Raw genomic sequence first — 54,495 nt, 5'->3', positions numbered from 1 at the left:
CTCCATTCAACTGGCCAGCCGCCCCAGGCGGCATGACATCTGCAGTTTTCCTTTGGCTGCCGGGGCTCCCGGGCGGCCGGGGACGAAGATGGGTGAGAAAGAAACCGACGACAACCCCTGCGATTTCCGCGGAATTCACAGCAGCGGCACTGGGCTCGTGAGATCGGAGCCGGTCCGGCACATGGGCAGGACGGGAGCAGGGGCGGGACGGGAAGTGGTGCCGGCGACAGGGATCGAACCCGTGACCTCCCGCTTACAAGGCGGATGCTCTACCAGCTGAGCTACGCCGGCCCACGCGGCGGAGTTCTATCAGCCTCCGCCGGTTTCGGTAAGCGTCTCGGCAGGGTCGGTATGCAGCCGGCCGGCGATGAAGCCGCCGGCAGCGGCGATCGCGGCCCGCCCCTCGGCCAGCCGTGCTGCCCAGAGATGCCAGGCGTGGATCATGTGCGGCCAGATCTCCAGCCGCACCTCGACATCGGCGGCGCCGAGCGCGCGGGTGATCCGCACCGCGTCGTCCAGGAGGGTCTCGGCCGAGCCGACCTGGACCAGCATCGGCGGCAGCCCGACCAGATCGGCACGGAGCGGCGAGACCAGCGGATCGTCTGGATCGTGCCCGGCCAGGAAGGCCTGGGCCAGGTCCTGGAGGTAGTCGCGCTGGATGAGCGGGTCGACCGCGGCCTTGCCGGCCAGGCTTTCGCCGGTCATGCGCAGGTCGACCCAGGGCGATACCAGCCAGCCGCAGGCGGGCAGCGGCAGGCCTTCGCTGCGCAGGCGCAGCATGCAGGCCAGCACGAGGTTGCCGCCGGCACTGTCGCCGCCGAGTGCGATCCGGGCAGGCGGGTAGCCTTCGGCGAGCAGGAACCGGTAGGCGGCCAGCGCATCGTCGAGCGCGGCAGGGAAGGGGTGCTCCGGGGCCAGCCGGTAGCCGATGGCCAGCGTTCGCACGCCTGCGGCGCGGCCGGTGGCGCCGACCATGCCGCGGTGGCTCCGGATCGAGCCCGAGCAGTAACCGCCGCCATGGAAGTACAGGAGCACCCGGGCCGGATCGCTGCCCGGCGCTAGCGACCATTCCGCGGGAAGCGCGCCGATCTGGGCGGGCGTGAACGCCAGGTCCGGTGCCGGCGGGTCGACGGATGCCACCTCGTCGAGCCGGGCACGGCGCTCGGTCCAGCCGACCGGCCGCGCCTTCGCGCTCAGCAGTGCCCGAACCCCGTCGATCCCGTCCGCCATGAGCCTGCCCCCGGCCAGTGTGTACCCGACACTAGATCACGCGGCAGGATCTGTGAAAAGCGTGGCCGGCATGATCTCAGCGGGCAGGGCGGCTCAGTGCCCAGAGCGCGATGCCGGCTGCCACCGACACGTTCAGGCTCTCGATGCGCGGGTCGATCGGCAGGGACGCCAGCCGGTCGCAGCGCTCCCGCACCAGCCGGCGCATGCCTTCGCCCTCGCTGCCCAGCACCAGCACCCAGGGCTCCGCCGGCGGGTCGGCATCGAGGCTGCCCTCCGCCTCGCCGGCCAGCCCCACCACGGTGAAGCCGCGCTCCTTCAACTCCGTGAGGCTGCGCGCGAGGTTCACGACCAGGGCGATCGGGACGAGGTCGAGCCCGCCCGCCGCCGCCCGGGCGCAGACCCCGTCCAGCGGAGCGGCATGCCGCTCGGGCAGGATGACGAGGTCCACCCCGAACGCTCCGGCGGAGCGCAGGATCGCGCCCAGGTTACGCGGGTCGGTGACCTGGTCGACCGCCACGATCCGGCGTGCCTGCGGATTCTCGTCCAGGAAGGTGCCGGGATCGATCGGGGCCAGCGCCTCCACCTCCAGCGCCACTCCCTGATGGACGGCACCCCGCCCCAGCAGCAGCTCGAAGCCGCGCTCGTCGGCTCTGCGCACTTCCAGACCCGCGCGCTCCCGCGGGATCTCGAACGAGCGCGCGGCCGCCTCGCCGAGATGCAGGCGGCGGACGCGCCTTAAGGGATTGGCCAGGGCGGCCGCCACGGCGTGGCGGCCGAACAGCAGGATGGTCGGGCTCTTGGCCGCTGGGCGTCGCTTCAACGGAAATCTCGCGATTTTTCGGTGCAGTCGATTGACAAGGCGTCGCTCGGACGTCTACCACCCGGCCGCTCTCGCTTGCGGGCAGGGCTACCGGAGGGGTGGCCGAGTGGTCAATGGCAGCAGACTGTAAATCTGCCGGCGTCAGCCTACGTTGGTTCAAATCCAACCCCCTCCACCATCCCGCCCCCGGGGTTCGCTCCGGTGCGAGTGCTTCCTCCGTGCGGCGCGGGCGTAGCTCAATGGTAGAGTCCCAGCCTTCCAAGCTGGTTGTGCGGGTTCGATCCCCGTCGCCCGCTCCACGTCGGAGCCTCACCACCTCGAATCACCAAAGCCCCGGATAAGTTGCCGCCATGGCCAAAGAGACGTTCAAGCGGACGAAGCCGCATGCGAACATTGGCACGATTGGTCACGTGGATCATGGCAAGACCACGCTGACGGCCGCGATCACGAAGATCCTGGCGGAAGCGGGTGGTGCGGCGTTCACGGCGTATGACCAGATCGACAAGGCGCCGGAGGAGAAGGCGCGCGGGATCACGATCAACACGTCGCATGTCGAGTACGAGACGGCGAAGCGCCATTACGCGCACGTGGATTGCCCGGGCCACGCCGACTACGTGAAGAACATGATCACCGGTGCGGCGCAGATGGACGGCGCGATCCTGGTGGTCTCGGCGGCCGACGGCCCGATGCCGCAGACCCGCGAGCACATCCTGCTGGCCCGCCAGGTGGGCGTGCCGGCGCTGGTGGTGTTCTTGAACAAGGTCGACATGGTCGACGACCCGGAGCTGCTCGAGCTGGTCGAGCTCGAGGTGCGTGAGCTGCTCTCCAAGTACAACTTCCCGGGCGACGACATCCCGATCATCAAGGGCTCGGCGCTGGCGGCACTCGACGGCAAGGACGACGAGATCGGCCGGGCCAAGATCGTCGAGCTGATGGAAGCGGTGGACAGCTACATCCCGCAGCCGGAGCGGGCGGTGGACAAGCCGTTCCTGATGCCGATCGAGGACGTGTTCTCGATCTCGGGCCGCGGCACGGTGGTGACGGGCCGGGTCGAGCGCGGCGTGATCAAGGTCGGCGAGGAAGTCGAGATCGTCGGCATCAAGCCCACGACCAAGACGACCTGCACGGGCGTGGAGATGTTCCGCAAGCTGCTGGACCGCGGCGAGGCGGGCGACAATGTGGGCGTCTTGCTGCGCGGCACCAAGCGTGACGACGTCGAGCGCGGCCAGGTGCTGTGCAAGCCCGGCTCGATCACGCCGCACACCAAGTTCACGGCCGAGACCTATGTGCTCACCAAGGAAGAGGGTGGGCGGCACACGCCGTTCTTCGGCAACTACCGGCCGCAGTTCTACTTTAGGACCACGGACGTGACCGGCTCGGTGGAGCTGCCGGCGGGTACCGAGATGGTGATGCCGGGCGACAACGTGACCATGGTGGTGACGCTGATTGCCCCCATCGCCATGGAGCAGGGCCTGCGCTTTGCCATCCGCGAGGGCGGCCGCACCGTCGGTGCCGGCGTCGTCGCCAACATCATCCAGTGATCTGAAGGGATCGGATCCGGCCAAGGTCGGCCACGAGGCGCTCATGTGACGTTCTTGTGGCCGAACCCCTTCCAACCGCTTGCCCTCCCGCCAGGTTGCCGCTAAGAGCCTGCCCCACGCGGGTCGGCAACGGCGAGCGTACCCTTCGCCACGGCTGGGCCGCCTCGTGCGGCCGCTCCGGCGGGAGGTGATGCAGGAGCGTAGCTCAATTGGTAGAGCACCGGTCTCCAAAACCGGGGGTTGGGGGTTCGAGCCCCTCCGCTCCTGCCAGCATCTAGCAGTTCGAACGGGATCCGACGACGGATGGTGAGAGTGTCGCCCGCGCAGTTCCTGCGGGAAGTGCGCCAGGAGATGGCCAGGGTCACCTGGCCGTCGCGCAAGGAAACCCTCTACACGACCGCGAGCGTGCTCGCGATGTCGGCCGCCGCCGCGATCTTCTTCTTCCTCGTCGATCAGATCATTTCGTTCGCGATCCGTCTGATCCTCGGCCTGGGGGTCTGATGTCGAAGAAGTGGTACATCATCCACGTCTATTCCGGCTTCGAGAAGAAGGTCCGCGAGGCGATCCAGGAGCAGAGCGCCCAGAAGGGGCTCGCCGACGCCTTCGAGGAAATCCTGGTCCCGATGCAGGAGGTGATCGAGGTCCGGCGCGGCAAGAAGGTTCCGACCGAGCAGAAGTTCTTCCCGGGCTACGTGCTCGTGAAGATGGAGCTCAACGACGAGACCTGGTCGCTGGTGCGCAACATCCCGAAGGTCACGGGCTTCCTGGGCGGCAGCGGCCGTCCCCAGTCGATCCCGGAAGCCGAGGCGCTGCGGATCCACCAGCAGATCCAGGAAGGCACCGAGCATCCCAAGGCCACCGTGGCCTTCATGATCGGCGAGCAGATTCGCGTGGCGGACGGGCCGTTCGCCTCGTTCAACGGAACGGTCGAGGAGGTCGACGAGGCCAAGCAGCGCCTCAAGGTCTCCGTCTCGATCTTCGGCCGGGCGACCCCGGTCGATCTGGAGTTCGGGCAGGTCGAGAAGGTCTGACCGCAACGCCGCGGGAGCCTGGCCCGGTGCGGGTTAGGCGTTCGCACCGCTAGGCTTCTGCTACAGGAGTGACAGTTTGGCGAAGAAAATCACCGGGTACATCAAGCTGCAGGTACCCGCAGGCAAGGCCAACCCGAGCCCGCCGATCGGCCCGGCTCTGGGTCAGCGCGGCCTGAACATCATGGACTTCTGCAAGAAGTTCAATGCAGAGACGCAGAATGTCGAGGTCGGTACCCCGCTGCCGGTGATCATCACCGCGTTCGGCGACCGTACCTTCACCTTCGTCATCAAGACCCCGCCGGTCTCCTTCTTCCTCAAGCGGGCGGCCAACATCACCTCGGCGAGCAAGACGCCGGGCCGTGGTGCCGACGCCGGCTCGGTGACCATGGCCCAGTGCCGCGAGATCGCCGAGAAGAAGATGAAGGACCTCAACGCCCAGGACCTCGACGCCGCGACCAAGATGATCGTCGGCTCGGCCCGGTCCATGGGCATCGCGGTGGCGGAGTAAGCGATGGCGACGAAGGGCAAGCGGCTGCGCAAGGCGGCCGAGAGCGTCGACCGCGCCAGGCTCTACGGCCTCGACGAGGCAGTGGGTCTGGTCAAGAGCAACGCGACCGCCAAGTTCGACGAGACGATCGAGATCTCGATGAACCTGGGCGTCGACCCGCGCCACGCCGACCAGATGGTCCGCGGCACGGTCAACCTGCCGCACGGCACCGGCAAGACCCTGCGGGTCGCGGTGTTCGCCAGGGGTGACAAGGCCGAGGAGGCCAAGGCGGCCGGAGCGGACATCGTCGGTGCCGAGGACCTCGCCGAGGCGATCCAGGGCGGCCACATCGACTTCGACCGCTGCATCGCCACCCCGGACATGATGGGCGTGGTCGGCCGGCTCGGCCGGGTGCTCGGTCCGCGTGGCCTGATGCCGAACCCCAAGCTCGGCACGGTGACGCCGAACGTCACCCAGGCGGTCAAGGACGCCAAGGGCGGCCAGGTCCAGTTCCGCGTCGAGAAGGCGGGCATCGTCCACGCCGGCGTGGGCAAGGCCAGCTTCCCGGTGGAGCAGCTGGTCGACAACGTCCGGGCGATCGTGGATGCGATCACCAAGGCGCGGCCGGCCGGGGCGAAGGGCACCTATCTCAAGCGCGCACATCTGAGCTCCACCCAGGGGCCGGGCGTGAAGCTCGAGGTCGGCGGCATCCTCGCGTAAACGGCGGATCGGGCCGACAAGGCCTCTTGCAATCGGCGGGCGACGCTTTATGTTGCCGCGCCTAGCAAGACGCACTGTCTGGCTCGCTAGCGCCGTCGTCGGGATGACGGTGCCGTTCGGCGTGCGTTTGCCGCACGCCTTTGAGACAACGAGCCCGGTCTTGATGACCTATGGGGTTGTCTGGACCAAGTGCATCGGAGGCTCTGGTGCTTCGAGCTGAGAAAGCGCAGGTCATTTCTGACCTGAATGCTGTATTCAATGAGACCGGCGTGGTCGTGGTCACCCAGTACCGCGGCATGACCGTTCCGGAAGTCACCCAGTTGCGCGCGCAGATGCGCCAGCAGGGTGCATCCTTCCGGGTGACCAAGAACCGGCTGACCGTCCGCGCCCTTGCGGAAACGGGTTTTGCCGGTCTGGAACCGCTCTTCAAGGGTCCGACCGCGATCGCGTATTCGCGTGATCCGGTGGCGGCCGCCAAGGTGGCGGTCGAGTATGCCAAGAAGAACGAGAAGCTTCAGATCGTGGGCGGCGGCCTGTCCGGGTCGCTCCTGTCGGCCGACCAGGTCAGGGCGCTCGCCGAGCTGCCGTCCCTGGACGAGCTGCGGGCGAAGCTCATCGCGATCATCAATACGCCGGCGTCGCGTCTCGTCGGTGTGTTGCAGGCGCCGGGCGGTCAGCTCGCCCGTCTGCTTCATGCAAAGAGCGAGCAGGGCTGACTGCTCGATCCGAGGTCCTGTCGGACCTGCAGTGAACATTGTGGTCCATGAGGACCGCGCTTGAGTGTAGTGGAGTGGATGTCGTTATGGCGAACCTGCATCAGATCGTCGAAGACCTGTCGAGCCTGACCGTTCTCGAGGCTGCCGAGCTGGCGAAGCTTCTCGAGGAGAAGTGGGGCGTCTCGGCCGCGGCCCCGGTTGCCGCCGTCGCCGCCGGCGGTGGCGCTGCCGCCGCTGCTGCCCCCGTCGAGGAGCAGACCGAGTTCGACGTGATCCTGGCCAGCGCCGGTGCCCAGAAGATCAACGTGATCAAGGAGGTCCGCGCGATCACCAATCTGGGCCTCAAGGAGGCCAAGGATCTGGTCGAGGCGGCGCCGAAGCCGGTCAAGGAGGGCGTCTCCAAGGAGGATGCCGCCAAGATCAAGGCTCAGCTCGAGGGCGCCGGCGCCACCGTGGAGATCAAGTAATCTCCAGTCGCGTCGCGACTTTTTCCTTTCGTCCGGAGCCGTCGGTGCACGCACCGGCGGCTTTCGGCGCTGCCGGCACTGCCACCGCAGTGGCAATTCCCGGTTGAGTTCCTATATGCTGGGAGGTTCCCCCGCCCCCCAGCCCGTTCCAGCTTCGATCAGCGAAGGCCCGTCATGCCCCAGACGTTCACCGCTCGCAGACGGATCCGCAAGAGCTTCGGTCGCATCCCCGAGATCGCCGTGATGCCGAACCTCATCGAGGTCCAGCGTCAGTCCTACGAGGCGTTCCTGCAGCGCGACGTTCGCCAGGCGGACCGGGTCCTGCACGGACTCGAGGAAGTGTTCCGGTCGGTGTTCCCGATCAAGGACTTCGCCGATCGCGCTGCGCTGGACTTCGTCAAGTACGAGCTGGAAGAGCCCAAGTACGACGTCGACGAGTGCCACCAGCGCGGCATGACCTATGCCGCACCGCTGCGTGTCACCCTGCGCCTGATCGTCTGGGACGTGGACGAGGAGACCGGCTCCCGTTCCGTCCGGGACATCAAGGAGCAGGACGTCTACATGGGCGACATGCCGCTCATGACCGAGAACGGCACGTTCGTGGTCAACGGCACCGAGCGCGTGATCGTCTCGCAGATGCATCGCAGCCCGGGCGTGTTCTTCGACCATGACCGCGGCAAGACCCACAGCTCGGGCAAGTATCTCTACTCCGCCCGCGTGATCCCCTATCGCGGCTCCTGGCTGGACTTCGAGTTCGACAGCAAGGACCTGCTGCACGTCCGCATCGACCGCCGCCGCAAGCTGCCGGTGACGGCGCTGCTGCTCGCGCTGGGACTGGACCAGGAGCAGATCCTGGCCCACTTCTACAACGAGCTGATGTACTACCGCTCGGGCCGGGGCTGGAAGACCGCCTTCAACGGCCAGCGGATGACCGGGCAGAAGCTGACCACCGATCTGATCGACGCCAGCACCGGCGAGACGGTCGCCGAGGCCGGCACCAAGCTCACCCCGCGCCTGATCCGCAAGCTGGTCGAGCAGGGCCTGACCGAGGTGTTCGTCTCGGCCGAGGACCTGGTCGGCAAGTTCGTCGCCCGCGACGTGATCGACGAGAGCAACGGCCTGGTGTTCGTCGAGGCCGGCGAGGAGCTCACCGCGATCGCCATCGAGAAGCTGATCTCGGGCGGGATCGAGGAGCTGCCGATCCTCGACATCGACCACATGACGGTCGGTCCGTACCTGCGCAACACGCTGGCGCTGGACCGCTCGCAGAACCGCGACGACGCGCTGCTCGAGATCTATCGCGTGCTGCGCCCGGGCGAGCCGCCGACGCTCGAGACCGCGGAAGCCCTGTTCAACGGCCTGTTCTTCGACAACGAGCGCTATGACCTGTCCGCGGTCGGCCGCGTGAAGATGAACATGCGCCTTGGCATGGAGACCGAGGACACGCTGCGCGTGCTCCGCCAGGAGGACATCCTGGCCGTGGTCAAGATGCTGATCGAGATCAAGGACGGTCGCGGCGAGATCGACGACATCGACCATCTCGGCAACCGCCGGGTGCGCTCGGTCGGCGAGCTCATGGAGAACCAGTTCCGCATCGGCCTGCTGCGCATGGAGCGCGCGGTGCGCGAGCGCATGTCGTCGGTCGAGATCGACGCGGCGATGCCGCACGACCTGATCAACGCCAAGCCCGTGGCCGCGGCGGTGCGCGAGTTCTTCGGCTCCTCGCAGCTCTCGCAGTTCATGGACCAGACCAACCCGCTCTCCGAGATCACGCATAAAAGGCGGCTCTCGGCGCTGGGCCCGGGCGGTCTCACCCGTGAGCGCGCGGGCTTCGAGGTGCGCGACGTCCATCCGACCCATTACGGCCGGATCTGCCCGATCGAGACGCCGGAAGGCCCGAACATCGGCCTGATCAACAGCCTCGCGACCTATGCCCGGATCAACAAGTACGGCTTCATCGAGAGCCCGTACCGCCGGGTCGAGGGCGGCAGGATCGTCGGCGACGTGATCTACCTCTCCGCCATGGAGGAGGGGCGCTACACGATCGCGCAGGCGAACTCCAAGCTGAACGAGGACGGCACGCTGGCCGGCGAGTTCATCGCCTGCCGGCAGAACGGCGAGTTCGTCCTGGCCAAGCCCGAGAACGTCGACATGATCGACGTCTCGCCCAAGCAGCTCGTTTCCGTCGCCGCGGCGCTGATCCCGTTCCTGGAGAACGACGACGCCAACCGCGCGCTGATGGGCTCGAACATGCAGCGTCAGGCGGTGCCGCTGGTCCGTGCCGCAGCACCTTATGTCGGCACCGGCATGGAGGAGATCGCGGCCCGTGATTCGGGTGCGGCGATCGTCGCCCGGCGTGGCGGCATCGTCGACCAGGTCGACGGCTCGCGCATCGTCATCCGCGTGACCGACGAGAACGCGCGCGGCGAGGGCGTGGTCGACATCTACCGGCTGAAGAAGTTCCAGCGCTCCAACCAGAACACCTGCATCAACCAGCGCCCGCTGGTGAAGGTGGGCGACGTGGTGCGCGCGAACGACATCGTGGCCGACGGCCCGTCCACCCAGCTGGGCGAGCTGGCCCTGGGCTACAACGCGCTGGTCGCGTTCATGCCCTGGAACGGCTACAACTTCGAGGACTCGATCCTGATCTCCGAGCGGATCGTGCGCGACGACATCTTCACCTCGATCCATATCGAGGAATTCGAGGTGATGGCGCGCGACACCAAGCTCGGGCCGGAAGCGATCACCCGCGACATCCCGAACGTGTCGGAAGAGGCGCTGCGCAACCTCGACGAGGCGGGCATCGTCTATATCGGTGCCGAGGTGAAGGCCGCGGACATCCTGGTCGGCAAGGTCACGCCCAAGGGCGAGACCCCGATGACCCCGGAGGAGAAGCTGCTCCGGGCGATCTTCGGCGAGAAGGCCCATGACGTGCGCGACACCTCCTTGAAGGTGCCGCCGGGCGTGCAGGGCACGGTCGTCGAGGTGCGGGTGTTCAACCGCCGCGGCGTCGAGAAGGACGAGCGCGCGATCGCGATCGAGCGTGCCGAGATCGAGCGGCTGGCCAAGGACCGGGACGACGAGCGCGCCATCCTGGAGCGCAACGTCTACTCGCGCCTGCGCGAGCTGCTGGAAGGGCAGGTGGCCACCGCGGCGCCGAAGGGTGCGCGGACCAACATGCCGATCGACGAGATGGCCCTGGATCGCCCCAAGCGGCAGTGGTGGGACTTCGGCGTCGACGACGCTGCCCGCATGGCCGAGATCCAGGCGCTCAAGCGCCAGCTCGACGAGGGCGTGAAGGCGCTGGTCGACCGGTTCGAGAGCAAGGTCGAGAAGCTGCAGCGCGGCGACGAGATGCCTCCGGGCGTGCTCAAGATGGTCAAGGTGTTCGTCGCGGTGAAGCGCAAGCTGCAGCCGGGCGACAAGATGGCCGGCCGGCACGGCAACAAGGGCGTCATTTCCAAGATCGCGCCGATCGAGGACATGCCGCACCTGGAGGACGGCACCCCCGTCGACCTCGTGCTGAACCCGCTGGGCGTGCCCTCGCGCATGAATGTCGGCCAGATCCTGGAGACTCATCTGGGCTGGGCCTGCGCCAATCTCGGGCGGCAGATCGGCCAGCTGGTCGATCGCTACAACGAGGAGCAGGGCCGCGACCGGCTGGTCGAGCGGCTGAGCCACGTCTACGGCGACGGGACCAGCGACGAGCTCCAGCAGTATTCCGACGAGGAGCTGCAGGAGCTGGGCGAGAACCTGCGCGAAGGTGTGCCGATCGCCACGCCGGTGTTCGACGGGGCGCACGAGGCCGACATCGTCAAGATGCTGGAGGATGCCGGTTGCCATTCGTCCGGCCAGTCCCAGCTCTATGACGGGCGCACGGGCGAGCCGTTCGACCGGCAGGTGACGGTGGGCTACATCTACATGCTGAAGCTCGGCCACCTGGTGGATGACAAGATCCACGCCCGCTCGGTCGGCCCCTACAGCCTGGTCACCCAGCAGCCGCTGGGCGGCAAGGCGCAGTTCGGCGGTCAGCGCTTCGGCGAGATGGAGTGCTGGGCGCTCCAGGCCTACGGCGCCTCCTACACGTTGCAGGAGATGCTGACGGTCAAGTCGGACGACGTCTCCGGTCGTACGAAGATCTACGAAGCGATCGTTCGCGGCGAGGACACGTTCGAAGCGGGTATCCCGGAGAGCTTCAACGTGCTCGTCAAGGAACTGCAGGCGCTGGCGCTCAACGTCCAGCTGCAGTCCACGAACGAGGATTGAGCTTCGGCCCCGGGCGGATGGCGCATGGCGCCGTCGGCCCGGGCTTTGTTTTCCTGATGCGGATGAGCGAGAGACGGTCCAGATGAACGATCTCATGTACCTTTTTGGTCAGCCGGCGGCCGGCCAGAAGTTCGACGAGATTCGGATCTCCATCGCCAGCCCCGACCAGATTCGGGAATGGTCCTACGGCGAGGTGCGCAAGCCGGAGACCATCAACTACCGGACCTTCAAGCCGGAGCGTGATGGCCTGTTCTGCGCGAAGATCTTCGGGCCGATCAAGGATTACGAGTGCTTGTGCGGCAAGTACAAGCGCATGAAGTACAAGGGCATCGTCTGCGAGAAGTGCGGCGTCGAGGTCATCCAGTCCAAGGTGCGCCGCGAGCGGATGGGGCATATCGAGCTGGCAGCGCCGGTTGCCCACATCTGGTTCCTGAAGTCGGTGCCGTCGCGCATCGGCATCCTGCTGGACATGACCCTGCGCGAGTTGGAGCGGGTGCTCTATTTCGAGCAGTTCGTGGTGGTCGAGCCGGGCCTCACGCCGCTGAAGCTCCATGAGCTGCTGACCGAGGACCAGGTCCTGCGCCATCGCGACGAGTTCGGCGAGGACAGCTTCACCGTCGGCATCGGCGCCGAGGCGGTGCGCGACATGCTCAAGCGCATCGACCTGCCCGAGGAGCGCGACAAGCTGCGCGCCGAGCTGGCCGAGACCAGCTCCGAGGCCAAGCGCAAGAAGCTGGTCAAGCGCCTGAAGATGGTCGAGGTCTTCCTCGAGTCCGGCAACAAGCCGGAATGGATGGTGATGGAGGTCGTTCCGGTGATCCCGCCGGAACTGCGCCCGCTCGTCCCGCTCGATGGCGGCCGGTTCGCGACCTCGGACCTGAACGACCTGTATCGCCGCGTCATCAACCGGAACAACCGGCTGAAGCGCCTGATCGAGCTGCGGGCGCCCGACATCATCGTGCGCAACGAGAAGCGCATGCTGCAGGAGGCGGTCGACGCGCTGTTCGACAATGGCCGGCGCGGCCGCGTCATCACGGGTGCGAACAAGCGCCCGCTGAAGTCGCTCTCCGACATGCTCAAGGGCAAGCAGGGCCGGTTCCGCCAGAACCTGCTGGGCAAGCGCGTCGACTATTCCGGCCGCTCGGTGATCGTCGTCGGTCCGGAGCTGAAGCTGCACCAGTGCGGCCTGCCCAAGAAGATGGCGCTCGAGCTGTTCAAGCCGTTCGTCTACGCCAAGCTCGAGCTGTTCGGCATGGCGCAGACGATCAAGGCCGCCAAGCGCATGGTCGAGAAGGAGCGGCCCGAGGTCTGGGACATCCTGGAGCAGGTGATCCGCGAGCATCCGGTCATGCTGAACCGGGCGCCGACGCTGCACCGCCTGGGCATCCAGGCGTTCGAGCCGGTGCTGATCGAGGGCAAGGCGATCCAGCTCCACCCGCTGGTCTGCACCGCCTTCAACGCGGACTTCGACGGCGACCAGATGGCGGTCCACGTGCCGCTCTCGCTGGAAGCCCAGCTTGAGGCTCGCGTGCTCATGATGTCGACCAACAACATCCTGAGCCCGGCCAACGGCAAGCCGATCATCGTGCCGACCCAGGACATCGTTCTGGGCCTCTACTACCTCTCGCTGGAGATCGCGAACGAGAAGGGCGAGGGCATGGCCTTCTCCGACCTCGCCGAGATCCAGCACGCGCTGGCCGCGCGCGCGGTCAGCATGCACGCCAAGATCAAGGCGCGCATCGAGGTGATGCAGCCGGACGGCAGCCTGCAGTCCAAGGTGGTCGACACGACGCCTGGCCGGATGCTGCTCTACGAAGTCCTGCCGCAGAACCCGAAGGTCAGCTTCGAGCGGCTGTTCAACCGCACGCTGACCAAGAAGGAGGTCAGCCAGGTCATCGACGAGGTCTACCGCCATTGCGGCCAGAAGGAGACCGTGATCTTCGCCGACCGGATGATGGGGCTGGGCTTCACCAACGCTGCCCGCGCCGGCATCTCGTTCGGCAAGGACGACATGGTCATCCCGGACAGCAAGCACCGGCTGATCGCGCAGACCCAGGAGCTGGTGAAGCAGTACGAGCAGCAGTACGCCGACGGCCTGATCACCAAGGGTGAGAAGTACAACAAGGTCGTCGACGCCTGGCAGCAGTGCTCGGATCGCGTCTCGGACGAGATGATGAAGGCGATCCGCGCGGTGCACTCGGTGCCGGACGAGAACGGCCGGTTCAAGCAGCCGAACTCCATCTTCATGATGGCCGATTCGGGTGCCCGAGGCTCCGCGGCGCAGATCAAGCAGCTGGCCGGCATGCGCGGCCTCATGGCCAAGCCGTCGGGTGAGATCATCGAGAACCCGATCATCTCGAACTTCAAGGAAGGCCTGTCGGTGCTGGAGTACTTCAACTCCACGCACGGCGCCCGCAAGGGTCTGGCCGACACCGCCTTGAAGACCGCGAACTCGGGCTACCTCACCCGCCGCCTGGTCGACGTGGCGCAGGACTGCATCATCGTCGAGGAGGATTGCGGGACCGAGCGGTTCATCACCCTCTCAGCCTCGATCAATGCCGGCCAGGTGGCCGACGATCTGGGCGAGCGCATCCTGGGCCGGACTTCCGCCGAGGACGTGATCGACCCGAAGTCGGGCGAGGTGCTGGTCACCCGCAACACGCTGTTCGAGGAGCCGCAGGTGCGGCTGGTCGACGGCAGCGGCGTGTCCGCGGTCCGGGTCCGCTCGGTGCTGACCTGCGACAGCTTCGGCGGGGTGTGCGGCAAGTGCTATGGCCGCGACCTGGCACGCGGCACCGAGGTCAATATCGGCGAGGCGGTGGGTGTCATCGCCGCGCAGTCGATCGGCGAGCCCGGCACGCAGCTGACCATGCGTACCTTCCACATCGGTGGTGCGGCGCAGGGCCAGGCGGAGCAGAGCTCGATCGAATCGGCGGTCGCCGGCTCGGTCAAGATCACCAACCAGCGCCTGGTCCGCGACGCCAAGGGCCGGCTGGTCGTGCTCGGCCGCAACTCCGAGCTGGTCATCTATGACGAGGTCGGCCGCGAGCGCGTCCGCCATCGCCTGGCCAACGGCACGCGCCTGCTGGTCGAGCCCGACTCCAAGGTCGACAAGGAGCAGCGCCTGGCGGAGTGGGACCCCCATACCGTCCCGGTGGTCTCCGAGGCGGCCGGCAAGGTCGTGTTCCACGACATGATCGAGGGCATCACCTACCGCGACGTGATCGACGAGACGACCGGCAAGTCGAGCAAGGAGATCGTCGACTACCGGCAGTCCTCGCGCTCGGCCAACCTGCGTCCCGCCATCGTGCTGGAGGACGAGGCCGGCAAGCCGATCACCCTGCCGTCGGGCAACGAGGCGCGCTACTTCATGCCGCTGGGTGGTATCCTGTCCGTCGAGAACGGCGACGTGATCCATCCCGGCGACGTGCTGGCGCGTCTGCCCAAGGAGGCGTCCAAGACCCGCGACATCACGGGCGGTCTGCCGCGCGTGGCGGAGCTGTTCGAGGCGCGCCGGCCCAAGGACCCGGCGATCATCGCCGAGCTGGAAGGCCGGGTGGAGTTCGGCAAGGACTACAAGAACAAGCGGCGCCTGCGCCTGATCCCGGTCGACCCGGATCAGGAGCCGGTCGAGTACCTGATCCCGAAGGGGCGTCAGGTCAGCGTGCAGGAAGGCGACGTCACCAAGCCGGGCGACCCGATCGTCGACGGCAACCCGGTGCCGCACGACATCCTGCGCGTGCTCGGCGTGGAGGCGCTGGCCCAGTTCCTGGTCGCTGAAATCCAGGACGTGTACAAACTGCAGGGCGTGAAGATCAACGACAAGCACGTCGAGGTCATCGTCCGGCAGATGCTGCAGAAGGTCGAGATCGCCGATCCGGGCGACACGACCTTCCTGGTGGGCGAGCAGGTCGACCGGGTCGAGTTCGACCAGGTCAACGCGCGGACCGTGACCGAGGACAAGCGCCCGGCCGTGTGCCGCCCGGTCCTGCAGGGCATCACCAAGGCCAGCCTGCAGACGCAGTCCTTCGTGTCCGCGGCCTCCTTCCAGGAGACCACCCGCGTGCTCACCGAGGCGGCGTTTGCCGGCAAGACCGACGGGCTGAACGGCCTGAAGGAGAACGTCATCGTCGGCCGGCTGATCCCGGCCGGTACGGGTGGCGTGCTGCCGCGGCTCCGCAAGGAGCTGGCCTCCGACAGCCGCTTCGCGCCGCCGCGCGAGCTGGACAGCGAGCGCGGCTTCGCGATCGGGGAGATCGGCGCCGCCTGACAGCGTCGCCGCATGAGAGACCTGCGCCCCTTGCGGCCTGCCGCGGGGGGCGCAGGGTCTTGACGGCAGGGCGGCTGACGGATAGAAGCCGCGCACCATTTCATTCACGAGCCTGGTGGTGGCCCGAACGGGCCAGACGCAGGGTCGGTTGTTCGGGTGCATTCCTGCCGGTTCCAGAAGGCGGCCTGGCTCATGCCGGGCGGCCGGACTTGCTTCGTGGAACGCGCACTTCGGACAGGGCGAGACAAAGACGAGATGCCGACGATCAACCAGTTGGTCCGCACGGGCCGGACGAGCAAGCCGAAGCGCAACAAGGTGCCGGCCCTTGAGGGTTGCCCGCAGAAGCGTGGCGTCTGCACCCGCGTCTACACGACCACGCCGAAGAAGCCGAACTCGGCGCTCCGGAAGGTCTGCCGCGTGCGCCTGACCAACGGCTTCGAGGTGACCAGCTACATTCCTGGCGAGGGTCACAACCTCCAGGAGCACTCGGTCGTCCTGATCCGCGGCGGCCGCGTGAAGGACCTGCCGGGCGTGCGCTACCACACGCTGCGTGGCGTGCTCGACGCCCAAGGTGTGAAGAACCGCAAGCAGGGCCGTTCGAAGTACGGCGTCAAGCGTCCGAAGTGATCGGCCAAGAGGGTTTCTGAAATATGCGTCGTCGTGCTGCTGAGCGCCGTGAGGTCCTTCCCGATCCGAAGTTCGGGGATGTCATCCTGGCCAAGTTCATCAATTCCGTGATGCTGGACGGCAAGAAGTCCGTGGCCGAGGCGTCGGTCTATGCCGCGCTGGACAAGCTGCAGCAGCGTGGCGGCGGTGATCCGATCGAGATGTTCCACGAGGCGCTGGGCAACGTCGCCCCGGCTCTCGAGGTGCGGTCGCGCCGCGTCGGCGGCGCCACCTACCAGGTGCCGGTCGAGGTCCGTGACGTGCGGCGCCAGGCCCTCGCGATCCGCTGGATCATCTCCACTGCGCAGAAGCGTTCCGAAAAGACGATGACCGATCGTCTGGCGGCGGAGCTGCTGGATGCTGCCCAGAACCGCGGGGCGGCCGTCAAGAAGCGCGAGGACACGCTCCGCATGGCGGAAGCGAACCGCGCGTTTTCGCACTACCGCTGGTAATCGGCCCGGAACGGCTCGGAAACGATCATGGCTCGCACCATTCCGCTCGAACGTTATCGTAACATCGGCATCATGGCCCACATCGATGCCGGCAAGACGACGACCACCGAGCGCATCCTGTTCTACACCGGCAAGTCCTACAAGATCGGCGAGGTGCATGAAGGCACCGCGACGATGGACTGGATGGAGCAGGAGCAGGAACGCGGCATCACCATCACGTCGGCGGCGACGACCTGCTACTGGCGGGATCATCGCATCAACATCATCGACACGCCTGGCCACGTCGACTTCACCATCGAGGTCGAGCGGTCCCTGCGCGTGCTCGACGGTGCCGTGGCGGTGTTCGATTCGGTCGCGGGTGTCGAGCCCCAGTCCGAGACCGTCTGGCGCCAGGCCGACAAGTACCGCGTGCCGCGGATCTGTTTCGTCAACAAGATGGACCGGATCGGCGCCAACATGTACCGGTGCGTCGACCAGATCCGCGAGCGGCTGGGTGCGAAGCCCGTCGTGCTGACGCTGCCGATCGGCACCGAGGCCCAGTATCTCGGCAATGTCGACCTGGTCCGGATGAAGGCCGTGGTCTGGCGCGACGAGACCATGGGCGCCGACTACACGCTGGAAGAGATCCCGGCCGAGCTGAAGGATCGCGCCACCGAGTACCGGCAGGCGCTGGTCGAGGCCGCCGTGGAGATGGATGACGCGGCGCTCGAGGCCTATTTCAACGGCGACGAGCCCGACGAGGAGACGCTGAAGCGCTGCCTGCGCAAGGGCGTCACCGGCTTCCACTTCGTCCCGGTGCTGTGCGGCTCGTCCTTCAAGAACAAGGGTGTGCAGCCGCTGCTGGACGCGGTGGTCGACTTCCTGCCGTCGCCGCTCGACGTGCCGCAGATCACCGGCATCGATCCCAAGACCGAGACCGAGGCGAGCCGGAAGATCGACGACACCGCGCCCTTCTCGGCGCTGGCGTTCAAGATCATGACCGATCCGTTCGTCGGCACCCTGACCTTCGTGCGCATCTATTCCGGTCGCCTGGAGAGCGGTTCGTACCTCCAGAACACCGTGAAGGGCTCGCGCGAGCGCATTGGCCGCATCCTCCTGATGCATGCCAACAGCCGCGAGGAGCTGAAGGAAGCGCTGACCGGCGACATCGTGGCGCTGGTCGGGCTCAAGAACACCACCACGGGTGACACGCTGTCCGACGCGGACAAGCCGATCATCCTGGAGCGGATGGAGTTCCCGGAGCCGGTCATCGAGGTCGCGGTCGAGCCGAAGTCGAAGGCCGACCAGGAGAAGATGGGCCTGGCGCTGAGCAAGCTCGCCCAGGAGGACCCGTCCTTCCGCGTCTCCACCGACCAGGAGTCCGGCCAGACCCTCATCAAGGGCATGGGCGAGCTCCATCTGGAGATCCTGGTCGACCGGATGCGGCGCGAGTTCAAGGTCGAGGCCAACGTGGGCGCCCCGCAGGTGGCGTACCGCGAGACCCTGACCAAGCCGGCGAACGTCGACTACACCCACAAGAAGCAGACCGGTGGTACCGGCCAGTTCGCGCGGGTGAAGCTGGTGATCACGCCGAACGAGAAGGGCAAGGGCTTCGAGTTCGAGAGCAAGATCGTCGGCGGTGCGGTGCCGAAGGAGTACATCCCGGGCGTCCAGAAGGGCCTCGAGAGCTGCATGGACAGCGGCGTGATCGCCGGCTTCCCGATGACCGACGTCAAGGTGGAGCTGATCGACGGCGCCTACCACGAGGTCGACTCCTCGGCGCTGGCCTTCGAGATCGCGTCGCGTGCGGCCTTCCGGGAAGGGGCGGCCAAGGCCGGTCCGCAGCTCCTGGAGCCGATCATGCGCGTCGAGGCGGTGACGCCCGACGAGTACATGGGTGACATCATCGGCGACCTGAACAGCCGCCGTGGTCAGATCACCGGCATGGAGCCGCGCGGCAACGCGCAGGTCATCAAGGCGATGGTGCCGCTGGCCTCCATGTTCGGCTATGTGAACTCGCTGCGGTCCCTGTCGCAGGGTCGTGCGCAGTTCACCATGCACTTCGACCATTATGCGCCGGTGCCGCAGATGGTCGCTGACGAAATTCGCGCCAAGTACGCCTGAGACGTCTCAGGTTAGAGGACTGACGAGGGGCACAGACGATGGCCAAAGAGACGTTCAAGCGGACGAAGCCGCATGCGAACATTGGCACGATTGGTCACGTGGATCATGGCAAGACCACGCTGACGGCCGCGATCACGAAGATCCTGGCGGAAGCGGGTGGTGCGGCGTTCACGGCGTATGACCAGATCGACAAGGCGCCGGAGGAGAAGGCGCGCGGGATCACGATCAACACGTCGCATGTCGAGTACGAGACGGCGAAGCGCCATTACGCGCACGTGGATTGCCCGGGCCACGCCGACTACGTGAAGAACATGATCACCGGTGCGGCGCAGATGGACGGCGCGATCCTGGTGGTCTCGGCGGCCGACGGCCCGATGCCGCAGACCCGCGAGCACATCCTGCTGGCCCGCCAGGTGGGCGTGCCGGCGCTGGTGGTGTTCTTGAACAAGGTCGACATGGTCGACGACCCGGAGCTGCTCGAGCTGGTCGAGCTCGAGGTGCGTGAGCTGCTCTCCAAGTACAACTTCCCGGGCGACGACATCCCGATCATCAAGGGCTCGGCGCTGGCGGCACTCGACGGCAAGGACGACGAGATCGGCCGGGCCAAGATCGTCGAGCTGATGGAAGCGGTGGACAGCTACATCCCGCAGCCGGAGCGGGCGGTGGACAAGCCGTTCCTGATGCCGATCGAGGACGTGTTCTCGATCTCGGGCCGCGGCACGGTGGTGACGGGCCGGGTCGAGCGCGGCGTGATCAAGGTCGGCGAGGAAGTCGAGATCGTCGGCATCAAGCCCACGACCAAGACGACCTGCACGGGCGTGGAGATGTTCCGCAAGCTGCTGGACCGCGGCGAGGCGGGCGACAATGTGGGCGTCTTGCTGCGCGGCACCAAGCGTGACGACGTCGAGCGCGGCCAGGTGCTGTGCAAGCCCGGCTCGATCACGCCGCACACCAAGTTCACGGCCGAGACCTATGTGCTCACCAAGGAAGAGGGTGGGCGGCACACGCCGTTCTTCGGCAACTACCGGCCGCAGTTCTACTTTAGGACCACGGACGTGACCGGCTCGGTGGAGCTGCCGGCGGGTACCGAGATGGTGATGCCGGGCGACAACGTGACCATGGTGGTGACGCTGATTGCCCCCATCGCCATGGAGCAGGGCCTGCGCTTTGCCATCCGCGAGGGCGGCCGCACCGTCGGTGCCGGCGTCGTCGCCAACATCATCCAGTGATCTGAAGACACGCGGGGATCGTCCGACCATGGACGCGCAGAATATCAGAATTCGGCTCAAGGCTTTCGATCACCGCGTGCTCGATCAGTCGGTGCGGGAAATCGTTGGCACGGCCAAGCGGACCGGGGCGCGCGTGCGCGGCCCGATCCCGCTGCCCAATCGAATCGAGAAGTTTACGGTGCTGCGTTCGCCGCACATCGACAAGAAGAGCCGCGAGCAGTTCGAGATCCGGACGCACAAGCGCCTTCTGGACATCGTCGACCCCACTCCGCAGACCGTGGACGCGCTGATGAAGCTCGACCTGGCCTCTGGTGTGGACGTCGAGATCAAGCTCTAAGGCTAAGAAAATCATGCGTACGGGGCTGTTGGCCCAGAAAATGGGTATGACGCGGTTGTTCGGCGTGGACGGAAGTCACGTGCCGGTCACCGTGTTGAAGGTCGAGGACTGCGAGGTCGTCGCGGTCCGCACTGCCGAGAAGGATGGCTACACCGCCATCCAGCTCGGAGTCGGCCCGAAGAGCGCCAAGAATGTGTCGAAGCCGATGCGCGGCCACTTCGCCAAGGCGAAGGTCGAACCCAAGGCATACGTCGCCGAGTTCCGGGTTTCCGAGGACGCGGTGCTGGATGTGGGTGCGCGCCTCTCGGTGGAGCATTTCGTTGAAGGCCAGTTCGTCGACGTGACCGGCATCTCGATCGGTCGCGGCTTCGCCGGCGTCATGAAGCGGCACAATTTCGGCGGCCTGCGCGCCACCCACGGTGTCTCGATCTCGCATCGCTCGCACGGCTCGACCGGCCAGCGGCAGGATCCGGGCCGGGTGTTCAAGGGCAAGAAGATGGCCGGGCACATGGGTGCCAAGCAGCGGACCGTGCTGAACCTGGAAGTGTTCGGCGTGGACGAGGAGCGTGGCCTGATCCTGGTCAAGGGTTCGGTGCCGGGGGCCGAGGGCGCCTGGGTGCGGATCCGCGATGCGGTGAAGCGCGCGATGCCCAAGAATGCGCCCTATCCGGCCGGCTTGGTCGCCGCCGCGGGAGCCGAGTGATGCAGATCGTCGTCAAGACGCTGGAGGCCGAGGACGCCGGCACCATCGAGCTGGCGGATGCCGTGTTCGGTCTGGAGCCGCGCGCTGACATCCTGCAGCGGGTGGTGCTGTGGCAGCTCGCCAAGCGGCGGGCCGGCACGCACAAGGTCAAGAGCCGCGGCGAGGTCCGTGGCTCGTCGGCCAAGATCTACAAGCAGAAGGGCACGGGTCGCGCCCGCCACGGCAACAAGCGCGCCCCGATCTTCCGCACCGGTGGCCGGGCACATGGGCCCACCCCGCGTGATCACGGCTTCGACCTGCCCAAGAAGGTCCGGGCGCTCGGCCTGCGCATGGCCCTGTCCGACAAGGCCAAGAGCGGCAAGCTGATCGTGGTCGACAAGCTCGAGCTCGACCAGCCGCGCACCAAGGAGCTGGTCGCCCGGCTCGGCAAGCTCGGCCTGGACAAGGTCCTGTTCGTCGGCCCGGCCGAGCTGCAGGCCAACTTCGCGCTGGCCTCGCGGAACCTGACCCAGGTGGACGTGCTCCCCTCGGTCGGTGCGAACGTCTACGACATCCTGCGCAGCGACCAGCTGGTGATCAGCAAGGAAGCGGCCCAGGAACTTCAGGAGCGCCTGGCATGAACCAGGAGCGGATCTACGACATCATCCTGGCCCCGGTGGTCACGGAAAAGTCGACCCGGATCTCCGAGCTGAACCAGGTCACCTTCAAGGTGCGTGGCGATGCGGCGAAGCCGGAGATCAGGCAGGCGGTGGAGAAGCTCTTCAACGTCAAGGTCACCGCGGTGAACACCATGGTGACCAAGGGCAAGACGAAGCGCTTCAAGGGCAAGGCGTACCGGCGCAGCGACGTCAAGAAGGCGATCGTGACGCTGGAAGCCGGCCAGACCATCGACGTGACGACGGGGATCTGAGGCCATGGCGCTGAAGAACTACAACCCCATCACGCCCTCGCAGCGCGAGCTGGTGCTGGTGGACAAGTCGGAGCTGTGGAAGGGCAAGCCGGTCAAGTCCCTGACCGAGGGTCTTTCCAAGTCCGGCGGCCGCAACCATTTCGGCCGGATCACCACTCGCCACATCGGTGGCGGGCACAAGCGCACCTACCGCGTGATCGACTTCAAGCGTCGCAAGTTCGACGTGGCCGGGACGGTCGAGCGGCTGGAATACGATCCGAACCGGACGGCCTTCATCGCGCTGGTGAAGTACGAGGACGGCGAGCAGGCCTACATCCTGGCCCCGCAGCGGCTGCGCGCGGGTGACAAGGTGGTGGCCGGCGAGCGGGTCGACATCAAGCCCGGCAACGCCGCACCCCTGCGGGCGATCCCGGTCGGCACGATCGTGCACAACCTGGAGATGAAGCCCGGCAAGGGCGGGCAGATCGCCCGGTCCGCCGGCTCGTTTGCCCAGCTGATCGGCCGCGACGGCGACTATTGCCAGATCCGCCTGAACTCGGGCGAGATCCGCCGGGTCCTGCAGACCTGCATGGCGACCGTGGGTGCCGTGTCGAACCCGGACCACCAGAACGAGAATCTGGGCAAGGCCGGCCGGCAGCGCTGGAAGGGCACCCGCCCGACCGTGCGCGGCGTCGCGATGAACCCGGTCGATCATCCGCTCGGCGGTGGCGAAGGCCGCACCTCGGGTGGCCGTCATCCGGTCAGCCCGTGGGGCCAGCCCACCAAGGGCTACCGTACTCGCCGCAACAAGCGCACGACCAGCATGATCGTGCGTTCGCGGCACGCAGCGAAGAAGCGTGGAGGTTAAGGCGTGGCCCGCTCAGTTTGGAAGGGTCCGTTCGTCGACGGCTATCTGTTCAAGAAGGCCGATGCCGCACGGCGCTCGGGCCGCAACGAGATCATCAAGATCTGGTCGCGCCGCTCCACCATCATGCCCGAGTTCATCGGCCTGACCTTCGCCGTGCATAACGGCAAGAAGCATCTGCCGGTCTACGTGACGGACAACATGGTCGGCCACAAGTTCGGCGAGTTCGCGCCGACCCGGACCTTCTCCGGTCACGGTGCCGACAAGAAGGCGAAGAGGGGCTGACATGAGTAAGCCCAAAGCAGAGCGCAAGGTCAGCGCCAACGAGGCGTTCGCCGAGGACACGCTGGTCCGCTCCAGCCCGCGCAAGCTCGACTTGGTGGCCGGGCTGATCCGGGGCATGTCGGCCGGCCGCGCCATGACCGCGCTGGAGTTCTCGCGCAAGCGGGTGGCGCTCGAGGTTCAGAAAACCTTGAAGTCCGCCATTGCGAACGCGGAGAACAATCACAATCTGGACGTGGACCGGTTGGTCGTCGCCGAGGCCTACGTGGGCAAGCGCTTCGTCATGAAGCGCCTGCATCCGCGCGCCCGTGGCCGTGCCGCCCGGGTGGAGAAGTTCTACAGCCGTCTGCGCATCGTCGTCCGTGAGCAGAGCGAGGGAAGGGCCTGATGGGTCACAAGGTAAATCCCGTCGGTCTGCGGGTCGGCATCAATCGTACTTGGGATTCGCGTTGGTTCGCGGAGAACAACTACGCCAAGATGCTGAAGGAAGACGTCCAGATCCGCGAGTTTCTGGAGAAGCGCCTGTCGAACGCCGGCGTGTCGCGCATCGTGATCGAGCGCCCGGCCAAGAAGGCCCGGGTGATGATCTACACGGCGCGTCCGGGCGTGGTGATCGGCAAGAAGGGCGAGGCGATCGAGGTGCTGCGTCGCGAGGTGGCCCAGCGCTGCTCCGCCGACGTCCACCTGAACATCGTCGAGGTCCGCAAGCCCGAGCTCGACGCCAAGCTGATCGCGGAAAGCATCGCGCAGCAGCTGGTCCGCCGCGTCACCTTCCGCCGCGCCATGAAGCGTGCGGTGCAGGCGGCGATGCGGCTGGGCGCCCTGGGCATCCGGGTGAATTGTTCCGGCCGTCTCGGCGGGGCGGAGATCGCCAGGTCGGAGTGGTATCGCGAGGGTCGCGTGCCGCTGCACACGCTGCGCGCCAGCATCGATTTCGCCAAGGCCACGGCGCATACGCCGTACGGCACCAACGGGATCAAGGTGTGGGTGTTCCGTGGCGAGATCATGGAGCATGACCCGTCGGCCTACGATCGGCGCATGGCCGACGCCACGCCGGCCCGGGGTTGAGATCAGACAATGTTGCAGCCTAAGAGAACCAAGTACCGCAAGGCATTCAAGGGCCGGATCCACGGCCTGGCCAAGGGCGGTGCGGAGCTGAACTTCGGTGCGTTCGGCCTGAAGGCGGTCGAGCCGGCGCGGATCACCGCTCGGCAGATCGAATCGGCCAGGCGCGCCATCACCCGTCACCTCAAGCGTGCGGGCCGGGTCTGGATCCGGATCTTCCCGGACGTGCCGGTGACCTCCAAGCCGGCCGAGGTCCGCATGGGCTCCGGCAAGGGCTCGGTGGACTTCTGGGTGGCGCGGGTGAAGCCCGGCCGGATCATGTTCGAGATCGACGGTGTCGCGCCCGAGCTGGCCGAGGCCGCCATCGCGCTGGGTGCTGCGAAGCTGCCGATCAAGACGCGCTTCGTGCAGCGGGAGCTCTGAGCGATGAACGCTTCGGATATTCGTAACGAGGACCGCAAGGCGCTGATCGACCGGCTGCTCGGCCTGAAGAAGGAGCAGTTCAACCTGCGCTTCCAGAAGGCGACCGGGCAGCTCGAGGGAACGGCGCGGATCCGCGAGGTCCGGCGGGACATTGCCCGGGTCAAGACGGTGCTGCGCGAGCAGGCCGTCTCGGCCAAGCTCGGCGCCTGAGGAGTTAGTAGCGATGCCGCGTCGCGTGTTGCAGGGCCAGGTGGTGAGTGACGTCAACGACAAGACCGTCGTGGTCCGGGTCGAGCGTCAGGTCATGCACCCGCTCTACAAGAAGTACATCAAGAGCAGTAAGAAATACATGGCTCACGACGAGTCGAACCGGTTCAAGATCGGCGACACCGTCCTGATCCGTGAGTGCCGGCCCCTTTCGGCGCGCAAGCGCTGGGAAGTGCTGGTCGAGGACGCTGCGGCTCCGTCGTCCGCAGAGGCGTGAGGATCTAATAACATGATCATGCCCGAGACCGATCTCGATGTTGCCGACAACTCGGGAGCGCGTCGGGTCCAGTGCATCCGTGTACTGGGTGGCTCGCATCGTAGGTGGGGTTCGGTCGGCGACGTCATCGTCGTCGCCGTCAAGGACGCCATACCGCGCGGCAAGGTGAAGAAGGGCGACGTGGCCATGGCCGTCGTCGTCCGCACGGCGAAGGAAGTGTCGCGGCCCGACGGATCGGCGATCCGCTTCGACCGCAACGCCGCCGTGCTCATCAACAAGCAGGGTGAGCCGATCGGCACCCGCATCTTCGGGCCTGTGACCCGCGAGCTGCGCGCCAGGAAGTTCATGAAGATCATTTCGCTCGCGCCTGAGGTGCTGTGATGGCGGCGAAGGTCAAGAAGGGCGACAAGGTCGTCATCCTCACCGGACGCGACAAGGGTCGCCAGGGCGAGGTCCTGAAGGTCGACCCGAAGGAAGGCCGCGTGGTCGTCCAGGGTGTGGCGATGATCAAGCGCCACACCAAGTCGACCGGCATGCGCGAGAGCGGCATCATCGAACGGGAAGCGGCGATCGACGTGAGCAACGTCGCGCTGCTCGACCCTTCCGATGGCAAGGCCACGCGCGTCGGGTTCAAGTTCCTCGAAGACGGCCGCAAGGTGCGCGTTTCCAAGCGCACCGGCGAGCTGCTCGATCGGTGAGGCGGGCATGGCACGTCTGAAGGCACATTACGAGAACACGGTCCGGGCCGCCCTGACCGAGCAGTTCGGCTACCAGAACCCGATGCAGGTTCCGAAGCTGGACAAGATCGTCATCAACATGGCGGTCGGCAAGGCGACCCAGGACGCGAAGAAGCTCACCAACGCGGCAGCGCAGCTCGCCAAGATCGCCGGCCAGAAGCCGGTGCTGACCAAGGCGCGCAAGTCGGTGGCGAACTTCAAGCTGCGCGAGGGCATGAACATCGGCTGCAAGGTGACCTTGCGGCGCGAGCGCATGTACGAGTTCCTCGATCGCCTGATCAACATCGCGATGCCCCGCATCCGCGATTTCCGTGGCGTCTCGCCGAAGAGCTTCGATGGTCGTGGCAACTACGCCATGGGCCTGAAGGAGCAGATCATCTTCCCGGAGATCTCGTTCGACGAAGTCGACGAGAACCGCGGGATGGACATCATCTTCTGCACGACGGCGTCGACCAATGAGGAGGCCAAGGCGCTCCTCGCGGCATTCAGCATGCCGTTCACGAAGTGATCTGAGAAGGATATCGTCGTGGCGAAGAAGAGTTCAGTAGAGAAGAACAAGCACCGCCGGGAGCTGGTCGCCCAGCAGGCCGCCAGGCGCGCCGAGCTGAAGGCGATCATCAAGCAGAAGGACATCGACGACGGCGACCGCTTCGAGGCCGTCCTCAAGCTGGCCGAACTGCCGCGGAACGGATCGAAGGTCCGGATTCGCAATCGTTGCGAGATGACCGGCAGGCCGCGTGCCTATTACCGGAAGCTCGGTCTTTCTCGTATCGCTTTGCGGGACTTGGCATCCACGGGGCAGATCCCCGGGATGGTCAAGTCGAGCTGGTAAGGGGTTCGCGGAATGGCGATGTCCGATCCGCTCGGTGACCTGTTGACGCGCATCCGGAACGGCCAGCGGGCCGCCAAGGGTGCCGTCCTGGCGCCGAAGTCGTCGATGCACGTGCGTGTGCTGGAAGTCCTCAAGCGCGAAGGCTACATCCGTGGCTTCGGCGAGGTGGAGCAGGCGCCCGGCAAGCAGTCGCTCAGCGTCGAGCTGAAGTACCACAATGGCGAGCCGGTGATCCGCGAGCTGAAGCGGGTGAGCAAGCCCGGTCGCCGCGTCTATGCCGGCGTGCGCGACCTGCCGACCATCTATAATGGTCTCGGCATCGCGATCGTCTCCACGCCCCGTGGGGTGATGTCCGACGCGGAAGCGCGGGCAGCCCATGTCGGCGGCGAGATTCTGTGCCTGGTGTTCTGACCATGTCCCGTATCGGCAAGCATCCGGTCCCCGTACCGGCTGGCACCACCGTGTCGGTGGAAGGCCAGACCATCCGGGCCAAGGGCAAGCTCGGCGAGCTGTCCGCGGTCCTGCACGACGCGGTCGCCGTCTCCATGGAAGACGACAAGGTCATCGTGATGCCGCGTGAGATGGACCGCCAGGGCCGTTCGCTCTGGGGCACCTCGCGCACCGTGGTGGCCAACCTGGTCAAGGGCGTATCCGAGGGCTTCACGGAGCGGCTCGAGATCAGCGGCGTGGGCTACCGTGCCTCGCTCGACGGCTCGGTGCTGAACCTGCAGCTCGGCTACAGCCACGACATCAAGTACGCGGTGCCGAAGGAGATCAAGGTCGTGGTCGAGACCCCGACCTCGATCCAGATCAGCGGCGCCGACAAGCAGAGGGTCGGACAGCTCGCGTCCGAGATCCGGGCGTTCCGCCTGCCCGAGCCGTACAAGGGCAAGGGCGTGAAGTACGCCGGCGAGACGATCCGTCGCAAGGAAGGCAAGAAGAAGTAACCATGGTGAAGGTGGACGAGCGCTTCGAGCGTCGCCGGCGTCGGGTTCGCTTCGCGATCCGGCAGCGGGCTTCCGGCCGTGCCAGGCTTTCGGTCTTCCGGTCGAGCTGCCACATCTATGCCCAGGTGATCGATGACGCCAAGGGCGTGACGGTTGCGGCGGCCTCGACGGTGGAGCCGGCCCTGCGCAGCGAGCTGAAGACCGGGGCGGATACCAATGCCGCCAAGCGGATCGGGCAGCTGATCGCCGAGCGGGCCAAGGCGGCGGGTATCGAGACAGTGGTGTTTGATCGTGGTGGCTATCAGTACCACGGTCGGGTGAAGGCTCTGGCCGACGGCGCCCGCGAGGGCGGCCTGTCGTTCTGATCCATCGCGGGAGGACGGAAATGGCGCGTCAGCGCGGTGGAGACGATCGCGGCGATCGGGATAGGGGCGAGTCCGAATTCGTGGATCGGCTCGTTGCCATCAATCGCGTCGCGAAGGTGGTCAAGGGCGGTCGGCGGTTTGGCTTCTCGGCCCTGGTGGTCGTGGGCGACGGCAAGGGCCGGGTCGGTTATGGCAGCGGCAAGGCCCGTGAGGTGCCGGAAGCGGTGCGTAAGGCGACCGAGGCCGCGAAGAAGGGGCTGATCCGGGTGCCGCTGCGCCAGGGGCGCACGCTGCATCACGATTCGATCGGTCACTTCGGTGCAGGCCGGGTGCTGCTGCGCTCGGCACCTCCGGGTACCGGCGTGATCGCAGGTGGCCCGATGCGGATGGTGTTCGAGGCGCTCGGCATCGGCGACGTGGTCGCCAAGTCGCTGGGCACGTCGAACCCGCACAACATGGTCAAGGCCACGTTCGCGGCGCTCACCTCCGTGGCGAGCCCCCGGACGGTCGCCGCCAAGCGGGGCAAGAAGGTCTCTGACCTGATCGGCCGCCGCGAGGCGATCGAGCCGAAGGCGGAGTGACGGGCCCATGGGCAAGATCAAGGTGACCCAGGTGCGCAGCCCGATCGGGCGGCGTGCCGACCAGCGCGAGACCCTGATCGGTCTCGGTCTGAACAAGCTGCACCGGACCCGTATCCTGTCGGATATCCCGGAAACGCGTGGGCGGATCGACAAGGTCAAGCATCTCGTGGTGTTCGAGACCGTGGCCGGCGACGAGCCGGCCCAGGGCTGAGAAACATGAAACTCAACGAACTCCGGGACAACCCGGGTGCCCGCGGCCCGCGCAAGCGGCTCGGGCGCGGCATCGGCTCCGGCCTGGGCAAGACCTCGGGCAAGGGCCATAAGGGTGCCAAGGCGCGCGCCGGCGGCGTGAAGCCGCCGTACTTCGAAGGCGGCCAGATGCCGCTGTACCGTCGTCTGCCCAAGCGCGGGTTCACCAACATCTTCCGTCCGGACTATGTGGTGGTGAACCTGGACCGGCTGCAGCAGGCGGTGGATGCCGGCCGCATCGATGCGGCGCAGCTCGTGGACGCCGCCGCCATGATGGCGGCGGGCCTGGTCAGTGATCCCAAGGACGGCATCCGCCTGCTCGGGCGGGGCAGCCTCACCACCGGCCTGACCATCGAGGTGGTCGGTGCCTCGGCCTCGGCCGTGCAGGCGGTCGAGAAGGCCGGCGGCAAGGTGAACGTGATCGGCGGCGCTGTCGCCGCGTCGGAGTAAGGAAGAACCATGGCCTCGGTCGCCGAACAGCTTGCGGCGAACGTCAACTTCGGTGCTTTCGCCAAGGCGACCGAGCTCAAGAAGCGCCTGTGGTTCACCCTGGGCGCGCTGATCGTGTACCGACTCGGCACCTACGTGCCGCTGCCGGGCATCGATCACGCGGCCATGGCGCAGATCTTCCAGAGCCAGGCCGGCGGCATCGTCGGCATGTTCAACGTGTTCGCGGGTGGCGCCCTCGAGCGCATGTCGATCTTCGCACTCGGCATCCTGCCCTACATCTCGGCATCGATCATCCTGCAGTTGATGACCGCGGTCTCTCCGACCATGGAGGCCCTCAAGAAGGAGGGTGAGAGCGGCCGGAAGAAGATCAACCAGTATACCCGCTACCTGACCGTGGTGCTCTGCGCCTTCCAGGCCTATGGCCTGGCGATCGGGCTGGAAGGGACCACGAGCGGCTTCGGCAGCGCCGTGATCGACCCCGGATGGTTCTTCCGCTTCTCCACGGTGGTGACCATCGTCGGCGGCACCATGTTCCTGATGTGGCTGGGCGAGCAGATCACCGCCCGCGGCATCGGCAATGGCATCTCGCTGATCATCTTCGTGGGCATCATCGCGGCCCTGCCGTCGGCGCTGGCCAGCCTGCTGGAGCTGGGCCGCACCGGTGCCATCTCGTCGGGCTTCATCATCGCGCTGATCGTGCTGGCGCTGGCGGTGATCGCGGCGATTGTGTTCATGGAGCGGGCACAGCGCCGGGTGCTGGTGCAGTATCCCAAGCGCCAGCAGGGCAACCGCGTGTTCGGCGGCGAGAGCTCGCACCTGCCCTTGAAGGTCAACACTGCGGGCGTGATCCCGGCGATCTTCGCCAGCTCGCTGCTCCTGCTGCCGGCGACCTTCAGCAGCTTCATCGACGCGAACACCAGCCATCCCTGGCTGATCGAGCTGAACGCCATGCTCGGCCGGGGCCACCCGGTGCACATCCTGCTCTACATCGCGCTGATCGTGTTCTTCGCCTTCTTCTACACGACCATCGTGTTCAATCCGAAGGAAACGGCGGAGAACCTGCGCAAGCAGGGCGGGTTCATCCCGGGCGTGCGGCCGGGCGAGCGGACCGCGGCGCATCTCCAGTACATCCTGACCCGGCTGACGGTGGTGGGTGCGGCCTATCTGGCGGCGGTGTGCGTGCTGCCCGAGATCCTGATCTCGGAATATGCCGTGCCGTTCTACTTCGGCGGCACCAGCCTCCTGATCGTGGTGTCGGTGACCATGGACACGGTCGGCCAGATCCAGTCCCACCTGATCGCCCACCAGTATGAGGGGCTGATCAAGAAGGCCCGCCTGCGCGGCCCGGTCGGGAGACGCTGATGCGCATCGTTCTCCTGGGCCCGCCCGGTGCGGGCAAGGGCACCCAGGCCGGCTGGATCCGCGACCGCTATGGGATCCCGCAGCTTTCCACCGGCGACATGCTGCGAGCCGCGGTGGCGAACGGCACCGAGGTCGGGCTGCAGGCCAAGGCGATCATGGAGGCCGGCAAGCTGGTCTCCGACGACGTGATCAACGCGATCGTGGCCGAGCGGATCGACCAGCCGGACTGTGCCGGCGGCTTCATCCTGGACGGCTTCCCGCGGACCACCCAGCAGGCGGCGGCGCTGGAGCAGATGCTCGCGACGCGCGGCCTGGCGCTGGATGCGGCGCTCGAGTTCAAGGTCGATCCGGCCGCTCTGGTGGCGCGGATCGCCGGACGGTTCTCTTGTGCCAGTTGCGGCACCGGCTATCATGACGAGTTCAAGCGTCCGAAGGTGGACGGGGCCTGCGACGTATGCGGCGGTACGGAGTTCGTGCGCCGCAAGGACGACCAGCCCGAGACCGTGCAGGCGCGCCTGGAGGCCTACGAGGCCCAGACGGCCCCGTTGCTGCCCTACTTCAGGGAGCGCGGGCTGCTGCGCACGGTCGATGGCATGGCACCGATCGAGGAGGTGACCGCCGAGGTGGCGGCCGTTCTCGATGCGGTTTCTAAGAACGACGGAGCGGCCAACGCTTGACAGTCGTAATTCGGTTCTTATGATCCGCGCACTTTTGTCGCCACCGACCGGTGGCGATGCGATCGCGCGTTGCGTTGGAAGGGGAGCGATCGGTGGCTCGTATCGCAGGTGTGAACCTGCCCAGTGGCAAGCAGGCCTGGGTTGCGCTGACTTATATTTTCGGGATCGGGCCGCACAGCTCTCGCATGATCCTGGATGAGGTCCAGATCGACCACAGCCGGCGTATCAATGATCTGAGCGACGCGGAGCTCGTGAAGATCCGTGAGGTGATCGACCGTCGCCTGAAGGTCGAAGGCGACCTGCGCCGCGATGTGGCGATGAACATCAAGCGGCTGATGGATCTCGGCTGCTATCGCGGCCTGCGGCATCGCCGCGGCCTGCCGGTGCGCGGTCAGCGGACGCACACCAATGCGCGTACCCGCAAGGGTCCGGCCCGGGCTATCGCCGGGAAGAAGAAGGCGACGAAGAAGTAATCATGGCTACTGGCAAGGACACGGGCGGTCGCATCAAGCGCCGCGAGCGGAAGAACATCACGTCGGGCGTGGCGCATGTCAGCGCCACGTTCAACAACACCATGGTGACCATCACCGACGCGCAGGGCAATGCGATTGCCTGGTCGTCGGCCGGTGCCCAGGGCTTCAAGGGCTCGCGCAAGTCGACCCCCTTCGCGGCGCAGGTCGCCGCGGAGCTGGCCGCGCGCAAGGCCATGGAGCACGGCATGAAGACGGTCGAGGTCCAGGTGCGCGGCCCGGGCTCCGGGCGGGAGTCGGCGCTGCGTGCGCTGCAGGCGGCCGGTCTCGTGGTGAGCACGATCCGCGACGTCACGCCGATCCCGCACAACGGCTGCCGGCCGCGCAAGCGTCGCCGCGTCTGACCGCTCAATCTCCCCGCTGAACGGGTCCCGGCGCGCCGCAAGGTGCCCGGGACCCGTTCTTACGATCGATCGTCGTTCCTGAGAGGCATCCCGTGATCCAACGGAACTGGCATGAGCTGATCAAGCCCCAGAAGCTCGACATTCAGGTCGGCCGGCGCCCGGATCGTGAAGCGACGGTGATCGTCGAGCCGCTGGAGCGCGGCTTCGGCATCACCATCGGCAATGCGTTGCGCCGCGTCCTCCTGTCGTCGCTTCAGGGTGCCGCGATCACCTCCGTGCAGATCGACGGCGTGCTGCACGAGTTCGCCGCCATCCCGGGCGTCCGCGAGGACGTCACCGACATCGTGCTGAACCTGAAGACCGTGGGCATCCGCGCCCATGGCGAGGCGCCCAAGCGCTGCTACCTCAAGGTCGAGGGCCCGGCCGTCGTCACCGCCGGCATGATCGAGACGCCGCATGACGTCGAGATCATGGATCCCGACCAGGTGCTCTGCCATGTCGACCAGGGCGGCAAGCTCTCGGTCGAGCTGATCGTGCAGACCGGCAAGGGCTATGTCGCCGCCCACCTGAACAAGGCCGAGGACGCGCCGATCGGCCTCATCGCCATCGACGCGATCTACAGCCCGGTGCGCAAGGTCGCCTACAAGGTCGACAACAGCCGCGTCGGCCAGCAGACCGACTATGACCGCCTGACCCTGCAGCTCGAGACCGACGGCTCGGTGAGCCCGGAGGACGCGCTGGCGCTGGCCGCCCGCATCCTGCAGGACCAGTTGCAGCTGTTCATCAACTTCGAGGAGCCGCAGGCCCACGGTGCCGGCGAGGTCAAGCGCGACCTGCCGTTCAACCCGAACCTGCTGCGCAAGGTCGACGAGCTGGAACTGTCGGTCCGCTCGGCGAACTGCCTGAAGAACGACAACATCGTCTATATCGGCGACCTGGTCCAGAAGACCGAGGCCGAGATGCTGCGCACGCCGAACTTCGGCCGCAAGTCCTTGAACGAGATCAAGGAAGTGCTGGCGCAGATGGGCCTGCACCTGGGCATGGAAGTGCCTGGCTGGCCGCCGGAAAACATCGAGGAACTGGCCCGCAAGGTCGAGGAGCCCTTCTAAGCCGTCGGCTTTGACGGCAGGGCAGGGCAGCTAGGGTTTCATCGGGCCGCGTCGGTCGCGTCCCTTGGTAACGTCGGAAGGTCAACATGCGTCATCGTGTCAGCGGCCGTGCTTTCAGCCGCGACAGCTCCCACCGGCAGGCGATGTTCGCCAACCTGGTGAGCGCACTGGTCAAGCACGAGCAGATCGTGACGACCCTGCCCAAGGCCAAGGAGCTGCGCCCGATCGTCGAGAAGATGGTCACGCTCGGCCGCAAGGGCGACCTGGCTGCCCGCCGTCTCCTGATCGCGCGGACCCGCAACGAGGGCACCGCCAAGAAGCTGGTCGAGGTGCTGGGCCCGCGCTACGCGAACCGGCCGGGCGGCTATGTCCGGATCCTCAAGGCCGGGTTCCGCTATGGCGACAACGCGCCGATGGCCGTGATCGAGTTCGTCGACCGCGACATCGAGGCCAAGGGCAAGGATAGCGGTCCGGTGCCGGTGCGCGAGGAAGAGGACGAGGCGATCGCCGCCGCGGCCTGACCGGCAGCGGTGATCGGGCAGGGGTAGCGGGCCGGGCTTCGTGCCGGCTTCACGATCCCCCGTGCCGGGACCATATCGAAGGGGCCGGGCGGCGACGCCCGGCCCTTTTCCGTTTCCAGCGGCAATCATGGAGCGTCCTGGCATGCGCAGCCCGACCATGCGGCTGTGGTTGATCGTCCTGGTCCTGCTCGGTGCAGGCCTGCCGTCGGCTGCGCAGGAGCGACGGGTCCCGGACAGCCAGGCGCAGGTGCAGCTCAGCTTCGCACCCGTGGTCCGCGCGGTGGTGCCGGCCGTGGTCAACATCCAGACCTCGCGCAACGTCACCCAGCGCGGCCGGCCGCTCCTGGCCGACCCGCTCCTGGAGTTCTTCTTCGGCCGGGGCGGGCCGCGGGCTCCGGCGGAGCGCCGCCGGGTCGAGAACTCGCTGGGCTCGGGCGTGCTGCTCACGAGCGACGGCGTGGTGGTGACCAACAACCACGTGATCGAGAACGCGGACGAGATCACGGTGATCCTGTCGGACCGGCGCGCGTTCCAGGCCAGGCTCCTGTCCCGCGACGAGCGTGCCGACCTGGCGTTCCTGCAGATCGATACGGAGGGCGAGAAGCTGCCGACCCTGGAACTCGCCCGCTCCGACGACCTGCAGGTGGGTGACCTCGTTCTGGCGGTAGGCAACCCGTTCGGCATCGGCCAAACCGTCACCTCGGGCATCGTCTCGGCCACCAACCGCTCGGCCGAGGGGCTGGAGCGCGACGTCTCGTTCATCCAGACCGATGCCGCGATCAACCCGGGCAATTCGGGCGGCGCCCTGGTCGACCTCCAGGGGCGGCTGGTCGGCATCAACACCGCGATCTTCTCCCGCTCGGGCGGCTCGATCGGGATCGGCTTCGCCATCCCGGCGGACCTGGTCCGGGTGCGGCTGCAGCAGGCGGTCTCCGGGGCGGAGGAGGTGTCCCGCCCCTGGCTGGGCGCCGACCTGCAGAGCGTCGATGTCGGGATCGCCGAGAGCCTGAACATGCAAAGCCCGCGCGGTGTGCTGGTCGGCAGGGTCTGGCCGCACGGGGCTGCCGCGGATGCGGGGCTTCTGACCGGCGACGTGATCCTGTCGGTGGATGGCGGGGCGGTCGATGATCCCGCGAGCTTCGGCTACCGGATGTCGCTCCAGCCGCTCGGCACGCCCGCCAGGCTCGAGATCCTGCGCCGCGGCAAGCAGCGGACCGTGCAACTGCCGCGGGCGGTAGCACCCGAGCGGCCGGCACCGGAGGTCACCCGCTTCGGACGCAACGAGACCCTGGCCGGCGCCACGATCGCCAACATGTCGCCGGGCTTCAACGAGCGGCTGGGGCTGGATCCGTTCGAGACCGGCGTGGTGGTGGTCGAGGTCGAGCGCGGGTCGCCCGCCGCCTACATGAACCTCGAACCCGGCGACGTCATCGTCGGCATCGACGGCGTGAAGACGCCGGACGTGCGCTCGGTCAAGGCGGCACTGCCCCGCGTGGGCCGGCCGTTCCGGATGGCGGTCAAGAGCGGCGGGCGGCTCTACCAGCTCCAGGTGGGCGGCTGATGGACGATCTGTTCGGGACGGCACCCAAGGCCACGCCCGGGCGCGGGCGGCGCAAGGAGGCCGACCGGCCGCTGCCCGACCGGCTCCGGCCCGAGCGCATCGAGGATCTGGTGGGCCAGGAGCATCTGCTCAGCGACGAGGCGCCGCTGGCCCGGATGCTCGCCAAGGGCCGCCTCCAGTCGCTGATCCTGTGGGGGCCACCCGGCTGCGGCAAGACCACGCTGGCGCGGATCCTGGCAGGGGCGGTAAACGAGCCGCTGCTGGAGCTCTCCGCCGTCATGTCCGGCGTCGCCGAGTTGCGCCGCAGCTTCGAGGATGCGCGCAAGCTGCGCGCGGGCGGCAGCCACCCGCTGCTCTTCATCGACGAGATCCATCGCTACAACCGCGCCCAGCAGGACGGCCTGCTCCACGAGGTCGAGGATGGCACCGTCACTCTGGTCGGCGCCACCACCGAGAACCCGTCCTTCGCGCTGGTCCCGGCCCTCCTGTCGCGCTGCCAGGTCCTGGTGCTGCACCGGCTGGACGCGGAGGCCATGGAGCGGCTGCTGGCGCGCGCGGAGGCCATGCTGGGCCGCCCTCTGCCGCTGGACGGCCCGGCCCGCGCGCGGCTGGGCGAGATGGCGGACGGCGATGGGCGCTACCTCCTGAACCTGGTGGAGGCACTGGCCGACCTGCCGGCCGAGCCCATGCTCGACGCCCAGGCACTCGGCCGGATCCTGCAGCGGCGCATGCCGCTCTACGACCGGGCCCAGGAGAGCCACTACAACCTGATCAGCGCCCTGCACAAATCGGTGCGTGGCTCCGATCCGGACGCTTCGCTCTACTGGTTCTGCCGGATGCTGGAAGGCGGGGAGGACCCACGCTTCCTGGCGCGGCGGATCGTGCGGATGGCGGTGGAGGATATCGGGCTGGCCGATCCGCGCGCCGTCGAGCAGGCCCTGGCGGCCGCTGCCACCTATGAGCGGCTGGGCAGCCCGGAGGGCGAGCTGGCCCTGGCCCAGGCGGTCGTCTACCTGGCGGCGGCCCCCAAGTCGAATGCGGTCTACCTGGCTTACAAGGCGGCGCGCCAGTCGGCGAAGCAGACGGGCTCCCTGATGCCACCGGCGACCATCCTGAATGCGCCGACCGTGCTCATGAAGGAGCTAGGCTATGGCCAGGACTATGCCTATGACCACGACGCGCCGGACCGCTTTTCCGGCCAGAACTATTTCCCCGACGGGATGCCACGCCCGACCTTCTACCGGCCGACCGGGGAAGGGATCGAGGCCAGGATCGCCGAGCGCCTGAACCGGCTCGACCGGTTGCGCGCCGAACGCAGGAAGGATCGGACGCCATGAGCGGCGTCGAGCAGAGGACCGTGGCAGGCAGCGAGGCCCATTGGCGCTTCGACCGCTGGTGCAAGGCCCATTTCCCCGAGCTGGGCTTCGGCCGGATGCAGAAGCTGCTGCGCACCGGCCAGTTCCGGGTGGACGGCAAGCGGCTGGACGCGGCCACCCGGCTGGTGCCGGGGCAGGTGGTGCGCATCCCGCCGCTGCCGGCCGAGCCGGAGGAATCGCCGGGCAGCGCTCCGAAGCCGCCCGCCCGCCCGCCTGAGCGCGACGTGGCGATGCTGCGCTCCCTGGTCATCCACGAGGACGACGCGCTGATCGCGTTCGCCAAGCCCGCTGGCCTGGCGGTCCAGGGCGGCAGCGGCACGACCCGGCATGTGGATGGGCTGATGCAGGCGTTCGCCGGCCGGGGCGGCGACAAGCCGCGCCTGGTGCACCGGCTGGACCGCGACACGTCCGGCGTGCTGGTGCTCGCCAAGACCGCTGCCGCCGCGCGCGAGCTGACCTTCGCCTTCCAGCAGCACCGGATCCGCAAGCTCTACTGGGCGGTGGTGATCGGCCGGCCCACGCGTGACGCCGGGGTGATCGACCTGGCCCTGGAGAAGGGCGGCACCAGCGGGCGGGAGAAGATGACCGCCAGCGAGGGGGACGAGGCGCGCTTTGCTCGTACCGGCTTCCGGGTCCTGGAGGCGAACAGCAAGGTCGCCGCCTGGCTGGGCCTCCTGCCGCTCACCGGCCGCACCCACCAGTTGCGCGCGCATTGCGCCCTGTCGGGCTTCCCGATCCTGGGCGACGGCAAGTATGGCGGGAAGGCCGCCCATCCGACCGGAGCGCCGGCGCGCCTGGCCCTCCATGCCCGCGAGCTCGATTTGCCGCACCCGGACGGTGGCCGACTGCGGCTGGTGGCGGAGCCGGACCGGCCGATCCGCGAGGCGCTGGACTGGATGGGGATCGGCAAGAGCCAGCCGCCCTTTGCCCGGCTGGACGACTGGCCGGAGGAGCGGCGGTGAGGCTGGTCCTGTTCGATTGCGACGGCACGCTGGTGGACAGTGGTGCCCTGATCGTGGCGGCAGCCCAGGATGCGTTCGCCGAGTTCGGCCTGCCGGCACCCGACGAGCTGACGCTGCGCGCGGCGATCGGCCTGTCGGTGGCGCAGTGCCTGGAGTTCTGGCGCCCGGACCTGCCGGTTGCCGACCAGGCCGCGATCGGCCAGGCGTTCGGCCGCCATTACTGGAAGCACCGCACGGCCGGGATCCATGCCGAGCCGCTGTTCCCCGGCATCCTGGCGCTGCTGGACCGCCTGGCCGCCCAGCCCGACACGCTGCTGGGCATCGTCACCGGCAACAGCCGGCGCGGGCTGGACGCGATCCTGGCCCATCACGAGCTGGCCGACCGGTTCGTCACCCTGCAGACCGCCTGCCGGCACCCCTCCAAGCCGCATCCGGCCATGGTGCTGGAAGCCCTGGCCGAAACCGGGGCGAGGGCGGAGGACACGGTGGTGATCGGCGACACGTCCTATGATGTGCTGATGGCCAAGGCCGCGGGCGCGCTGCCAGTGGGCGTGGCCTGGGGCAACCATCCGGTCGAGCGGCTGGTCGAGGCCGGCGCCGCGCACGTGGCGCACGCGGCGACGGATCTGCACCCGATTCTGGGACTCGCATGAAGCGTTTCTTCAAGCAGGTGGGCATCGCCCGCCATGGTGACGAGTGGCAGGTGCTGCTGGACGGCAAGCCGATCCGCACCCCGTTGCGCCGCACCCTCGCCCTGCCGACCGAGGCGCTGGCGCGCGCGGTGGCGGTCGAGTGGGAGGGGCAGGACGAGGAACTGCAGCCGGCCACCATGCGGGTCACCAGGCTCGCCACCACGTCCGTCGACCTGATGCCGGAGCGGCGCCAGCCGGCGATCCGGCAGGTCATGGATTATCTCGGCACCGACATGCTGTGCTATCGCGCCAGCGACCCGCGTGATCTCGCGCAGCGGCAGGACGAGGCCTGGCAGCCATGGCTGGACTGGCTGGCGGGCGCCTTCGACGTGCGGCTGCCGGTCCACCGCACGGTGCTGCCGCAGGAGGCACCTGCGGGGGCGGAAGAGCGCCTGCTGCCGGTGGTGGAGGCGCTGGACGGCTGGCAGCTCGTGGCGCTGCATGCCGCGGTGACCATCACCCACTCCCTGGTGCTGGGCCTGGCCATGATGGAGGCGGTGCTGCCGGCCGACGAGGCGTTCGAGGTGGCGCAGCTCGACACGCTCTACCAGGTGGAGCACTGGGGCGAGGATCCCGAGATCACAAGGCGGCACGCGGGGCTGCGCGCCGAGCTGGAAGCGGTCGAGCGGTTCGTGCAGGCGCTGGCACCACCCTTGCGCATGTGAGTGTTTGCGCGCCACCGTGCGGGCGCGCATGAGGTCGACGCATTGAGACTTGCAGGGGAGGCGCTGGCAGGGATGGCCGTGCAGACGATCATCGAGCAGCTCGAGGAGATGCGCCAGGCGGCGCGCCAGGGCGGCGGGGAGAAGCGCGTCCGCAACCAGCACCAGCGGGGCAAGCTCACCGCGCGGGAGCGGATCGAGCTCCTGCTGGACCCGGGCTCCTTCGAGGAGACCGACATGTTCGTCGAGCATCGCTGCGTCGACTTCGGCATGGAGAACCAGCGCATCCCAGGAGATGGCGTGGTCACCGGGCAGGGGACGATCAACGGCCGGCTGGTCTTCGTGTTCAGCCAGGACTTCACCGTGTTCGGCGGTGCCTTGTCCGAGGCCCATGCCGAGAAGATCTGCAAGATCATGGACCGGGCGGTGAGCGTCGGGGCGCCTGTGATCGGCCTGAACGACAGCGGCGGGGCGCGCATCCAGGAAGGCGTGGCGTCGCTGGCCGGCTATGCCGACGTGTTCCAGAAGAACGTGCTGGCCTCGGGCGTGATCCCGCAGATCTCGGTGATCATGGGCCCGTGCGCCGGCGGTGCGGTCTATTCGCCGGCCATGACCGACTTCATCTTCATGGTCCGCGACAGCTCCTACATGTTCGTGACCGGGCCGGACGTGGTGAAGACCGTCACCAACGAGGTGGTGACCGCGGAGGAACTGGGCGGTGCCGGGACCCATACCGGGCGCTCAGGGGTGGCGGACCTCGCCTTCGACCACGACATCCAGGCACTGCACGAGATCCGGCGCTTCTTCGACTTCCTGCCGCTCAACAACAAGGAGAAGCCGCCGGTCCGCCCGGCGGTCGACCCGATCGAGCGGGACGACCACTCGCTCGACACGCTGATCCCGAACAACTCGAACCAGCCCTACGACATGATGGAGCTGATCGAGAAGATCGTGGACGAGGCGGACTTCTTCGAGCTGCAGAAGGACTATGCCAAGAACATCATCACCGGCTTTGCCCGGATGGAGGGCAGCACGGTCGGCATCGTCGCCAACCAGCCCATGGTGCTGGCCGGCTGCCTGGACATCGCGGCCTCGATCAAGGCCGCGCGGTTCGTGCGCTTCTGCGACTGCTTCAACATCCCGATCGTGACGCTGGTCGACGTGCCGGGCTTCCTGCCGGGCGTGGGCCAGGAATATGGCGGGATCATCAAGCACGGGGCGAAGCTCCTGTTCGCCTATGCCGAGGCCACCGTGCCCAAGGTCACGGTGATCACCCGCAAGGCCTATGGCGGTGCCTATGACGTGATGGCGTCCAAGCATCTGCGCGGCGACGTCAACTTCGCCTGGCCCACCGCGGAGATCGCGGTGATGGGGCCGAAAGGGGCGGTGGAGATCATCTTCCGCCAGGATGCCGGCGATGCGGAGGCGATCGAGGCCCGGACCGCGGAATATCGCGAGCGGTTCGCCAACCCGTTCGTGGCGGCCAGGCGCGGCTTCGTCGACGACGTGATCATGCCGCACGGGACCAGGCGGCGGATCGGCAAGTCGCTGCGCTGGCTGGCGAACAAGCAGCTCGCCAACCCCTGGAAGAAGCACGCCAACATTCCGCTCTGACGTCGCCGCGGGAACCCTGCACCATGTTCAAGAAGATCCTGATCGCCAACCGCGGCGAGATTGCCTGCCGGGTGATCCGCACCTGCAAGAAGCTGGGGATCGCCACGGTCGCGGTCTATTCCGAGGCGGACGCGCAGGCGCTGCATGTGCGGATGGCCGACGAGGCGGTGGCGATCGGCCCGGCACCGGCGCGCGACAGCTATCTGGTCATCGACAAGATCGTGGCGGCCTGCCGGCAGACGGGGGCGGAGGCGGTCCATCCGGGCTACGGCTTCCTGTCCGAGAACCCGGCCTTCGCAAAGGCGCTGGACGAGGCCGGGATCGTGTTCATCGGGCCGCCCATGACCGCCGTCCAGGCGATGGGCGACAAGATCGAGAGCAAGATCCTGGCCCGCCAGGCCGGCGTCTCGGTGGTGCCCGGGCACAACGAGCCGGTATCCGACCCGGACGAGGCGCTGCGGATCGCCCGGCGGATCGGCTATCCGGTCATGGTCAAGGCGGCGGCCGGCGGCGGCGGCAAGGGCATGCGGATCGCCCATGACGACCGGTCGCTGGTCGAGGGGCTGGAGCGGGCGCGCTCGGAGGCGCGTTCCTCGTTCGGCGACGACCGGGTGTTCCTCGAAAAATATGTCGAGCAGCCCCGGCACATCGAGATCCAGGTGCTGGCCGACAAGCACGGCCACGCCATCCATCTGGGCGAGCGGGAATGCTCGATCCAGCGCCGCCACCAGAAGGTGATCGAGGAGGCGCCCTCGCCGTTCCTGGACAAGGCGACCCGCCAGGCCATGGGCGCCCAGGCCGTCGCGCTGGCCGAGGCGGTGGGCTACCACTCGGCCGGTACGGTCGAGTTCATCGTCGACGCAAAGCGCAACTTCTACTTCCTGGAGATGAACACCCGGCTCCAGGTCGAGCATCCGGTGACCGAACTGGTGACCGGGCTGGACCTGGTCGAGTGGATGATCCGGATCGCCTGGGGCGAGCACCTGACGATCCGCCAGGACGAGGTGAAGCTGTCCGGCTGGGCGATCGAGGCGCGGGTCTACGCCGAGGATCCGTCGCGCGGCTTCCTGCCCTCCACCGGAAGGCTGCGGCGCTACCAGCCGCCGGCGGGCGAGGGGCTCCGGGTCGATGCCGGCGTGGCCGAGGGCCTGGACGTCTCGATGTTCTACGACCCGATGATCGCGAAGCTGTGCGCCTTCGCGGCGGACCGGGCCAGCGCGGCCGAAAAGCTCGCCGACGCGCTGGACGCCTATGTGATCCGGGGCCTCAGCCACAACATCGCCTTCCTGACCTCGCTGATCACCCATCCGCGCTATCTGGAAGGCCGGCTCACCACCAACTTCATCGCCGAGGAATATGGCGACCGGTTCGAGGGCACCGAGCTGCCGCACGAGGCCAGGCGGGACCTGGCCGCGATCGCGGTCGCCATGCGGGTGATCGAGGCGGAGCACGCCATGGCCGCCAGCGGCAAGCTGCCGGGCTGGCGGCCTGCCCATGTCGCCGACTGGCGGGTGAAGCTGGACGACGAGCTGTTCGACGTGCGGCTGGACGACCCGGTCGGCAACCCGCCGACGCTCCGGATCGGGGACCGGGTGGTGCAGCCCCGTCTCGACTGGCAGCCCGGCCGGCTGCTCGCGACGGCGACCGTGGATGACCGCCGGCTGATCCTGCAGGTCGACCGCCGGCCGGAAGGCTATCTCCTGACCCATCGCGGTGCGCAGGTGGCGGTGCTGGTGCGAACCCGCGCGGCCGCCGATTACGCCGCGCGCATGCCCAAGAAGCAGCCGCCGGACCTGTCGCGGCTCCTGGCCTCGCCCATGCCCGGGCTGATCGTGGCGGTGGCGGTCGAGCCCGGCCAGGAGGTCAAGGCCGGCCAGGAACTGTGCGTGCTGGAGGCGATGAAGATGCAGAACATCCTGCGCGCCGAACGCGACGCCGTGGTCGAGAGCGTGAAGGTGGCGCCGGGCGATGCGGTGGCATCCGACCAGGTGCTGATGACGTTCGTCGGCGCGGCCGGCTGAGCAACGAGGACAGTCCGATGACCCATCTGCCGTTTGCCACCGGGGGCTCGCTCGAGATCCGCCGGGTGTTCTGCGTCGGGCGCAACTATGCCGAGCACGCGAAGGAGATGGGCCACGACTCGCGCGAGCCGCCCTTCTTCTTCGCCAAGGCGCCCGAGGCGCTGATCCCCGGGCCGGAGGTGCCCTATCCGCCGATGACCCAGGACCTGCACCACGAGGTCGAGCTGGTCGTGGCGATCGGCCGAGATGGGGCGGGGATCGGGGTGGAGGCGGCGCGCTCGCACATCGCGGGCTATGCGGTGGGCATCGACCTCACAAGGCGCGACCTGCAGGCGATCGCCAAGAAGCAGGCGCGGCCCTGGGCGCTCGCCAAGTCCTGGATCGGTGCGGCACCGATCGGCACGCTGCATGCGCCGGCGGAAGTGGGGCACCCGCGCGCGGGCCGGATCGAGCTCGAGGTCAACGGGCAGGTGCGCCAGTCCGGCGACCTCGCCGAGATGATCTGGAGCGTGGACGAGATCGTCGCCGAATTGTCGCGCTACGACCGGTTGCTGGCCGGCGACCTGATCATGACCGGTACGCCTGCCGGGGTGGGCCCGCTGGTCGTGGGCGACCGGGTCGAGGTAGCGATCCAGGGCGTGGGGGCAGCGACCTTCGCCATCACGGCACCGGCCGGCTGAGCCCGACTTCCGGAAAGGGCCTGGAAACGACAAAGGCCGAAGGGCGGTAGCACCTTCGGCCTCGTGATCGTCTCGCCTCTGCCCTCAGCGGGCGTGGCAATGGCGGCTCGCTCGCCGCCTGGAGCATTAACGAGCGGCTGCTGCCTTCGATGCCACGCTCTCGAGCTCGGAGCGCAGCACACCGATGTCATAGAGCTCGCGGTCGGAAAGCCGCGACAGCTCGTTCATGGTCTGACGGTACAGCCACCAGCGCTTGATGCCCCCGAACAGACCCTCGGACGCAGGCGCCTTGGTGGCGTTGCGCAGCTGCCAGGAAGCCACCGCGGTGGTCGCGAGCACGCTGTAAGGGTTGATGAACTCGATCGACATGGCTGGATACTACTTCACTGTTACATGAGCGATCACCGGCGCTCCGGTGTCTGCCGCATGCACTTTACACTGACCCATATGGCCAACCGTTGGGCATTCCGGAACCAACGTTTGTGCAATGCAGCATCGATCCTGCTGCATGATAGATGGAGCTTTCGTCATGTAACTGTGGCGGCCCGATCGCGGCTCTCGCACCTGGGCGGCTCGTGCGGCCAAAACCATGTCTAGGGCAAACCTCTGGAGGCGGTGGAGGCGGTAATGCTCGACGGCTTCGAGAAGTGGCGGATGGCGGGGGACGGTGCGGAGATCTTCGTGCAGGTCGGCGGCTCCGGGCCGCCTTTGCTGCTCCTGCACGGCTATCCGCAGACCCACCTGATGTGGCACCAAGTGGCACCGGATCTGGCGAAGCGCTACACCGTGGTCTGCCCGGACCTGCGCGGTTACGGCGTGTCGAGCGCGCCAAGCGGCACGCCGGACCATGCGAACTACAGCAAGCGCGCCATGGCCAAGGACATGGTGGCGGTGATGGCGGGGCTGGGCTTTCGGCGGTTCGCCGCGGCCGGCCATGACCGTGGCGGGCGGGTGCTGCACCGGATGTGCCTGGACCATCCCGAACAGGTCGCGGCCGCCGCGGTGCTGGACATCGTGCCGACGCGCACCGTGTTTGCCGCGACCAGCCAGGCGCTGGCGTCCGGCTACTACCACTGGTTCTTCCTGAGCCAGCCCTCGCCGTTGCCGGAGCGGCTGATCTCGCTCGACCCCGGCTTCTGGGTGCGGGCCAAGCTGGAACGCTGGTCGGGCACGGGCCTGACTGCGTTCCACCCGGAGGCGGTGGCGGCCTATGTCCACGCCTTCACCGATCCGGCGGTTGTCCATGGGACCTGCGAGGACTACCGGGCCGCCGCTTCGGTGGACCTGGAGCATGACGCTGCCGACCAGGATGTCCGAATCGGCTGCCCGCTCCTGGTGCTGTGGGGCGAGCAGGGGCTGATGCACCGCCAGTTCGACGTGCTGGACACCTGGCGGGTCAAGGCGTCCGGTCCGGTCACCGGCCAGGCACTAGCTTGCGGCCATTTCCTGCCCGAGGAGCAGCCGGAGCGCACGCAGGGCGCGCTGGCGGAGTTTCTCGCCCGGCACTGGCCGGCCTGACCCGCCGCCTTACGCGGGAGCGGTCGCCTGCCCGTCCGGCGAGCCGGCGATCCGGTGGCGCTGCGTCACCTGGACAGCGCGGTGCTCGACCCGGCCGGTCATGAACTCCAGCACGGCACCACCTGCATCCGCCGGTGCGACCCAGAGCGTGCCGTTGGCGCTGTGCCTGGGGGTGACGCCGTTGCGGAGCAGCAGCGCCTCGACCCGGCGCAGGCTCGCCACCTCGACCGCGAGTGCCGCCGGGAAGGGCGGCTCGGCCAGGCGCAGGCCGGGAAAGCGCCGGACGGCGCTCACCAGGTCGATCACCGACAGGCGCCCCTGGGCCAGGCGGAAATGCGCCCCGTGCGGGCGGCCGAGCAGCCGGGCCAGCCGGCCGCGGCTGGCCTGCGGATCGCGCACCACCAGCGTCACCCCGGTCAGGCGCCTGGCGCCGTTGGGATGCGCCGGCAGCACGTCCGGCCAGATCACCCCGCGCGAATGATGCTCGACCAGGGCCAGGTCGGCATCCGGCCAGCTCCGGCCGTCCAGCTGGGTCAGGCGGAAACTGGCCGGCAGGGTCGCATCGCCGAACGGCCATTCCCGCACCAGGCTGCGCGGCGCAGCCAGCCCCGGCAGTTCCTCACCCAGCACCCGGTGGAGCCGCGTCAGATCGTCCGTGGCGAGGCCCACGAAGTGGATGCCCTCGCGCCGTTCGGCCCGCTCGGCGATCGCCCGGGCATGGGCGGTCTCCTCCGTGGCCTCGACCAGCTCCAGATAGCTGCCTCCAGGGTGATGCAGCACCCGGCCGTGCCGAAGGCCTGGGTCCGGCCGCCGGGCTCGAGCTGGCCCTGGTGGGGCAGCCTCGGTGCGATCCGGAAGCCCATCCGCTCGAAGGCCGGTGCCGTCCGGGCGAGGCGGCGGGCCAGCAGGGCCGCATGGTCCAGGGTCAGGTCGAACTCGGGCATGGCCTTGCAGCTCCGCAGGCAGCAGCGCGTCCGTCCAGTTGCAGCCTCGAACACCGCCCGTCAAGATCAACCGACAGTTGATATGAGCACGGCTGATCATGGGCCCGGCGCCGTTCGCCGGCCGATCACGCCCGACCCGTCGCCTCGATCTCGCAGGTCCGCAGGATGATCCCGACCACCGCCGCCACGTCGTCCAGACCCACCACCGGCACGGGGCAGCCGGGCAGCGGCACGTCGGCGGCGACCGCGACGATCGTCGGGTCCTCCTCTGCCAGGAGCGGGGTGCCGCGCTCGCCCCGGTGCACCTCGACCTTGGGATGGCGGTGGCGCTTGAAGCCCTCCACCAGCACCAGATCGACCGGCGTCATCCGGGCGAGCAGCTCCTCCAGCTCCGGCTCAGGTGCCTCGCGCAGCTCGCGGACCAGCATCCAGCGCTGGCTGGTCGCCAGCATGACCTCGCTGGCACCGGCCGCACGGTGGCGGTAGCTGTCCTTGCCCGGCTGGTCGAGGTCGAGCTGGTGGTGCGCATGCTTGATCGTCGAGACCCGCAAGCCTCTTGCGGTGAGCTGCTCGACCAGCCGCACGACCAGCGTGGTCTTGCCGTTGTTCTTCCACCCGACGACACCGAAGATCCGCATGAACCGCCTCTGGCCCTTGATTGGCTGAGGGCGTACCACTGCCGCGCCGGGATCGCGAGGCGGCAGTGGTGATGGAACAGACGGTGAGGTCACCGGAGCCGGCCCGGCTGGATGCGCGGCATCTGGCCTGCCCGTTGCCGGTGCTGAAGGCGCGCAAGCGCCTGCTCGCCATGGCGCCGGGCGAGCTTCTGCTGGTGCTGGCGACCGATCCCGCAGCCCTGCGCGACTTTCCGGATTTCGCGCAGGTGGCGGGCCACCGGCTGCTCGAGGCGGGCGAGATCGAGCCAGGCCTGTTCCGCTTCCTGATCGAGCGCGGCTGAGCCGTCAGCGCCGGCGCAGCGCGCTGGGCGAGGTGCCGAAGCGGCGGTGAAAGCTGCGGCTGAAATGCTCCAGGCTGGCAAAGCCGCACTCCAGCGCTACCTCGCGCACCGTCCGGTCGGTGCCGAGGAGCTGGTCGCGCGCCTGGCGCAGGCGCAGGTCCAGGAGGAAGCGGTGCGGGCTCTGGCCGGTCTCGCGGCGAAACAGGCCGGTGAGCCCGCGCACCGACAGGCCGGCGTGGCGGGCCAGGACCGGCAGCGGCCAGCCGCCCGCCGGATCCTGCTCGATCGCGTCCAGCACCCGCCCGAGCCGGCCGTCCCGCACGCCCAGCCTAGCCCCGATCCGCGGCCGCTGCGGCAGGTCGCCGGCCCGCCCGCTGCCCGAGACCAGCTGCTCGGTGACGGCCTTGGCCAGCGTCTCGCCATGCCGCCGGCCGATCAGATGGAGCATCATGTCGAAGGGCGAGGTGCCGCCGGCACTGGTGAAGCGGTCCCGGTCGATCTCGTAGAGCCTGGCGGTGAGCTCGACTGCCGGGAACGTGGCGGCGAAGCCCGGTGCCGCCTCCCAGTGCAGGGTGGCGCGGTAGCCATCCAGCAGGCCTGCTGCCGCCAGCGGCCACACGCCCGTGTCCAGCGCACCCATCGCCACGCCGAACCGGGCCAGCCGGCGCAGCCGCGCGAGCATGCTGCCGACCACGTACCGTTCCGGCTCAAAGCTCGCCACCACGACCAACGAGCCGAATGTCCGGTGCTCGGGCAGCGGCCCGTCCGCCAGCACCGCCAGTCCGTTGCTCGCCTGCACCGGCTGCCCGTCCAGGCTCAGGATCTGCCAGCGATAGAGCTCGCGGCCGGCGGCACGATTGGCGACGCGCAGCGGCTCGATGGCGGAGGTGAACGCCATCATCGAGAACCGGTCCAGCAGCAGGAACGCAACCGGATCGGGGGCAGCGCGCGTGACGGGATCGAGCATGCCGCAAAGTTCAGGCAGATTGCCGGTTTCGTCAAACGGGCAGCAGAGCGTCATGCCAAGCTCGCCGCAAGAACAAGGGAGGCGGCAGCATGAACCGGGACGTCATCGTCAGTTGCGCGGTCACCGGCGCCGGCGACACGGTGGGCAGGCACCCGGCGATCCCGGTCACCCCTGAGCAGATCGCTTCAGCTTGCATCGACGCGGCCAAAGCCGGGGCCGCGATCGCCCATATCCATGTCCGCGATCCCCAGACCGGCAAGGCCGCGCGCGCCCCGCATCTTTATCGCGAGGTGGTGGAGCGGGTCCGCGCCTCGGGCGTGGACGTCGTCCTCAACCTGACCGCCGGCATGGGCGGCGACTTCGTGCCGGATCCCCAGGAACCCTGGCGGGGCGGCGAGGGCACCGACATGGCCTCGGTCGAGGACCGGCTGACCCATGTCGTGGAGCTGCGGCCGGAGATCTGCACGCTGGACTGCGGCTCGATGAATTACGCGAGCGCCGCCTATGTCAGCACGCCCGAGCAGCTCCGCCAGATGGCGCGGATCATCCGCGAGGTCGGCGTGCGCCCGGAGATCGAGGTGTTCGAGCTGGGCCATGTCTGGATGGCGAACACGCTGATCGAGGAGGGGCTGATCAAGACGCCGGCCCTGTTCCAGCTCTGCATGGGCATCCTGTTCGGCGCACCCGCCGACATCCGCGCCATGACCGCAATGCGCGACCTGCTCCATCCGGGCTCGCATTTCGCCGCCTTCGGGATCGGCCGGATGCAGATGCCGATGGTGGCGCAGGCCATGCTGCTGGGCGGCAATGTCCGGGTCGGCCTCGAGGACAATCTGTGGCTGGACAAGGGGGTACCCGCCACCAACGGGAGCCTGGTCCAGCGGGCCTGCGAGATCGTCCGCCTCCTGGGCGGGCGGACCCTCTCGCCGAGCGAGGCCCGCGAGAAGCTCGGCCTGAAGCGGCAGCGCTGAAGGAGGCCACTGCCATGACCATCAGGACGGTGGGTCTCGTCGGTACCGGGGTGATCGGCTCTGGCTGGGCCGCGCGCTGCCTGTTCCGCGGCCTGGACGTGGTCGCGAGCGACCCGTCGCCGGGGGCCGAGGATCTGCTGCGCGCCAATGTCGAGAATGCTTGGCCGGCCATGGCCAAGCTGGTGCAGGCGCCCCTGCCGCCGCCCGGCAGGCTCACCTTCGTCCGGAGCCTGGAGGAGGTCGCCGCCAGCGCCGACTTGGTGCAGGAATCGGCGCCGGAGCGGATCGAGCTGAAGCGGCAGCTGTTCCAGGCACTGGACCGGGTGGCCGGGCCGGACGTGATCCTGGCCTCGTCCTCGTCTGGCCTCCTGCCCAGCGAGATCCAGGCAGGGCTGCGCCATCCCGGGCGGGTGGTGATCGGCCACCCCTTCAACCCGGTCTATCTCCTGCCCTTGTGCGAGGTGCTGGGCGGCAAGCAGACCGACCCGGCGGCGGTCGACCAGGCGATGGCGTTCTACACGTCGATCGGCATGCACGCGCTCAAGGTGCGCAAGGAGATCGAGGGCTACATCTCCGACCGGCTGCAGGAGGCGCTCTGGCGCGAGGCCCTGCACATGGTGAACGACGGTGTCGCCTCCACTGACGAGATCGACGCCGCCATCGCCTATGGCCCGGGCCTGCGCTGGTCGTTCTGGGGCACCTGCCTGATCTTCCACCTGGCCGGCGGCGAGGGCGGGATGCGCGCCATGCTGGAGATGTTCGGCCCGGCCCTGCAATGGCCGTGGACCAGGCTGAAGGCGCCGGACCTCACGCCTGAGCTGATCGAGCGAATGGTCGAGGGGTGCGAGGCCCAGGCGGCCGGGCGCAGCATCAAGGAGCTGGAGCGCCAGCGCGACGCAGCACTGGTCGACGTGATCCGGGCACTGCATCCGCATAAAGTGGGGGCCGGCGCCACGCTGGCAGCCGACGAAGCCGGGCTCTACGGCAGGATCGCGTACCCGCGCTGGACGCCCGGCACGCGCATCGACGTGCCGCTCCAGCTCTATCGCGGCGGGGTGAACCCGTCCTGGGTCGACTATAACGGGCACATGTCCGAGGGCTCCTATCTCTGGGCCTTCGGCGACGCCTCCGACGCGCTGTTCCGCTTCATCGGCATCGACGAGGCCTACCGGGCCTCCGGCAGCAGCTTCTACACGGTCGAGAGCCACATCAATTACTTCCGGGAAGTCGGGGCCGGCGACCGGCTCCGCTACACGACTCGGATCCTCGACCTCGACGAGAAGCGCCTGCACCTCTTCCACGAGATGTTCCACGACGTGACCGGCGAGCGCATCGCCGTCACCGAGCAGATGCTCATGCATGTCGACACGCAGGCACAGCGCTCGGCCCCGATCCGGCCGGATGTGATGGCGGTGCTGACGGCGATCTTCGCGGTCCATCGCGAGGCTCCGCGGCCCGACCATGCCGGGCGGACCATCGGCATCCGGCGCAGGGGCTGAACTCATGGATTTCGGGCTTTCCGGCGAGCAGGAAATGCTGGTCGAGACCACGCGCGCCTTCGTGGAGAAGGAGCTCTATCCCTTCGAGGCGGAGGTCGAGCGGACCCGGGCGGTGCGCCCGGAACTGGTCCGTCAGGTCATCGACCGGGCACTGGAGGCCGGCCTTTATGCCGCCAACATGCCGGAGGGGCTGGGCGGCGGCGGGCTGGATACCGTCTCCATGTGCCTGGTCGACCGCGAGCTCGGCCGTGCCGCCTATGCGCTGCATTATCTGGTGGCCAGGCCCTCCAACATCCTGCAGGCCTGCACCGGGGCGCAGCGCGAGCGCTACCTGTTCCCGGCGATCCGCGGCGAGAAGATCGACTGCCTGGCGATGACCGAGCCGGATGCCGGCTCGGACGTTCGCTCGATGAAGTGCACGGCGCGCCAGGACGGCACGGACTGGGTGATCGACGGCGAGAAGCATTTCATCAGCCATGCCGACCTCGCCGACTTCGTGATCCTGTTCGCGGCCACCGGCGAGGAGGAGACGCCGCGCGGGCGAAAGAAGCGGATCACCACCTTCCTGGTCGACAAGGGCACGCCCGGCTTCGAAGTCCTGCCGGGCTACGTCTCGGTCAGCCATCGCGGCTACCACAACTGCCGGCTCCGCTTCGAGAACTGCCGGCTGCCGGCCGAACAGGTGCTGGGCGAGCCGCACAAGGGCTTCGAGGTCGCCAATGACTGGCTGGGCGCCACGAGGCTGCAGGTGGCGGCGACCTGCCTCGGGCGCTCGCATCGGGCGCTGGAGCTGGCGACGGACTGGGCCGCACAGCGCCGCCAGTTCGGCCAGCAGATCGGCAAGTTCCAGGGGGTGAGCTTCAAGCTGGCCGACATGAAGCTCCTGCTGCAGCAGGCCGAGCTGCTGACGCTGTGGGCGGCCTGGCGCCACGACCAGCGGATGATGCGCGACGAGGATGCGGCGATGGCCAAGCTCGCCGCCAGCGAGGCGCTGGGCCGCATCGCCGACGAGGCCCTGCAGATCTTCGGGGGCATGGGGCTGATGGAGGACCTGCCGCTGGAGCGCATCTGGCGGGATGCCAGGGTGGAGCGGATCTGGGAGGGCACCTCGGAGATCCAGCGGCACATCATCAGCCGCGCCATGCTCCGGCCGCTCGGCGCATGAGGCCGCTCGGCCGGCTCCTGGCACCACGCCGGGTGGCAGTGATCGCCGGCCGCTATGCCGGCCCAGCCATCGCCCAGCTTCTCCGGATCGGCTTTGCCGGCACGATCCATCCGGTCTCGCCCAGTCGTGCCGAGGTGGCCGGCATCGCCGCCGTACCCTCGGTGGCAGAACTGCCGGACGGGATCGATGCCGCGTTCCTGGCGGTACCGGCACCGGCCTGCCCGGCGATCGTGGCGGAGCTGCGGGTAAAGGACTGCGGCGGGGTGGTGTGCTTCAGCTCGGAGTTCGCCGAAACCGGGGCCGCAGGATTACAGCAGGCCCTGGTGGCGGCGGCCGGCGACATGCCGCTGCTGGGCCCCAACTGCCACGGCATCCTGAACGGGCTGGACCGGTCGGCACTCTGGCCGGACGAGCATGGGGTCCGGCCGATCGAGCGGGGGGTCGCGATCCTGAGCCAGAGCGGCAACATCGCGATCAACCTCACCATGCAGCAGCGCTCTGTGCCGATCGCGCTGGTGGCGAGCCTGGGCAACCAGGCTCAGCTCGGTGCCGCCCCGCTTCTGGCTCATCTCGCCCGGGACGAGCGGATCACCGCGATCGGGCTGCATCTGGAAGGCCTGGACGATCCGCCGGCCTTTGCTGCCGCCGCTACCGCGGTCCAGGCGGCCGGCAAGCCGGTCGTGGTGCTCAAGACCGGCCGCTCGGCGGCAGGTGCGCGGGCGGCCGTGACTCATACCAGCACGCTCGCCGGTTCGGCACGGGTCTATGACGCCTATTTCGAGCGGCTGGGCATCGCCCAGGTGTCGAGCGTCGCGGCCCTGCTCGAGACGCTGAAGCTGCTTCACGTGCATGGCCGGCGACCCGGGCGGCGGATCTGCTCGGCATCCTGCAGCGGCGGCGAGGCGGGGCTGGTGGCCGATCAGGCGGAGCGGCTGGGCCTGGAGCTGCCCCCCCTGGCCCCCGCCCATGCGCAGGCGGTGGCAGAAGCCCTGGACGGGCGGGTCCGGCCCGATAATCCCCTGGATTACCAGACGTTCATCTGGGGCCAGGGCGACCGCCTCCAGACGGCGTTTTCCGCCTTGCTGGCGAACGAATTCGACACCGCGCTGCTGATCGTCGATTACCCCACCCATGAGGGCTGCAACTCGTCCTCGTGGAACATTACCGTCGACGCGTGGTGCCGGGCGGCTAAAACGACCGGTCAGGCTGCCGCGGTCGTCGCGACCCTGCCCGAATGCCTGCCCGAGGACCGCCGTGGCCGGCTGCTGCAGGAGGGCACCGCACCGCTCCAGGGCATCGCCGAGGCGCTGGAAGCGGTGGCGGCAGCGTCCATCCCCCCGCCATGCGGTCCGCCTCTCCGTGCCATGCCCGGCCTGGCGGCGGGCCAGCCGGTGTTGCTGGGGGAGGTCCAGGCGAAGGCGCTGCTGGCGCGCCATGGGCTGCCCGTGCCGCCGGCACGCCTGGTGACGCTCGCGGACTGTGGCGCGGCCGCGGACGAGCTGGGCTACCCGGTGGTCCTCAAGACCGCCAGCCCCAGCGTCACGCACAAGTCGGAGCTGGGCGGGGTGGCGCTGGGCCTGCTCGATGCCAACCAGGTCCAGGACGCGGCCCGGTCGATGGCGCCGCTCGGGCCGGACTTCCTGGTGGAGCGGATGATCACGGACGTCGTCGCCGAGGTCATCGTGGGGATCGTCCGCGAACCGGGCTTCGGCCCGGTCCTGGTGCTGGGCGCGGGCGGCGTGCTGGCCGAGCTGCTGGACGACAGCCGCATCCTCCTGCTGCCGGTCGACCGGGCGATGGTGGAGGCGGCACTGGACGGGCTGCGCATCGGCCGGCTGCTCGCCGGCTATCGCGGCGTTGCACCAGGCGACCGGCCCGCACTGGTAGCCGCGATCCTGGCCCTCGCGGCGTTCGCCCAGGCCGAGGCGCACCATCTGGTGGAGCTGGACGTGAACCCGATCCTGGTCCGGCCGGAAGGGCAGGGCGTGGTGGCGGCAGATGCCCTTTTGAGGATGGTGGAGCCATGAGCGGACCGCTGAACGTCACGGTCGAAGGCCCGGTCCTGACGGTCGTGATCGACCGGCCGAAGGCGAACGCGATCGATGCCGCGACCAGCCGGCTGCTGGGCGAGACGTTTGCCCGGTTCCGCGACGATCCGGCCCTGCGCGTGGCGATCCTGACCGGGGCGGGGGAGCGGTTCTTCTCGGCGGGCTGGGACCTGGCCGCGGCTGCGGCCGGCGAGGCTCCCGACAGCGACTACGGGGTGGGCGGCTTTGGCGGGATCGCCCGGCTGCCCGGCCTGAACAAGCCGGTCATCGCTGCGGTCAACGGCATGGCCGTGGGCGGCGGCTTCGAGCTGGCGCTGTGCTGCGACCTGGTGGTGGCGGCAGCGCACGCCCGGTTCTGGCTGCCGGAGACCCGGGTAGGGTTGATCGCGGATGCCGCGACCCTGCGCCTGCCAAGGCGCCTGCCGCGGGTGCGTGCGATCGAGCTGTTGCTGACCGGCCGCCGGCTGGCCGCTGCGGAGGCGGAAGCCTGGGGGCTGGTGAACCGGGTGGTGGAACCGGCCGATCTGCTGGCCGAGGCGATGGCCATGGCGCGCTCCATCGCCGAGGGCGCACCACTGGCGGTGGCGGCGGTGCTGGAGGTCGCGCGTGCCGCAGAGGCCATGAAGCTGGCCGATGCCTATGCGCTGCTGGAGAGCGGGGATCTCCCGGCCTACCGGGCCATGCTCGGCTCGGAGGACGCGATCGAGGGTCCGACCGCCTTTGCCGAGAAGCGCGCCCCAATCTGGCGAGGACGCTAGCGCCCTGGACGACGAAGGCCCCTGCCTGAAGGGCAGGGGCCTCGCCTCGGGCTAGCTTCGGCTCACGCCTTGCAGCCGCTGAACTTGGCGGTGCCGTTCGCCTTGGCGAACTCCTTGGTGACCTTCCACCAGGGCGCCCCGCTCTTCCAGCTGTCCCAGCCGCGGGCCCCCTTCTTCGGGGTCATCGAGCCCCAGATCACCACGCCATCGGCCAGGTCGTGGACGGTCTTGAGCTGGGTCTTCCAGAAGTTGGCCGACATGTACTTGCGGCCGTCGTCGGAGTTCCAGTTGTGGATCTGCGGCCAGATGAACGGGATCACCGGCTTGCCGTACTGGCGCGCCTCGGCGA

The 54,495-nt window shown here is 68.1% G+C and carries 62 protein-coding genes and 4 tRNA genes; 58 read left to right on the top strand and 8 right to left on the bottom strand.

Annotated features, from left to right (window positions below):
- Positions 1-215: 215 nt before the first annotated feature.
- The 3 genes from HLA95_RS08015 to rlmB form a co-directional block, all read right to left on the bottom strand.
- Positions 216-291 (bottom strand) — tRNA-Thr (locus HLA95_RS08015).
- Between the two features lie 18 nt (positions 292-309).
- Positions 310-1,230, bottom strand: a complete 921-nt coding sequence (locus HLA95_RS08010; protein ID WP_191061722.1) for an alpha/beta hydrolase — start codon at positions 1,228-1,230, stop codon at positions 310-312.
- Positions 1,231-1,306: 76 nt separating this feature from the next.
- Positions 1,307-2,050 carry a 23S rRNA (guanosine(2251)-2'-O)-methyltransferase RlmB gene (rlmB, locus tag HLA95_RS08005; RefSeq protein ID WP_191061721.1) on the bottom strand — a complete coding sequence of 248 codons (744 nt, stop codon included), beginning with the start codon at positions 2,048-2,050 and terminating at the stop codon, positions 1,307-1,309.
- Between the two features lie 92 nt (positions 2,051-2,142).
- Between rlmB and HLA95_RS08000 the strand changes: the two genes are divergently transcribed.
- The 51 genes from HLA95_RS08000 to HLA95_RS07750 all read left to right on the top strand — a co-directional run bounded on the left by HLA95_RS08000 (position 2,143) and on the right by HLA95_RS07750 (position 43,318).
- Positions 2,143-2,228 (top strand) — tRNA-Tyr (locus HLA95_RS08000).
- 47 nt (positions 2,229-2,275) lie between these two features.
- Positions 2,276-2,349, top strand: a tRNA-Gly gene (locus HLA95_RS07995).
- A 51-nt stretch (positions 2,350-2,400) separates the two neighbouring features.
- Positions 2,401-3,591, top strand: coding sequence for an elongation factor Tu (gene tuf / locus HLA95_RS07990; RefSeq protein WP_222182946.1), 1,191 nt, complete (start codon positions 2,401-2,403; stop codon positions 3,589-3,591).
- A 194-nt stretch (positions 3,592-3,785) separates the two neighbouring features.
- Positions 3,786-3,861: transfer RNA gene (locus HLA95_RS07985), tRNA-Trp, on the top strand.
- 33 nt (positions 3,862-3,894) lie between these two features.
- The gene (secE, locus tag HLA95_RS07980; RefSeq protein ID WP_159718890.1) at positions 3,895-4,092 is read left to right on the top strand and encodes a preprotein translocase subunit SecE; all 198 of its coding nucleotides are present in this window, start codon (positions 3,895-3,897) and stop codon (positions 4,090-4,092) included.
- Positions 4,092-4,622, top strand: coding sequence for a transcription termination/antitermination protein NusG (gene nusG, locus HLA95_RS07975; RefSeq protein ID WP_191058130.1), 531 nt, complete (start codon positions 4,092-4,094; stop codon positions 4,620-4,622). Before secE ends, nusG begins: the two co-directional genes overlap by 1 nt.
- A gap of 76 nt (positions 4,623-4,698) precedes the next feature.
- Positions 4,699-5,130, top strand: coding sequence for a 50S ribosomal protein L11 (rplK, locus tag HLA95_RS07970; RefSeq protein WP_191058129.1), 432 nt, complete (start codon positions 4,699-4,701; stop codon positions 5,128-5,130).
- A 3-nt stretch (positions 5,131-5,133) separates the two neighbouring features.
- Positions 5,134-5,829 carry a 50S ribosomal protein L1 gene (gene rplA, locus HLA95_RS07965; RefSeq protein WP_191058128.1) on the top strand — a complete coding sequence of 232 codons (696 nt, stop codon included), beginning with the start codon at positions 5,134-5,136 and terminating at the stop codon, positions 5,827-5,829.
- 206 nt (positions 5,830-6,035) lie between these two features.
- Positions 6,036-6,545, top strand: a complete 510-nt coding sequence (rplJ, locus tag HLA95_RS07960; protein ID WP_223861380.1) for a 50S ribosomal protein L10 — start codon at positions 6,036-6,038, stop codon at positions 6,543-6,545.
- Between the two features lie 86 nt (positions 6,546-6,631).
- On the top strand, positions 6,632-7,012 hold the full coding sequence (rplL, locus tag HLA95_RS07955; RefSeq protein WP_191058126.1) for a 50S ribosomal protein L7/L12: 381 nt from the start codon (positions 6,632-6,634) through the stop codon (positions 7,010-7,012).
- Positions 7,013-7,186: 174 nt separating this feature from the next.
- Complete coding sequence (gene rpoB, locus HLA95_RS07950; RefSeq protein WP_191058125.1) at positions 7,187-11,278, top strand: DNA-directed RNA polymerase subunit beta; 4,092 nt, start codon at positions 7,187-7,189, stop codon at positions 11,276-11,278.
- A gap of 82 nt (positions 11,279-11,360) precedes the next feature.
- A complete protein-coding gene (rpoC, locus tag HLA95_RS07945; protein WP_191058124.1) occupies positions 11,361-15,548 on the top strand; it encodes a DNA-directed RNA polymerase subunit beta' in 4,188 nt (1,395 codons plus the stop codon).
- Between the two features lie 255 nt (positions 15,549-15,803).
- A complete protein-coding gene (rpsL, locus tag HLA95_RS07940) occupies positions 15,804-16,175 on the top strand; it encodes a 30S ribosomal protein S12 (RefSeq protein ID WP_027134780.1) in 372 nt (123 codons plus the stop codon).
- Positions 16,176-16,198: 23 nt separating this feature from the next.
- Complete coding sequence (rpsG, locus tag HLA95_RS07935) at positions 16,199-16,666, top strand: 30S ribosomal protein S7 (RefSeq protein WP_191058123.1); 468 nt, start codon at positions 16,199-16,201, stop codon at positions 16,664-16,666.
- A 27-nt stretch (positions 16,667-16,693) separates the two neighbouring features.
- Positions 16,694-18,769, top strand: coding sequence for an elongation factor G (fusA, locus tag HLA95_RS07930; protein WP_191058122.1), 2,076 nt, complete (start codon positions 16,694-16,696; stop codon positions 18,767-18,769).
- Positions 18,770-18,807: 38 nt separating this feature from the next.
- Positions 18,808-19,998, top strand: coding sequence for an elongation factor Tu (tuf, locus tag HLA95_RS07925; protein ID WP_222182946.1), 1,191 nt, complete (start codon positions 18,808-18,810; stop codon positions 19,996-19,998).
- A gap of 28 nt (positions 19,999-20,026) precedes the next feature.
- Complete coding sequence (gene rpsJ / locus HLA95_RS07920; RefSeq protein WP_159718061.1) at positions 20,027-20,335, top strand: 30S ribosomal protein S10; 309 nt, start codon at positions 20,027-20,029, stop codon at positions 20,333-20,335.
- Between the two features lie 13 nt (positions 20,336-20,348).
- Entirely contained in the window at positions 20,349-21,038 is a 690-nt protein-coding gene (gene rplC / locus HLA95_RS07915; RefSeq protein WP_191058080.1) for a 50S ribosomal protein L3, read from the top strand.
- The gene (rplD, locus tag HLA95_RS07910; protein ID WP_191058079.1) at positions 21,038-21,658 is read left to right on the top strand and encodes a 50S ribosomal protein L4; all 621 of its coding nucleotides are present in this window, start codon (positions 21,038-21,040) and stop codon (positions 21,656-21,658) included. Before rplC ends, rplD begins: the two co-directional genes overlap by 1 nt.
- Positions 21,655-21,948, top strand: coding sequence for a 50S ribosomal protein L23 (locus HLA95_RS07905; protein ID WP_191058078.1), 294 nt, complete (start codon positions 21,655-21,657; stop codon positions 21,946-21,948). Before rplD ends, HLA95_RS07905 begins: the two co-directional genes overlap by 4 nt.
- 4 nt (positions 21,949-21,952) lie before the next feature.
- Entirely contained in the window at positions 21,953-22,795 is an 843-nt protein-coding gene (gene rplB / locus HLA95_RS07900) for a 50S ribosomal protein L2 (RefSeq protein WP_191058077.1), read from the top strand.
- Positions 22,796-22,798: 3 nt separating this feature from the next.
- Positions 22,799-23,077 (top strand): 30S ribosomal protein S19, encoded by a 279-nt coding sequence (gene rpsS / locus HLA95_RS07895; protein WP_159718071.1) that lies wholly within the window; start codon positions 22,799-22,801, stop codon positions 23,075-23,077.
- Between the two features lies 1 nt (position 23,078).
- A complete protein-coding gene (rplV, locus tag HLA95_RS07890) occupies positions 23,079-23,462 on the top strand; it encodes a 50S ribosomal protein L22 (protein ID WP_159718073.1) in 384 nt (127 codons plus the stop codon).
- Positions 23,462-24,142, top strand: a complete 681-nt coding sequence (rpsC, locus tag HLA95_RS07885; protein WP_191058076.1) for a 30S ribosomal protein S3 — start codon at positions 23,462-23,464, stop codon at positions 24,140-24,142. Before rplV ends, rpsC begins: the two co-directional genes overlap by 1 nt.
- A 9-nt stretch (positions 24,143-24,151) precedes the next feature.
- Positions 24,152-24,562 carry a 50S ribosomal protein L16 gene (gene rplP / locus HLA95_RS07880; protein ID WP_159718077.1) on the top strand — a complete coding sequence of 137 codons (411 nt, stop codon included), beginning with the start codon at positions 24,152-24,154 and terminating at the stop codon, positions 24,560-24,562.
- A 3-nt stretch (positions 24,563-24,565) separates the two neighbouring features.
- Entirely contained in the window at positions 24,566-24,772 is a 207-nt protein-coding gene (rpmC, locus tag HLA95_RS07875; protein WP_191058075.1) for a 50S ribosomal protein L29, read from the top strand.
- A gap of 13 nt (positions 24,773-24,785) precedes the next feature.
- Positions 24,786-25,046 (top strand): 30S ribosomal protein S17, encoded by a 261-nt coding sequence (rpsQ, locus tag HLA95_RS07870; RefSeq protein ID WP_159718081.1) that lies wholly within the window; start codon positions 24,786-24,788, stop codon positions 25,044-25,046.
- Positions 25,047-25,058: 12 nt separating this feature from the next.
- Positions 25,059-25,427: a 50S ribosomal protein L14 gene (rplN, locus tag HLA95_RS07865; RefSeq protein WP_159718083.1), complete on the top strand. Its 369-nt coding sequence runs from the start codon at positions 25,059-25,061 to the stop codon at positions 25,425-25,427.
- Positions 25,427-25,744: a 50S ribosomal protein L24 gene (gene rplX, locus HLA95_RS07860; RefSeq protein WP_191058074.1), complete on the top strand. Its 318-nt coding sequence runs from the start codon at positions 25,427-25,429 to the stop codon at positions 25,742-25,744. The genes rplN and rplX overlap by 1 nt, the downstream gene beginning before the upstream one ends.
- A 7-nt stretch (positions 25,745-25,751) precedes the next feature.
- Positions 25,752-26,291 carry a 50S ribosomal protein L5 gene (rplE, locus tag HLA95_RS07855; RefSeq protein ID WP_191058073.1) on the top strand — a complete coding sequence of 180 codons (540 nt, stop codon included), beginning with the start codon at positions 25,752-25,754 and terminating at the stop codon, positions 26,289-26,291.
- Between the two features lie 18 nt (positions 26,292-26,309).
- Positions 26,310-26,615 carry a 30S ribosomal protein S14 gene (rpsN, locus tag HLA95_RS07850; RefSeq protein WP_191058072.1) on the top strand — a complete coding sequence of 102 codons (306 nt, stop codon included), beginning with the start codon at positions 26,310-26,312 and terminating at the stop codon, positions 26,613-26,615.
- Positions 26,616-26,627: 12 nt separating this feature from the next.
- Positions 26,628-27,026: a 30S ribosomal protein S8 gene (rpsH, locus tag HLA95_RS07845; RefSeq protein WP_159718091.1), complete on the top strand. Its 399-nt coding sequence runs from the start codon at positions 26,628-26,630 to the stop codon at positions 27,024-27,026.
- A 2-nt stretch (positions 27,027-27,028) separates the two neighbouring features.
- Positions 27,029-27,562 carry a 50S ribosomal protein L6 gene (rplF, locus tag HLA95_RS07840; protein ID WP_191058071.1) on the top strand — a complete coding sequence of 178 codons (534 nt, stop codon included), beginning with the start codon at positions 27,029-27,031 and terminating at the stop codon, positions 27,560-27,562.
- A 2-nt stretch (positions 27,563-27,564) separates the two neighbouring features.
- Positions 27,565-27,927: a 50S ribosomal protein L18 gene (rplR, locus tag HLA95_RS07835; protein WP_191058070.1), complete on the top strand. Its 363-nt coding sequence runs from the start codon at positions 27,565-27,567 to the stop codon at positions 27,925-27,927.
- Positions 27,928-27,947: 20 nt separating this feature from the next.
- Complete coding sequence (gene rpsE, locus HLA95_RS07830; protein ID WP_159718097.1) at positions 27,948-28,508, top strand: 30S ribosomal protein S5; 561 nt, start codon at positions 27,948-27,950, stop codon at positions 28,506-28,508.
- A 7-nt stretch (positions 28,509-28,515) separates the two neighbouring features.
- Entirely contained in the window at positions 28,516-28,719 is a 204-nt protein-coding gene (rpmD, locus tag HLA95_RS07825) for a 50S ribosomal protein L30 (RefSeq protein ID WP_191058069.1), read from the top strand.
- A gap of 5 nt (positions 28,720-28,724) precedes the next feature.
- Entirely contained in the window at positions 28,725-29,207 is a 483-nt protein-coding gene (gene rplO, locus HLA95_RS07820; protein ID WP_191058068.1) for a 50S ribosomal protein L15, read from the top strand.
- A gap of 9 nt (positions 29,208-29,216) precedes the next feature.
- Complete coding sequence (secY, locus tag HLA95_RS07815; protein WP_191058067.1) at positions 29,217-30,569, top strand: preprotein translocase subunit SecY; 1,353 nt, start codon at positions 29,217-29,219, stop codon at positions 30,567-30,569.
- Entirely contained in the window at positions 30,569-31,246 is a 678-nt protein-coding gene (locus tag HLA95_RS07810) for an adenylate kinase (protein ID WP_191058066.1), read from the top strand. Before secY ends, HLA95_RS07810 begins: the two co-directional genes overlap by 1 nt.
- Positions 31,247-31,338: 92 nt before the next feature.
- The gene (gene rpsM, locus HLA95_RS07805) at positions 31,339-31,719 is read left to right on the top strand and encodes a 30S ribosomal protein S13 (protein WP_191058065.1); all 381 of its coding nucleotides are present in this window, start codon (positions 31,339-31,341) and stop codon (positions 31,717-31,719) included.
- Between the two features lie 2 nt (positions 31,720-31,721).
- Positions 31,722-32,120 carry a 30S ribosomal protein S11 gene (gene rpsK / locus HLA95_RS07800; protein WP_159718107.1) on the top strand — a complete coding sequence of 133 codons (399 nt, stop codon included), beginning with the start codon at positions 31,722-31,724 and terminating at the stop codon, positions 32,118-32,120.
- A 92-nt stretch (positions 32,121-32,212) separates the two neighbouring features.
- The gene (locus HLA95_RS07795) at positions 32,213-33,229 is read left to right on the top strand and encodes a DNA-directed RNA polymerase subunit alpha (RefSeq protein ID WP_191058064.1); all 1,017 of its coding nucleotides are present in this window, start codon (positions 32,213-32,215) and stop codon (positions 33,227-33,229) included.
- Positions 33,230-33,315: 86 nt separating this feature from the next.
- Positions 33,316-33,750 carry a 50S ribosomal protein L17 gene (gene rplQ / locus HLA95_RS07790; RefSeq protein WP_191058063.1) on the top strand — a complete coding sequence of 145 codons (435 nt, stop codon included), beginning with the start codon at positions 33,316-33,318 and terminating at the stop codon, positions 33,748-33,750.
- Positions 33,751-33,892: 142 nt separating this feature from the next.
- Entirely contained in the window at positions 33,893-35,311 is a 1,419-nt protein-coding gene (locus tag HLA95_RS07785) for a Do family serine endopeptidase (protein WP_191058062.1), read from the top strand.
- Positions 35,311-36,648, top strand: coding sequence for a replication-associated recombination protein A (locus tag HLA95_RS07780; protein WP_222182944.1), 1,338 nt, complete (start codon positions 35,311-35,313; stop codon positions 36,646-36,648). Before HLA95_RS07785 ends, HLA95_RS07780 begins: the two co-directional genes overlap by 1 nt.
- Positions 36,645-37,649 carry an RluA family pseudouridine synthase gene (locus HLA95_RS07775; protein ID WP_255591611.1) on the top strand — a complete coding sequence of 335 codons (1,005 nt, stop codon included), beginning with the start codon at positions 36,645-36,647 and terminating at the stop codon, positions 37,647-37,649. The genes HLA95_RS07780 and HLA95_RS07775 overlap by 4 nt, the downstream gene beginning before the upstream one ends.
- Positions 37,646-38,302: an HAD-IA family hydrolase gene (locus HLA95_RS07770; protein ID WP_223861749.1), complete on the top strand. Its 657-nt coding sequence runs from the start codon at positions 37,646-37,648 to the stop codon at positions 38,300-38,302. Before HLA95_RS07775 ends, HLA95_RS07770 begins: the two co-directional genes overlap by 4 nt.
- Positions 38,299-39,006: an ATP12 family chaperone protein gene (locus tag HLA95_RS07765; RefSeq protein WP_191061916.1), complete on the top strand. Its 708-nt coding sequence runs from the start codon at positions 38,299-38,301 to the stop codon at positions 39,004-39,006. Before HLA95_RS07770 ends, HLA95_RS07765 begins: the two co-directional genes overlap by 4 nt.
- A 78-nt stretch (positions 39,007-39,084) precedes the next feature.
- Positions 39,085-40,617, top strand: coding sequence for an acyl-CoA carboxylase subunit beta (locus HLA95_RS07760; RefSeq protein WP_191060404.1), 1,533 nt, complete (start codon positions 39,085-39,087; stop codon positions 40,615-40,617).
- A gap of 23 nt (positions 40,618-40,640) precedes the next feature.
- Positions 40,641-42,638, top strand: coding sequence for an acetyl-CoA carboxylase biotin carboxylase subunit (locus HLA95_RS07755; protein WP_191060399.1), 1,998 nt, complete (start codon positions 40,641-40,643; stop codon positions 42,636-42,638).
- 17 nt (positions 42,639-42,655) lie between these two features.
- Complete coding sequence (locus tag HLA95_RS07750) at positions 42,656-43,318, top strand: fumarylacetoacetate hydrolase family protein (RefSeq protein WP_191060400.1); 663 nt, start codon at positions 42,656-42,658, stop codon at positions 43,316-43,318.
- A gap of 126 nt (positions 43,319-43,444) precedes the next feature.
- Here HLA95_RS07750 and HLA95_RS29815 read toward each other — a convergent pair whose 3' ends face one another.
- On the bottom strand, positions 43,445-43,687 hold the full coding sequence (locus tag HLA95_RS29815; RefSeq protein ID WP_191060401.1) for a DUF1127 domain-containing protein: 243 nt from the start codon (positions 43,685-43,687) through the stop codon (positions 43,445-43,447).
- A 258-nt stretch (positions 43,688-43,945) separates the two neighbouring features.
- Here HLA95_RS29815 and HLA95_RS07740 point away from each other — a divergent pair, with 258 nt between their 5' ends.
- Complete coding sequence (locus HLA95_RS07740) at positions 43,946-44,836, top strand: alpha/beta fold hydrolase (RefSeq protein WP_191060402.1); 891 nt, start codon at positions 43,946-43,948, stop codon at positions 44,834-44,836.
- Positions 44,837-44,845: 9 nt separating this feature from the next.
- Here the strand turns inward: HLA95_RS07740 and HLA95_RS07735 are convergent, their stop codons facing one another.
- Both HLA95_RS07735 and mobB read right to left on the bottom strand, forming a co-directional pair.
- Positions 44,846-45,616 (bottom strand): VOC family protein, encoded by a 771-nt coding sequence (locus HLA95_RS07735; RefSeq protein ID WP_222182941.1) that lies wholly within the window; start codon positions 45,614-45,616, stop codon positions 44,846-44,848.
- Between the two features lie 289 nt (positions 45,617-45,905).
- A complete protein-coding gene (gene mobB, locus HLA95_RS07730) occupies positions 45,906-46,418 on the bottom strand; it encodes a molybdopterin-guanine dinucleotide biosynthesis protein B (protein ID WP_191062213.1) in 513 nt (170 codons plus the stop codon).
- A 71-nt stretch (positions 46,419-46,489) separates the two neighbouring features.
- Here mobB and HLA95_RS07725 point away from each other — a divergent pair, with 71 nt between their 5' ends.
- A complete protein-coding gene (locus HLA95_RS07725; RefSeq protein ID WP_191062214.1) occupies positions 46,490-46,738 on the top strand; it encodes a sulfurtransferase TusA family protein in 249 nt (82 codons plus the stop codon).
- A 4-nt stretch (positions 46,739-46,742) separates the two neighbouring features.
- On the opposite strand, the gene HLA95_RS07720 is transcribed toward HLA95_RS07725, so the two are convergent.
- A complete protein-coding gene (locus tag HLA95_RS07720; protein ID WP_222182939.1) occupies positions 46,743-47,705 on the bottom strand; it encodes a GlxA family transcriptional regulator in 963 nt (320 codons plus the stop codon).
- 89 nt (positions 47,706-47,794) lie between these two features.
- On the opposite strand from HLA95_RS07720, the gene HLA95_RS07715 reads away from it, so the two are divergent.
- The 5 genes from HLA95_RS07715 to HLA95_RS07695 are packed head-to-tail and all read left to right on the top strand — an operon-like array spanning position 47,795 to position 54,146.
- Positions 47,795-48,676, top strand: coding sequence for a beta-keto acid cleavage family enzyme (locus tag HLA95_RS07715; protein ID WP_191059922.1), 882 nt, complete (start codon positions 47,795-47,797; stop codon positions 48,674-48,676).
- A gap of 14 nt (positions 48,677-48,690) precedes the next feature.
- A complete protein-coding gene (locus HLA95_RS07710) occupies positions 48,691-50,175 on the top strand; it encodes an L-carnitine dehydrogenase (RefSeq protein WP_191059923.1) in 1,485 nt (494 codons plus the stop codon).
- 4 nt (positions 50,176-50,179) lie between these two features.
- Positions 50,180-51,340, top strand: coding sequence for an acyl-CoA dehydrogenase family protein (locus tag HLA95_RS07705; RefSeq protein ID WP_191059924.1), 1,161 nt, complete (start codon positions 50,180-50,182; stop codon positions 51,338-51,340).
- Entirely contained in the window at positions 51,337-53,367 is a 2,031-nt protein-coding gene (locus HLA95_RS07700; protein WP_191059925.1) for an acetate--CoA ligase family protein, read from the top strand. Before HLA95_RS07705 ends, HLA95_RS07700 begins: the two co-directional genes overlap by 4 nt.
- Positions 53,364-54,146 (top strand): enoyl-CoA hydratase-related protein, encoded by a 783-nt coding sequence (locus HLA95_RS07695; protein WP_191059926.1) that lies wholly within the window; start codon positions 53,364-53,366, stop codon positions 54,144-54,146. Before HLA95_RS07700 ends, HLA95_RS07695 begins: the two co-directional genes overlap by 4 nt.
- Before the next feature lie 62 nt (positions 54,147-54,208).
- On the opposite strand, the gene HLA95_RS07690 is transcribed toward HLA95_RS07695, so the two are convergent.
- Positions 54,209-54,495, bottom strand: a 287-nt coding sequence (locus HLA95_RS07690; protein WP_222182937.1) for a hypothetical protein, incomplete at its 5' end; no start/stop codon positions are given.

This window comes from Geminicoccus harenae, assembly GCF_019800005.1.
GTDB classification, from domain to species: domain Bacteria; phylum Pseudomonadota; class Alphaproteobacteria; order Geminicoccales; family Geminicoccaceae; genus Geminicoccus; species Geminicoccus harenae.
This window is presented reverse-complemented; position numbering and strand designations above follow the sequence as displayed.

Bases quoted from the DNA above. Each gene is read 5' to 3' on its own strand.
- HLA95_RS07725 (WP_191062214.1), top strand. From the start codon at position 46,490: ATGGAACAGACGGTGAGGTCACCGGAGCCGGCCCGGCTGGATGCGCGG.
- HLA95_RS08010 (WP_191061722.1), bottom strand. From the start codon at position 1,230: ATGGCGGACGGGATCGACGGGGTTCGGGCACTGCTGAGCGCGAAGGCG.
- HLA95_RS07785 (WP_191058062.1), top strand. From the start codon at position 33,893: ATGCGCAGCCCGACCATGCGGCTGTGGTTGATCGTCCTGGTCCTGCTC.
- fusA (WP_191058122.1), top strand. From the start codon at position 16,694: ATGGCTCGCACCATTCCGCTCGAACGTTATCGTAACATCGGCATCATG.
- tuf (WP_222182946.1), top strand. From the start codon at position 18,808: ATGGCCAAAGAGACGTTCAAGCGGACGAAGCCGCATGCGAACATTGGC.
- HLA95_RS07755 (WP_191060399.1), top strand. From the start codon at position 40,641: ATGTTCAAGAAGATCCTGATCGCCAACCGCGGCGAGATTGCCTGCCGG.
- rplQ (WP_191058063.1), top strand. From the start codon at position 33,316: ATGCGTCATCGTGTCAGCGGCCGTGCTTTCAGCCGCGACAGCTCCCAC.
- HLA95_RS07705 (WP_191059924.1), top strand. From the start codon at position 50,180: ATGGATTTCGGGCTTTCCGGCGAGCAGGAAATGCTGGTCGAGACCACG.
- rpsG (WP_191058123.1), top strand. From the start codon at position 16,199: ATGCGTCGTCGTGCTGCTGAGCGCCGTGAGGTCCTTCCCGATCCGAAG.
- rpsL (WP_027134780.1), top strand. From the start codon at position 15,804: ATGCCGACGATCAACCAGTTGGTCCGCACGGGCCGGACGAGCAAGCCG.
- HLA95_RS07740 (WP_191060402.1), top strand. From the start codon at position 43,946: ATGCTCGACGGCTTCGAGAAGTGGCGGATGGCGGGGGACGGTGCGGAG.
- rplX (WP_191058074.1), top strand. From the start codon at position 25,427: ATGGCGGCGAAGGTCAAGAAGGGCGACAAGGTCGTCATCCTCACCGGA.
- rpsQ (WP_159718081.1), top strand. From the start codon at position 24,786: ATGCCGCGTCGCGTGTTGCAGGGCCAGGTGGTGAGTGACGTCAACGAC.
- HLA95_RS07775 (WP_255591611.1), top strand. From the start codon at position 36,645: ATGAGCGGCGTCGAGCAGAGGACCGTGGCAGGCAGCGAGGCCCATTGG.
- rplC (WP_191058080.1), top strand. From the start codon at position 20,349: ATGCGTACGGGGCTGTTGGCCCAGAAAATGGGTATGACGCGGTTGTTC.
- rplB (WP_191058077.1), top strand. From the start codon at position 21,953: ATGGCGCTGAAGAACTACAACCCCATCACGCCCTCGCAGCGCGAGCTG.
- rpmD (WP_191058069.1), top strand. From the start codon at position 28,516: ATGGGCAAGATCAAGGTGACCCAGGTGCGCAGCCCGATCGGGCGGCGT.
- HLA95_RS07695 (WP_191059926.1), top strand. From the start codon at position 53,364: ATGAGCGGACCGCTGAACGTCACGGTCGAAGGCCCGGTCCTGACGGTC.
- rpoB (WP_191058125.1), top strand. From the start codon at position 7,187: ATGCCCCAGACGTTCACCGCTCGCAGACGGATCCGCAAGAGCTTCGGT.
- HLA95_RS07715 (WP_191059922.1), top strand. From the start codon at position 47,795: ATGAACCGGGACGTCATCGTCAGTTGCGCGGTCACCGGCGCCGGCGAC.
- HLA95_RS07700 (WP_191059925.1), top strand. From the start codon at position 51,337: ATGAGGCCGCTCGGCCGGCTCCTGGCACCACGCCGGGTGGCAGTGATC.
- HLA95_RS07810 (WP_191058066.1), top strand. From the start codon at position 30,569: ATGCGCATCGTTCTCCTGGGCCCGCCCGGTGCGGGCAAGGGCACCCAG.
- rplF (WP_191058071.1), top strand. From the start codon at position 27,029: ATGTCCCGTATCGGCAAGCATCCGGTCCCCGTACCGGCTGGCACCACC.
- HLA95_RS29815 (WP_191060401.1), bottom strand. From the start codon at position 43,687: ATGTCGATCGAGTTCATCAACCCTTACAGCGTGCTCGCGACCACCGCG.
- secE (WP_159718890.1), top strand. From the start codon at position 3,895: ATGGTGAGAGTGTCGCCCGCGCAGTTCCTGCGGGAAGTGCGCCAGGAG.
- HLA95_RS07710 (WP_191059923.1), top strand. From the start codon at position 48,691: ATGACCATCAGGACGGTGGGTCTCGTCGGTACCGGGGTGATCGGCTCT.
- HLA95_RS07905 (WP_191058078.1), top strand. From the start codon at position 21,655: ATGAACCAGGAGCGGATCTACGACATCATCCTGGCCCCGGTGGTCACG.
- rplO (WP_191058068.1), top strand. From the start codon at position 28,725: ATGAAACTCAACGAACTCCGGGACAACCCGGGTGCCCGCGGCCCGCGC.
- HLA95_RS07720 (WP_222182939.1), bottom strand. From the start codon at position 47,705: ATGCTCGATCCCGTCACGCGCGCTGCCCCCGATCCGGTTGCGTTCCTG.
- rpsK (WP_159718107.1), top strand. From the start codon at position 31,722: ATGGCTACTGGCAAGGACACGGGCGGTCGCATCAAGCGCCGCGAGCGG.
- rplP (WP_159718077.1), top strand. From the start codon at position 24,152: ATGTTGCAGCCTAAGAGAACCAAGTACCGCAAGGCATTCAAGGGCCGG.
- nusG (WP_191058130.1), top strand. From the start codon at position 4,092: ATGTCGAAGAAGTGGTACATCATCCACGTCTATTCCGGCTTCGAGAAG.
- rplR (WP_191058070.1), top strand. From the start codon at position 27,565: ATGGTGAAGGTGGACGAGCGCTTCGAGCGTCGCCGGCGTCGGGTTCGC.
- rpmC (WP_191058075.1), top strand. From the start codon at position 24,566: ATGAACGCTTCGGATATTCGTAACGAGGACCGCAAGGCGCTGATCGAC.
- rplN (WP_159718083.1), top strand. From the start codon at position 25,059: ATGATCATGCCCGAGACCGATCTCGATGTTGCCGACAACTCGGGAGCG.
- rplA (WP_191058128.1), top strand. From the start codon at position 5,134: ATGGCGACGAAGGGCAAGCGGCTGCGCAAGGCGGCCGAGAGCGTCGAC.
- rplE (WP_191058073.1), top strand. From the start codon at position 25,752: ATGGCACGTCTGAAGGCACATTACGAGAACACGGTCCGGGCCGCCCTG.
- HLA95_RS07750 (WP_191060400.1), top strand. From the start codon at position 42,656: ATGACCCATCTGCCGTTTGCCACCGGGGGCTCGCTCGAGATCCGCCGG.
- rplL (WP_191058126.1), top strand. From the start codon at position 6,632: ATGGCGAACCTGCATCAGATCGTCGAAGACCTGTCGAGCCTGACCGTT.
- mobB (WP_191062213.1), bottom strand. From the start codon at position 46,418: ATGCGGATCTTCGGTGTCGTCGGGTGGAAGAACAACGGCAAGACCACG.
- tuf (WP_222182946.1), top strand. From the start codon at position 2,401: ATGGCCAAAGAGACGTTCAAGCGGACGAAGCCGCATGCGAACATTGGC.
- rpsC (WP_191058076.1), top strand. From the start codon at position 23,462: ATGGGTCACAAGGTAAATCCCGTCGGTCTGCGGGTCGGCATCAATCGT.
- rpoC (WP_191058124.1), top strand. From the start codon at position 11,361: ATGAACGATCTCATGTACCTTTTTGGTCAGCCGGCGGCCGGCCAGAAG.
- rplV (WP_159718073.1), top strand. From the start codon at position 23,079: ATGAGTAAGCCCAAAGCAGAGCGCAAGGTCAGCGCCAACGAGGCGTTC.
- rpsH (WP_159718091.1), top strand. From the start codon at position 26,628: ATGGCGATGTCCGATCCGCTCGGTGACCTGTTGACGCGCATCCGGAAC.
- rpsJ (WP_159718061.1), top strand. From the start codon at position 20,027: ATGGACGCGCAGAATATCAGAATTCGGCTCAAGGCTTTCGATCACCGC.
- secY (WP_191058067.1), top strand. From the start codon at position 29,217: ATGGCCTCGGTCGCCGAACAGCTTGCGGCGAACGTCAACTTCGGTGCT.
- HLA95_RS07780 (WP_222182944.1), top strand. From the start codon at position 35,311: ATGGACGATCTGTTCGGGACGGCACCCAAGGCCACGCCCGGGCGCGGG.
- rpsE (WP_159718097.1), top strand. From the start codon at position 27,948: ATGGCGCGTCAGCGCGGTGGAGACGATCGCGGCGATCGGGATAGGGGC.
- HLA95_RS07765 (WP_191061916.1), top strand. From the start codon at position 38,299: ATGAAGCGTTTCTTCAAGCAGGTGGGCATCGCCCGCCATGGTGACGAG.
- rplD (WP_191058079.1), top strand. From the start codon at position 21,038: ATGCAGATCGTCGTCAAGACGCTGGAGGCCGAGGACGCCGGCACCATC.